56 protein-coding genes and 1 riboswitch (2 of these 57 only partly in view) are annotated in these 55197 nt (G+C 71.4%); of the genes, 28 read left to right on the top strand and 28 right to left on the bottom strand.

From position 1 onward, the window contains the following. Positions 1–1140 carry the 3' portion of an ArnT family glycosyltransferase gene (locus tag BJ965_RS36640; protein WP_376777964.1) on the top strand. Its footprint begins 531 nt before the window's first position, so 1140 of the gene's 1671 nt are visible here — the last part of the coding sequence; the start codon falls outside the window, past its left edge; its stop codon occupies positions 1138–1140. 17 nt (positions 1141–1157) lie between these two features. On the opposite strand, the gene BJ965_RS36635 is transcribed toward BJ965_RS36640, so the two are convergent. Together BJ965_RS36635 and BJ965_RS36630 are read right to left on the bottom strand one after the other, a co-directional pair. Continuing rightward, entirely contained in the window at positions 1158–1559 is a 402-nt protein-coding gene (locus BJ965_RS36635; RefSeq protein WP_184915645.1) for a DUF3662 domain-containing protein, read from the bottom strand. 51 nt (positions 1560–1610) lie between these two features. Further along, complete coding sequence (locus tag BJ965_RS36630) at positions 1611–1772, bottom strand: hypothetical protein (protein ID WP_184915643.1); 162 nt, start codon at positions 1770–1772, stop codon at positions 1611–1613. A gap of 157 nt (positions 1773–1929) precedes the next feature. Here BJ965_RS36630 and BJ965_RS36625 point away from each other — a divergent pair, with 157 nt between their 5' ends. The 4 genes from BJ965_RS36625 (at position 1930) to BJ965_RS36610 (ending at position 6599) form a co-directional block, all read left to right on the top strand. Then, the gene (locus tag BJ965_RS36625) at positions 1930–2847 is read left to right on the top strand and encodes a MurR/RpiR family transcriptional regulator (protein ID WP_184915640.1); all 918 of its coding nucleotides are present in this window, start codon (positions 1930–1932) and stop codon (positions 2845–2847) included. Between the two features lie 258 nt (positions 2848–3105). Continuing rightward, a complete protein-coding gene (locus BJ965_RS36620; protein WP_031133768.1) occupies positions 3106–3486 on the top strand; it encodes a hypothetical protein in 381 nt (126 codons plus the stop codon). A gap of 43 nt (positions 3487–3529) precedes the next feature. After that, a complete protein-coding gene (locus BJ965_RS36615; RefSeq protein WP_184915638.1) occupies positions 3530–4096 on the top strand; it encodes an antibiotic biosynthesis monooxygenase in 567 nt (188 codons plus the stop codon). Between the two features lie 106 nt (positions 4097–4202). Further along, on the top strand, positions 4203–6599 hold the full coding sequence (locus tag BJ965_RS36610) for a SpoIIE family protein phosphatase (RefSeq protein ID WP_184915635.1): 2397 nt from the start codon (positions 4203–4205) through the stop codon (positions 6597–6599). A gap of 247 nt (positions 6600–6846) precedes the next feature. On the opposite strand, the gene BJ965_RS36605 is transcribed toward BJ965_RS36610, so the two are convergent. Together BJ965_RS36605 and BJ965_RS36600 are read right to left on the bottom strand one after the other, a co-directional pair. Further along, positions 6847–7335: a flavin reductase family protein gene (locus tag BJ965_RS36605; RefSeq protein ID WP_184915632.1), complete on the bottom strand. Its 489-nt coding sequence runs from the start codon at positions 7333–7335 to the stop codon at positions 6847–6849. Between the two features lie 9 nt (positions 7336–7344). After that, positions 7345–8067, bottom strand: a complete 723-nt coding sequence (locus tag BJ965_RS36600) for a peptidoglycan-binding domain-containing protein (RefSeq protein WP_184915629.1) — start codon at positions 8065–8067, stop codon at positions 7345–7347. A 223-nt stretch (positions 8068–8290) separates the two neighbouring features. Between BJ965_RS36600 and BJ965_RS36595 the strand changes: the two genes are divergently transcribed. Both BJ965_RS36595 and BJ965_RS36590 read left to right on the top strand, forming a co-directional pair. Next, positions 8291–8959, top strand: coding sequence for a TetR family transcriptional regulator (locus BJ965_RS36595; protein WP_184917924.1), 669 nt, complete (start codon positions 8291–8293; stop codon positions 8957–8959). A 152-nt stretch (positions 8960–9111) separates the two neighbouring features. After that, positions 9112–9522 (top strand): Zn-ribbon domain-containing OB-fold protein, encoded by a 411-nt coding sequence (locus BJ965_RS36590; protein WP_030847540.1) that lies wholly within the window; start codon positions 9112–9114, stop codon positions 9520–9522. A gap of 7 nt (positions 9523–9529) precedes the next feature. Here BJ965_RS36590 and BJ965_RS36585 read toward each other — a convergent pair whose 3' ends face one another. From BJ965_RS36585 to BJ965_RS36575, 3 genes are all read right to left on the bottom strand, one after another. Then, complete coding sequence (locus BJ965_RS36585) at positions 9530–10867, bottom strand: Gfo/Idh/MocA family protein (RefSeq protein WP_184915610.1); 1338 nt, start codon at positions 10865–10867, stop codon at positions 9530–9532. Positions 10868–10931: 64 nt separating this feature from the next. Continuing rightward, on the bottom strand, positions 10932–11312 hold the full coding sequence (locus BJ965_RS36580) for a PPOX class F420-dependent oxidoreductase (protein WP_184915605.1): 381 nt from the start codon (positions 11310–11312) through the stop codon (positions 10932–10934). Between the two features lie 30 nt (positions 11313–11342). Continuing rightward, the gene (locus tag BJ965_RS36575) at positions 11343–12521 is read right to left on the bottom strand and encodes a MalY/PatB family protein (RefSeq protein ID WP_184915602.1); all 1179 of its coding nucleotides are present in this window, start codon (positions 12519–12521) and stop codon (positions 11343–11345) included. 24 nt (positions 12522–12545) lie between these two features. Here BJ965_RS36575 and BJ965_RS36570 point away from each other — a divergent pair, with 24 nt between their 5' ends. Both BJ965_RS36570 and BJ965_RS36565 read left to right on the top strand, forming a co-directional pair. Further along, entirely contained in the window at positions 12546–13535 is a 990-nt protein-coding gene (locus BJ965_RS36570; RefSeq protein ID WP_184915599.1) for a DUF3800 domain-containing protein, read from the top strand. A gap of 122 nt (positions 13536–13657) precedes the next feature. Continuing rightward, complete coding sequence (locus BJ965_RS36565; RefSeq protein ID WP_184915596.1) at positions 13658–15004, top strand: S1 family peptidase; 1347 nt, start codon at positions 13658–13660, stop codon at positions 15002–15004. Between the two features lie 32 nt (positions 15005–15036). Here BJ965_RS36565 and BJ965_RS36560 read toward each other — a convergent pair whose 3' ends face one another. The 3 genes from BJ965_RS36560 to BJ965_RS36550 form a co-directional block, all read right to left on the bottom strand. Further along, entirely contained in the window at positions 15037–15861 is an 825-nt protein-coding gene (locus BJ965_RS36560; protein ID WP_184915593.1) for an EamA family transporter, read from the bottom strand. 78 nt (positions 15862–15939) lie between these two features. After that, on the bottom strand, positions 15940–16125 hold the full coding sequence (locus BJ965_RS36555) for a hypothetical protein (protein WP_033312444.1): 186 nt from the start codon (positions 16123–16125) through the stop codon (positions 15940–15942). 151 nt (positions 16126–16276) lie between these two features. Then, positions 16277–17437 carry an ROK family transcriptional regulator gene (locus BJ965_RS36550; RefSeq protein WP_184915590.1) on the bottom strand — a complete coding sequence of 387 codons (1161 nt, stop codon included), beginning with the start codon at positions 17435–17437 and terminating at the stop codon, positions 16277–16279. Positions 17438–17608: 171 nt separating this feature from the next. On the opposite strand from BJ965_RS36550, the gene BJ965_RS36545 reads away from it, so the two are divergent. From BJ965_RS36545 to BJ965_RS36530, 4 genes are read left to right on the top strand one after another with little or no spacing between them, the layout of a single operon-like run. Further along, the gene (locus tag BJ965_RS36545; RefSeq protein WP_184915587.1) at positions 17609–18574 is read left to right on the top strand and encodes a carbohydrate ABC transporter permease; all 966 of its coding nucleotides are present in this window, start codon (positions 17609–17611) and stop codon (positions 18572–18574) included. Between the two features lie 17 nt (positions 18575–18591). Continuing rightward, positions 18592–19515: a carbohydrate ABC transporter permease gene (locus tag BJ965_RS36540; RefSeq protein ID WP_184915584.1), complete on the top strand. Its 924-nt coding sequence runs from the start codon at positions 18592–18594 to the stop codon at positions 19513–19515. A gap of 10 nt (positions 19516–19525) precedes the next feature. Beyond that, positions 19526–20875, top strand: coding sequence for an ABC transporter substrate-binding protein (locus BJ965_RS36535; protein WP_184915582.1), 1350 nt, complete (start codon positions 19526–19528; stop codon positions 20873–20875). A gap of 28 nt (positions 20876–20903) precedes the next feature. Then, a complete protein-coding gene (locus tag BJ965_RS36530) occupies positions 20904–22103 on the top strand; it encodes a Gfo/Idh/MocA family protein (protein ID WP_184915579.1) in 1200 nt (399 codons plus the stop codon). 31 nt (positions 22104–22134) lie between these two features. On the opposite strand, the gene BJ965_RS36525 is transcribed toward BJ965_RS36530, so the two are convergent. The 4 genes from BJ965_RS36525 to BJ965_RS36510 all read right to left on the bottom strand — a co-directional run bounded on the left by BJ965_RS36525 (position 22135) and on the right by BJ965_RS36510 (position 25899). Next, entirely contained in the window at positions 22135–22830 is a 696-nt protein-coding gene (locus tag BJ965_RS36525; RefSeq protein ID WP_184915576.1) for a L,D-transpeptidase family protein, read from the bottom strand. Between the two features lie 346 nt (positions 22831–23176). Further along, positions 23177–24091, bottom strand: a complete 915-nt coding sequence (locus BJ965_RS36520) for an SDR family oxidoreductase (protein WP_184915573.1) — start codon at positions 24089–24091, stop codon at positions 23177–23179. A 90-nt stretch (positions 24092–24181) separates the two neighbouring features. After that, complete coding sequence (locus tag BJ965_RS36515; protein ID WP_184915570.1) at positions 24182–24811, bottom strand: MBL fold metallo-hydrolase; 630 nt, start codon at positions 24809–24811, stop codon at positions 24182–24184. Beyond that, the gene (locus BJ965_RS36510) at positions 24811–25899 is read right to left on the bottom strand and encodes an S-(hydroxymethyl)mycothiol dehydrogenase (RefSeq protein WP_184915567.1); all 1089 of its coding nucleotides are present in this window, start codon (positions 25897–25899) and stop codon (positions 24811–24813) included. The genes BJ965_RS36515 and BJ965_RS36510 overlap by 1 nt, the downstream gene beginning before the upstream one ends. Before the next feature lie 163 nt (positions 25900–26062). On the opposite strand from BJ965_RS36510, the gene BJ965_RS36505 reads away from it, so the two are divergent. Beyond that, complete coding sequence (locus BJ965_RS36505; RefSeq protein WP_184915564.1) at positions 26063–27817, top strand: ABC transporter ATP-binding protein; 1755 nt, start codon at positions 26063–26065, stop codon at positions 27815–27817. Positions 27818–27872: 55 nt separating this feature from the next. Here BJ965_RS36505 and BJ965_RS36500 read toward each other — a convergent pair whose 3' ends face one another. After that, positions 27873–28160 carry a hypothetical protein gene (locus BJ965_RS36500; protein ID WP_184915562.1) on the bottom strand — a complete coding sequence of 96 codons (288 nt, stop codon included), beginning with the start codon at positions 28158–28160 and terminating at the stop codon, positions 27873–27875. A 173-nt stretch (positions 28161–28333) separates the two neighbouring features. Between BJ965_RS36500 and BJ965_RS36495 the strand changes: the two genes are divergently transcribed. Both BJ965_RS36495 and BJ965_RS36490 read left to right on the top strand, forming a co-directional pair. Beyond that, positions 28334–28696 carry a nuclear transport factor 2 family protein gene (locus BJ965_RS36495; RefSeq protein WP_184915559.1) on the top strand — a complete coding sequence of 121 codons (363 nt, stop codon included), beginning with the start codon at positions 28334–28336 and terminating at the stop codon, positions 28694–28696. A 29-nt stretch (positions 28697–28725) separates the two neighbouring features. Then, positions 28726–28810, top strand: a riboswitch (ZMP/ZTP riboswitch). Positions 28811–28832: 22 nt separating this feature from the next. Then, positions 28833–29690, top strand: a complete 858-nt coding sequence (locus BJ965_RS36490) for a bifunctional 5,10-methylenetetrahydrofolate dehydrogenase/5,10-methenyltetrahydrofolate cyclohydrolase (RefSeq protein ID WP_184915556.1) — start codon at positions 28833–28835, stop codon at positions 29688–29690. On the opposite strand, the gene BJ965_RS36485 is transcribed toward BJ965_RS36490, so the two are convergent. Both BJ965_RS36485 and BJ965_RS36480 read right to left on the bottom strand, forming a co-directional pair. Beyond that, a complete protein-coding gene (locus tag BJ965_RS36485) occupies positions 29691–30758 on the bottom strand; it encodes a CU044_5270 family protein (protein WP_184915552.1) in 1068 nt (355 codons plus the stop codon). Continuing rightward, positions 30751–31311, bottom strand: coding sequence for an RNA polymerase sigma factor (locus BJ965_RS36480; RefSeq protein WP_184915549.1), 561 nt, complete (start codon positions 31309–31311; stop codon positions 30751–30753). The genes BJ965_RS36485 and BJ965_RS36480 overlap by 8 nt, the downstream gene beginning before the upstream one ends. A 105-nt stretch (positions 31312–31416) precedes the next feature. Here BJ965_RS36480 and ctaD point away from each other — a divergent pair, with 105 nt between their 5' ends. Both ctaD and BJ965_RS36470 read left to right on the top strand, forming a co-directional pair. Further along, entirely contained in the window at positions 31417–33024 is a 1608-nt protein-coding gene (ctaD, locus tag BJ965_RS36475) for an aa3-type cytochrome oxidase subunit I (protein WP_184915546.1), read from the top strand. Continuing rightward, positions 33021–33371, top strand: coding sequence for a hypothetical protein (locus tag BJ965_RS36470; RefSeq protein WP_184915544.1), 351 nt, complete (start codon positions 33021–33023; stop codon positions 33369–33371). The genes ctaD and BJ965_RS36470 overlap by 4 nt, the downstream gene beginning before the upstream one ends. Before the next feature lie 93 nt (positions 33372–33464). Here BJ965_RS36470 and BJ965_RS36465 read toward each other — a convergent pair whose 3' ends face one another. After that, entirely contained in the window at positions 33465–34073 is a 609-nt protein-coding gene (locus tag BJ965_RS36465) for a DUF2867 domain-containing protein (RefSeq protein ID WP_184915541.1), read from the bottom strand. A 96-nt stretch (positions 34074–34169) separates the two neighbouring features. Between BJ965_RS36465 and BJ965_RS36460 the strand changes: the two genes are divergently transcribed. Beyond that, positions 34170–34730, top strand: a complete 561-nt coding sequence (locus BJ965_RS36460) for a TetR/AcrR family transcriptional regulator (protein WP_184915538.1) — start codon at positions 34170–34172, stop codon at positions 34728–34730. A gap of 264 nt (positions 34731–34994) precedes the next feature. On the opposite strand, the gene BJ965_RS36455 is transcribed toward BJ965_RS36460, so the two are convergent. Continuing rightward, the gene (locus tag BJ965_RS36455) at positions 34995–35639 is read right to left on the bottom strand and encodes a TetR/AcrR family transcriptional regulator (protein ID WP_184915535.1); all 645 of its coding nucleotides are present in this window, start codon (positions 35637–35639) and stop codon (positions 34995–34997) included. Positions 35640–35831: 192 nt separating this feature from the next. On the opposite strand from BJ965_RS36455, the gene BJ965_RS36450 reads away from it, so the two are divergent. Continuing rightward, entirely contained in the window at positions 35832–37088 is a 1257-nt protein-coding gene (locus BJ965_RS36450) for a YncE family protein (RefSeq protein ID WP_184915532.1), read from the top strand. Between the two features lie 23 nt (positions 37089–37111). Here BJ965_RS36450 and BJ965_RS36445 read toward each other — a convergent pair whose 3' ends face one another. Together BJ965_RS36445 and BJ965_RS36440 are read right to left on the bottom strand one after the other, a co-directional pair. Beyond that, positions 37112–38971, bottom strand: a complete 1860-nt coding sequence (locus BJ965_RS36445; RefSeq protein WP_184915529.1) for a cellulase family glycosylhydrolase — start codon at positions 38969–38971, stop codon at positions 37112–37114. Positions 38972–39053: 82 nt separating this feature from the next. Next, complete coding sequence (locus BJ965_RS36440; RefSeq protein WP_184915526.1) at positions 39054–41027, bottom strand: elongation factor G; 1974 nt, start codon at positions 41025–41027, stop codon at positions 39054–39056. A gap of 191 nt (positions 41028–41218) precedes the next feature. Here BJ965_RS36440 and BJ965_RS36435 point away from each other — a divergent pair, with 191 nt between their 5' ends. The 6 genes from BJ965_RS36435 (at position 41219) to BJ965_RS36410 (ending at position 47611) form a co-directional block, all read left to right on the top strand. Then, positions 41219–42325 (top strand): XdhC family protein, encoded by a 1107-nt coding sequence (locus BJ965_RS36435; RefSeq protein ID WP_184915523.1) that lies wholly within the window; start codon positions 41219–41221, stop codon positions 42323–42325. Between the two features lie 57 nt (positions 42326–42382). Further along, the gene (locus BJ965_RS36430; protein ID WP_097222480.1) at positions 42383–42715 is read left to right on the top strand and encodes a putative quinol monooxygenase; all 333 of its coding nucleotides are present in this window, start codon (positions 42383–42385) and stop codon (positions 42713–42715) included. 145 nt (positions 42716–42860) lie between these two features. Beyond that, the gene (locus tag BJ965_RS36425; RefSeq protein ID WP_184915521.1) at positions 42861–43868 is read left to right on the top strand and encodes an NADP-dependent oxidoreductase; all 1008 of its coding nucleotides are present in this window, start codon (positions 42861–42863) and stop codon (positions 43866–43868) included. 26 nt (positions 43869–43894) lie between these two features. Continuing rightward, complete coding sequence (locus BJ965_RS36420) at positions 43895–44947, top strand: alcohol dehydrogenase catalytic domain-containing protein (protein ID WP_184915518.1); 1053 nt, start codon at positions 43895–43897, stop codon at positions 44945–44947. 69 nt (positions 44948–45016) lie between these two features. Beyond that, positions 45017–45622 carry a carboxymuconolactone decarboxylase family protein gene (locus BJ965_RS36415; RefSeq protein WP_184915516.1) on the top strand — a complete coding sequence of 202 codons (606 nt, stop codon included), beginning with the start codon at positions 45017–45019 and terminating at the stop codon, positions 45620–45622. A gap of 750 nt (positions 45623–46372) precedes the next feature. Beyond that, complete coding sequence (locus BJ965_RS36410; protein WP_246546195.1) at positions 46373–47611, top strand: choice-of-anchor Q domain-containing protein; 1239 nt, start codon at positions 46373–46375, stop codon at positions 47609–47611. Positions 47612–47641: 30 nt separating this feature from the next. Here the strand turns inward: BJ965_RS36410 and BJ965_RS36405 are convergent, their stop codons facing one another. From BJ965_RS36405 to BJ965_RS36395, 3 genes are read right to left on the bottom strand one after another with little or no spacing between them, the layout of a single operon-like run. Next, positions 47642–48277 carry a TetR/AcrR family transcriptional regulator gene (locus tag BJ965_RS36405; protein ID WP_184915513.1) on the bottom strand — a complete coding sequence of 212 codons (636 nt, stop codon included), beginning with the start codon at positions 48275–48277 and terminating at the stop codon, positions 47642–47644. Between the two features lie 10 nt (positions 48278–48287). Then, a complete protein-coding gene (locus BJ965_RS36400; protein WP_184915510.1) occupies positions 48288–49109 on the bottom strand; it encodes a class I SAM-dependent methyltransferase in 822 nt (273 codons plus the stop codon). 32 nt (positions 49110–49141) lie between these two features. Further along, positions 49142–49651, bottom strand: coding sequence for a metallophosphoesterase family protein (locus BJ965_RS36395; RefSeq protein ID WP_184915506.1), 510 nt, complete (start codon positions 49649–49651; stop codon positions 49142–49144). Between the two features lie 209 nt (positions 49652–49860). On the opposite strand from BJ965_RS36395, the gene BJ965_RS36390 reads away from it, so the two are divergent. Both BJ965_RS36390 and rfbC read left to right on the top strand, forming a co-directional pair. Further along, positions 49861–51801 carry a glycosyltransferase family 2 protein gene (locus BJ965_RS36390; protein ID WP_184915503.1) on the top strand — a complete coding sequence of 647 codons (1941 nt, stop codon included), beginning with the start codon at positions 49861–49863 and terminating at the stop codon, positions 51799–51801. A gap of 4 nt (positions 51802–51805) precedes the next feature. Further along, positions 51806–52411 carry a dTDP-4-dehydrorhamnose 3,5-epimerase gene (rfbC, locus tag BJ965_RS36385; protein WP_184915500.1) on the top strand — a complete coding sequence of 202 codons (606 nt, stop codon included), beginning with the start codon at positions 51806–51808 and terminating at the stop codon, positions 52409–52411. Between the two features lie 124 nt (positions 52412–52535). Here the strand turns inward: rfbC and BJ965_RS36380 are convergent, their stop codons facing one another. The 4 genes in view from BJ965_RS36380 to BJ965_RS36365 are tightly spaced (each overlapping or abutting the next) and all read right to left on the bottom strand, a layout consistent with a single transcriptional unit that may run on beyond the window. Continuing rightward, on the bottom strand, positions 52536–53339 hold the full coding sequence (locus BJ965_RS36380; RefSeq protein ID WP_184915497.1) for a class I SAM-dependent methyltransferase: 804 nt from the start codon (positions 53337–53339) through the stop codon (positions 52536–52538). Continuing rightward, complete coding sequence (rfbD, locus tag BJ965_RS36375) at positions 53326–54213, bottom strand: dTDP-4-dehydrorhamnose reductase (RefSeq protein ID WP_184915494.1); 888 nt, start codon at positions 54211–54213, stop codon at positions 53326–53328. Before rfbD ends, BJ965_RS36380 begins: the two co-directional genes overlap by 14 nt. After that, positions 54210–55190 (bottom strand): dTDP-glucose 4,6-dehydratase, encoded by a 981-nt coding sequence (gene rfbB, locus BJ965_RS36370; protein WP_184915490.1) that lies wholly within the window; start codon positions 55188–55190, stop codon positions 54210–54212. The genes rfbD and rfbB overlap by 4 nt, the downstream gene beginning before the upstream one ends. Beyond that, on the bottom strand, positions 55187–55197 hold the 3' portion of the coding sequence (locus tag BJ965_RS36365) for a glucose-1-phosphate thymidylyltransferase (protein ID WP_184915487.1). It continues 1057 nt past the right edge of the window; 11 of the gene's 1068 nt are visible here — the last part of the coding sequence; its start codon lies off the right edge, out of view; the stop codon is at positions 55187–55189. The genes rfbB and BJ965_RS36365 overlap by 4 nt, the downstream gene beginning before the upstream one ends.

The following is a 55197-nucleotide window of genomic DNA, read 5'->3' as shown; positions in this document are numbered from 1 at the left end:
GGCTCGCTCGCGACGCTCGACGTGCCGGCCGCCGGGTTCGTGCTGACCTCGGCGTGGCTGGTGTGGCGGGCGCGCCGGAGACCGTGGCTGTACGTGCCGCTCGCGGGTCTGTCACTCGGCGCCGCACTGGCCACGAAGATGAGTACGTTGGCCGCCGTGCCGGTGCTGATGGCGCTGGCCGCCGTGTCGGTGTGGAAGGCGTCCGCGGGAGGCCGGCGGCTCGTTCGCGCGATGGCCGGCGCGGGGGTCGTGGCTCTCGCCGCGATCACGGTCGTGTGGGTCACGTACCTGATGGTCGATCCACGGCTGCGCTGGACTCCGGAGCAGCACGTGCCCGTGGTGCACGGCCTGCGGGGGCTGCTGGTCCGGCTCCTGCCCTTCCCGGAGGCCTACCGGGACGGGATGCGCGTGCAGTTCGGGCTGGAGAACCGGCCCTGGCAGGGTTTTCTGTTCGGACGGCTGTACGACGGATCGCTCTGGTACTACCTGCCGGCCGCGCTGCTGGTGAAGACCCCCCTGGGGATGCTCGTACTGTGGGCCGCGGGCGCCGCGGTCGTCGTCGCGCTCCGGCGGCTGCGGCCCGTCGCACCGTGTGTGCTGGCCGCGCCGCTGGTGCTGCTGATGGCGGCCATGCAGGGGGCGCGGGACTTCGGAACCCGCTACGCCGTGTTCCTGCCGCTGTTCCTCGCGGTCGCGGCCGGGTGCGTGCTCATGGTGGGGCGGCGGTGGGCGGCCTTGGGGGTGGCCGTTCTGGTGGCCTTCGCCGCTGTCAGTTCGGCGCGGGCGTATCCCTACTATCTGCCCTACTCCAACGAGGCGTTCGGGGGGCCGGGCAGGACCCGGCAGTGGCTGCACGACTCGAACGTGGACTGGGGGCAGGACCTCGGGCGGCTCGCGGACCGGCTCCGCGACCGGTACCGGGGTGAACGGGTGTGGCTCGTGTACAAGGGCAGTGGGGTGCCGTCCTTCTACGGCATCGAGGCCTCGGATCCCCGGCACGTGCCGGTCCACGAGGTGCGGGGACTGCTGGTCGTGTCGGACTCGGCGGCCGCGAAGGCCTCGGGGCGGCTGGCCGAGTTGATCGGCGGCAGCCGCCCCGTCGATGACGTCGGGCACTCGATCACGGTGTACCGCCGTTGAGTGCGGGGGCGCGTACGTCAGTGCATCGCGTGGAAGAACCCGTCTGCGCTCACGTGCTGCATGACCCTGGAGGCCACCCGGTAGCGGCCGTTGGGCACGTCGGGGCACCTCGCCACGTGGACCGCCAGCGGGCCGGCGAACTCGTAGCCGCGTCGTTCCGCGTGGCGGGACAGGCTGTCGGTGAGGGCCTGGCCCACGTCGGTGCCGGTGCGGGTCAGGTGCTCGTGCACGTCGTCGGGCAGTTCCACGTCGTAGGCGTTGGGGACCATGACACGTCCCTCACGGCACACGACGGCGTTGTCGTCGCACTCACGTTGCAGGGCGTCGAGGACCTCGACGGGTTCCTTGTCGCGGAGCCGCGCCCACAGCGCGTCCCATCGGTTCTCCAGGGTCTGTTCCAGCGCACTCAGCGCGCTCATGCCGTCTCTCCTGCCGGAAGCGTCGTCGGTTCGGTCGGGGGTGCCGGTGCCCTACCGGTCGTCGTAGTCGCCGGGGCGCACCTCGGCCTCCTCCAGGGCCTCGCGCATCGTGCGGCCGGTCCCGCCCGGCGGGCGGGGACGGTTCTCGTCGTGGTGGTCCAGCAGGTCGTCGGTGGTCTGCGTCTTGGGCCGGTTCTCTTCCGGGACGGTCATGCCGGCGGCTCCTCTCGGGGGGTCGTGTGCGGCGGCGGGTTCCCGCCCGGCGCACGGGTATCCCCGCCCGGGGCAGCTCATGCCGCCCGAGGAAGCCCTGGTCACTACGGTGCGTGAGCTATGTTGAACGTCCGTGGGAGACGAAGGAGGCGCACCGGTGCCATCGCCGCAGCAGGCACGCGCACAGGCATCCGCGATCACCTCGGGGAAGGCCGTCCCCGAAGCGGAGGTCTCCCCCTCCGCCCAGCTCAGGGCGCTCTTCGACCGGCCCCGGCTGTCCCCGGGGCAGCGGCGCATCGCGCAGTACCTGATCGAGCACATCACCGAGGCGGCGTTCCTGTCGATCACGGATCTCGCGGACCGGGTCGGGGTGAGCCAGCCCTCGGTGACGCGGTTCGCCTCGGCGGTCGGCTTCAGCGGTTACCCGGCGCTGCGGGAGAAGCTCCAGTCGATCGCCCTGGGCACCCTCGCCGTCGGCCCGTCCGAGGAGACGCACGGCAACGAACTGCAGGCGGCGGTCGACGCCGAGATCGAGAACCTGGAGAACCTGCGGCGGGACCTGGCCGACCCGAGCGTGGTCATCGACGTCGGCCGCAAGCTCTCCTCGTCCGCCCCGCTGACGGTCCTCGGGCTGCGCATCTCCGTCTCCCTCGCCGAGTACTTCGCCTACGCCGCCCGCCGGATCCATCCGGACGTACGGCTCGTGACCCGGGGCGGCAGTGTCGCCTACGACGCGCTGCTGCAATCGCGGGAGGCGGGAGGTACCTGGGTGCTGGCGTTCTCCATGCCCCGGCACGCCCAGGAGACCCTGACGGCCGTCCGGGTCGCGCGGGGCGCCGGGCTCAAGGTCGCCCTGATCACCGATCTGGCGCTCGGGCCGCTCGCTGACGAGGCCGACGTCGTCTTCGCCATCGGGACCGGGTCGCGACTGGTCTTCGACTCCTACGCGGCCCCGGGCGTGATGTGCTCGGCGCTGCTGCAGGCCATGACGGACGCGGATCCGGAGCGGACGCAGGGGCGGCTGGAGGAGTACGAGCAGGTCGCCGACCAGCACCAGTTCTTCCTCAAGGACTGAGCGGCCCTCGGCGGACCTCACATGGGGAGCATCCGCAACAAAGCGCGCATGAATGTTTTCATGCTCCTTGCAAACCGGATGGCATATATAAATACTGCTCACGGATCGCGACCCGGCTGTTCCGGATCCGTTCCGCACCCGTGGAGCCGGGTCCTACCCACTCCGGGTCCCGGGTGTTCGTGGCGGCCCCGGCCATCCCCTAGGCCGGGGCCGCCCCGACCCGTCGTCCACCCACACGACGCCGCACACCCGAGAGCGATGATCATGCCCCTGACGACCACGCGCATCAGCCCGGACTGGCCCTGCCAGGTCAAGACGCCCGGCAGCTACGACTGGGAACGCTCGGCGGCCAAGTGGCTGCGCGAGCTGGTGCCCACGCGTTACGCCGGATACCCCGTGTTCATCCGCCACCCCGTCCTCCTCGCCCGGCACGCCCAGATCCAGGTCCAGAACGAGATCCGGGTCGCCCGCACCGCCCTGCAGACCGCCCGCGCCGACCTGCCCGGACTCGGCCTGCACGAGGGCGTCATCGAGCACACGATCAAGCTGTACGCGGCCGAGGTCATGCAGCTCCAGCACATCGCCCGCAGCGTCCGGGCGGTCACCCAGGCCCTCGTCGAGGCGAACCGCCAGCCGTGAGCCGGCGGGCATGACTCGCGCCGCGCGTGGCACACGTGGGGGAATGAGCACCACCGAAACCCGGCGCGGCGAGCCCGTGACGACGGTCCTGACCTGGCAGGTGCGCCCCGGCCGCGAGGAGCGGTTCGAGGAGTGGACGCACGGCATCACCCGCTGCGCCCGGCAGTTCCCCGGCAATGAGGGCGTCTCCTGGCTGACACCCGAGGACGGCCACCGCTACCACGCGGTGCTGCGCTGGTCCGACCAGCACCGGCTCGCCGCGTGGCTGGAGTCCGAAGAGCGCGCGCGGTGGCACCGGCGGATCGAGGACATCGCCACCGAGGTCAGCAGCGAACGCCAGTCGACGACCGGCATGGAGACCTGGTTCAGCCTGCCCGGTACCACCGTCCAGGCCCCGCCCCGGTGGAAGATGGTCCTCACGACCTTCCTCGGCGCCTACCCGTTCACCCTGCTCATCCAGTGGCTGGTCACGCCCCACACCACCGGCTGGCCGCTGCCCCTGCGGTCCGCCGTCTTCCCCCTGGTCCTGCTGCCGGTGCTGACGTATCTGGTGATGCCACGTCTGAGCAGGCTGCTGCGGCTGTGGCTGTACCCACGCGACGGCAACTGAACAGTCCGCCGGGGACCGGTGCGACCGATGGGGCGCCTGGGGCGGGTGAGCAGTCCGAGCGCACAAGGCTGTCTTCGAATCGGGCCAGGTGTGCCATGCTCGACGCGTGACGAGCGAGCCCGTGACGCCGGCGCAGCCCGGTGCCGCACCGGACCTGGTCGAACTGGCCAAGATCGTCGCCCGGCAGCGCGCCGAGCTGGACCGGCTGCGCGACCAGGCGGCCACCTCGGCTGTCGTGGAACGGGCCAAGGGCGCGGTGATGGCGCTGAGCGGCTGTACCGCCGACGCGGCGGGCGAGCAACTGCTCCAGCAGGCCAAAGCCGCACGTCACACCCTGCTGGAGGAGTGCTGGATCACCCTGGGTGGCCTCGTGCCCACGCCGGCCGGCCCCGGCAGGGCGAATGAGTTTCCCGGCGTCGACGCACCCGGGTCCCGGGCAGGAGCCCTGGACCAGTCGGCCGCGCCGGACGACGTCACCGCCGCCCTGGCCCGCCTCGGACAGGCCCTCGTTCGGGTGACGACTCCGCACGACCTCGCCCGGTGCCTGCTGGACCATCTCGGCCCCGACATGTCGGCGGACGCGGTCCTGCTCTACGCCCGCAGGCCCGACGGCGGCCTCGAACTGATCGGGCACGCGGGCATCGACGACAAGCTGGCGGCCCAGTGGTTCCAGGTACCGCCGCTGAGCGGAATGGCGGCGCTGGAATCACTGCGGGCGGGCGAGCCGCGCTGGCTGGAGGACTTCTCCGCGGACAAGCGGCGGTACCTGCTCATCGGGGATCCGCCCGACCGGTGGCGCTCGCGCGCCTGGCTGCCCGTCCTCGCCGCGGGCTCGGCCGAGGTCTGCATCGGTGTGCTGCGCGGCCGCGCCGGGGCGTTCACCCCGCGCGACCGCTCCCACCTGCGGGGCGTGACCGGGCTGTGCGCCGGCCGGTTGCGCGCCTTCGACGCCCCGCCCGAGCGGGCCGCCGACGCCGCCACGGACACGGTGCAGGCGCTGTTCGAGGCGCTGCCGATCGCGGCGATGCTGCTCACGCCGCTGCGGGCCGCGACGGGCGAGACCGAGGACTTCCGGGTGGAGGCCGCCACCGCCCAGGTGGGCGACCTGCTGGGAAGGACCGGTGAGGAACCGGCCGGGCGGCGGTTGCTGGAGCTGCGCCCGGCCTTGGCGGCCGAGCCGCTGTGGCAGGGCTGTCTGAAGGTACTGGCCACCGGGAAGACCTACGAGGGCGAGCCGTTCGCGCACGAGGAGGTCGTGGCGGGCGTCGCCGAGCTGTCCCTCTACACGGCCCGGGTGGCGCCGCTGGGCGACGCCCTCGTCGTCTCGTGGATCCGGCACGGCTCCTCCGACCGGCAGGAGCAGCGGCTGGCGGACCTGCAGCGGCTGGGCAGTCTCGGCTGGGCGAACTGGAACCTGGTGACACAGGAGGCCTCCTGGTCGACCCAGGTGTTCTCCCTGGTCGGCCGGGACCCGGCGCACGGCCCGGTGCCGCTGACCGAGGTTCCGGAGCTCGCTCTCCCCGAGGACACCCCGGCGCTCACGCGCGCCGTCGACGAACTCGTCTACGAGGGGCGGCCGTTCGACGTGCCGTTCCGGATCCGGACGAGCGGCGGCATCCGGCATCTGCGGCTGGTGGCCGAGGCGGTGGCCGACCGGCACGGCACGCCCGTCGAGGTGCACGGCTTCATGCAGGACATGACCGCCCGGCGGCGCGCGGAGCTGGCCCTGGTCGAGAGCGAGCGGGCGATCCTGACGCAGCACGACGTGCTCCAGGCCGAGCGGACCCTGGCCTCCCGGCTCCAGCACGCGCTGCTGCCGATGGCCAACCGGCCCGTGCACCTGGCCGGGCTGCGCGTCGAGGTCGCCTATCTGCCGGCCCAGTCGGGTGTGCACGTCGGCGGTGACTGGTTCAGTGCGATCGAACTGCCCGACGGGGACGCGCTGCTGGTGGTCGGCGACGTCGCCGGGCACGGGGTCGACGCGGTGGCCACCATGGCCCAGCTCCGGTTCACCGCGAAGGGCATGGTCATCACGGGCTCGTCGCTGACCGGGGCGCTCGCCCGGCTGAACACGCTGCTGCTGCACTCCCGCGACTCCCACGCGACCGCCACGATGGTGCTGGCCCGCTACGACCCCCGTCGCCGGCGCCTGGTCTGGGCCCAGGCGGGGCATCCCCCGCCGCTGCTGCTGCGCGACGGCGAGGCGCGGTACCTGCGCCGCCCCGGGGGCATGCTGCTCGGGGCGTCCACCACGCCGGTCTACCAGGAGGCGGAGTGCCGCCTCGACCCGGGCGACCGGCTCATCCTGTACACCGACGGCCTGGTGGAGCACCCCCCGGACAGCATCGACCGGGGTCTGGAGCAGCTCGCCGAGGCGGTGGCCGCTCCGCACGGCGACGGACCCGGATCGCTGGGGCCGTTGCTCGCGCGGATGCTGCCGGACGTGCGGCGGGACGACGTGTGCGTGGTCGACGTCCGGGTTCCCGGGGCGAAGGACCGGTAGGAGCAGTCCCCGGCTCACGAGTCACCACGGTGGCGCCAGTACCACCACAGGCCCACGAGCGAGGCCAGCAGGAACAGGGCGGGCAGCACCAGGCCGGGGATGCGGGAGCCGTTCATGGGCGTGGCCTTCGGTTCGCGGCGGTTCGGGCGCCTCGTGCGTCGCCCCGGACCAGGGTGACACCGACCGGTCCCCCCGTTCCGCCTTTTTCCGCAGCCCTTGCCCGGCGTTCGACACAAGGAGTCGGACGTCAGTCGACCGGGTGGCCCGGGTGGATGGAGACGGCGTCGGACAGGCGCAGCAACGGCCCGCCGTGCGCACCGTGTCCGCCCCACTCGACCGGGTCGAGGACGAATCCGATGTGGTCGCCGCCGCCCGCGCGCGTCACGATCCGGCCGACGAACCAGGCCGGCGCGTCCTCCAGGACGAGGGCCCCGCCGTACGCCTCCCGTAGCCGGACGTCCTGGAACTTGTCGGTCCGGTCGCCGGTCCGCCCGCCGAACAGCTCGGCGAGGGCGTGCTGTTCGCGGCCGAGCAGGTGCACCGCGAGGACGTCCGCGTCGCGGGCCACCCGGAAGGTGTGGTTGAGCTCGGACAGCCACACCACGAACCGCACGGGCCGCAGCGAGCACTGCGAGGCGAACCCGACCAGGCAGCCCGCCCGTTCACCGCCCGCGGCGGCCGTGACCACGTACATCTCGGGGTTCAGCCGGTCGACGAACTCGTCCATGCCGGCCATGGTCACACATCAACTCGTGCGGGACTCCAGGGCGGTCCGGGTGTCGTCGCCGTATACGCCGGTCTCGTCGCCGCGGATGCCGTACCAGAGCTGGAAGCGGGCGACCGCGGCCGTGAGGGTGGCGTCGTAGCTGCCGCTGGTGGAGCCGTCCCGGTAGACGTCCGGGATGTCCAGGAGACGCTGCTGGAGTTCGGTCACCTCGGGGCCGGTGGCTCCCTCGCGCAGCGTGCCGGCGCCGTCGGGGTCCACGGGTGCGGGGGCGGCCGGGCTCGGCGGGGTGGGTGTGGGGTCGGGGGTGGAAGGGGCGGAGCGGGGCGGGCCGGGCGCGGGCGCGGCGCTGTCGCCCTTGTGCTCGCCGCGCAACAGGAGCGCACCGCCGAAGCCGATCACCGCGGCGGCCAGGACGGCCACCGCGACGGCGGCGCGGCGCAGCCCGGCGCCGGCGGGCACGGCGCGGGTGGGCCGGCGGATCGCGCGGGCGACGGGCGGAAGCTCCTGCGTCAGCGCCTCGGAGCCGGCCGGCGGCCCCGGCAGCGCGACGGACTCGTAGCCGCCGGGGGCGCGGCCGGTTTCGCGGCGGCCGGTTTCCTGCCTGCCGGGGGCGCGGCCGGTTTCCTGCTGGAACTCCCGCATCAGTTCCGCGAGCGCGTCGGTGCGGCGGGGCCGCAGGACGCGGATGGGTTCGAGGGCCTGGCCGTCGTGCGGCGGCCGGGGCTCGGACGGTGTCGACACGCTGCTCTCCTTCGTCCGGGCCCGGGGGCGCCCGACCTTCGAGGATCGTCCTGCCGCTAGATACGCGGCCACCGCGCCCGGGGTTCAGAGCCCGGTCGGGTCCGGCGGACAGAGCACTCAGTACCTCCTCACGAGTGCACTGAGTGCCATGAACATCCTCACGGGTGCTACGTTCGCGCTCATGAGCTCCGAGAAAGCCGAGGCCGGCACCGGGAAGCCGCCCATGCGGGACGCCCTGGTGGCGGCGGCCTTCCAGCTGTTCCTGGAGCGGGGGTACGAGCAGACCACGGTCGACGACATCGTGGCGCTCGCCGGTGTGGGGCGGCGCTCGTTCTTCCGCTATTTCCCCTCCAAGGAGGACGTGGTCTTCCCGGACCACGAGCGGTGCCTCGCCGACATGACGGCCTTCCTGGCGGCATCCACCGACGACGACGAACCCGTGGGGCGGGTCTGCGACGCGGCGCGGCTGGTGCTGCGCATCTACGCGGAGAACCCGACGTTCTCCGTGCAGCGCTACCGCCTCACCAAGCAGGTGCCGGGGCTGCGGGCCTACGAGCTGTCGGTGGTGTGGCGCTACGAGCGGGCCCTCGCCGAGTACCTGCGCCGGCGCTTCGCCGCCCGCCGGGACGGCACCCTGCAGGCCGATGTGATCGCGGCGGCGGTGGTCGCGGCGCACAACAACGCGCTGCGGTCCTGGCTGCGTTCGGACGGGCAGGGCGAGGCGGGCGCGGCGGTGGGCCACGCGCTGGCCTACGTGCAGTCGGCGTTCGGCGGTGGGCCGGTGCCGCCCGCCGTGGAGCAGCCGGAGGACGTGGTGGTCGTGGTGTCGCGGCGCGGCGCACCGCTGTGGCGGGTCGTGCAGGAGATCGAGACGACGCTGGGGCGGGGCTGAGGGCTCCGCACATTGAGGGTACGGAGTGCCTTTACGAGTGGCACTGAGTGCCATACTCTGTGCTGCGTGCACGGTGGCACGGCGAACCGCGCACACGTGTGCGCGGGTGATCGCGTGCGCGGATTCCGGCCGAGTGCAGGGAGTTGACCAGCGTGTACCACTCAGGAAGCGTCACTCAGCAGGCAGCCGGCTCCGCGACGGGTCTGCTCGACCCGAGGGGCCAGAACGCGGAGGCCATCTTCTTCCAGCGCTGCACCTGGTGCGGCACCGCCATGTACCACCGGCTGCTGTGTCCGGTCTGCCGGGGCAGCGAGCTGCGCACGGAGCGCGCCGAGGGCACGGGCACGGTGCGCCACTCCACCGTCGTGCACCGCAACACGCCCGCGGCGCGCAATGTGTCGCAGATAGAGATGTCCGAGGGCTTCGTGGTGCGCGGACGGGTGATGGGCCCGCCGATCGGCATCCACAGCGGGGACCGCGTACGGCTGTCCACGGCCAAGGACCCGGTACGGGGCGAGCCGGTCTTCCAACTGCTGGACGAGCCGTACCGGGCCTGGAGCTGACGCGCGCTCAGCCCGTGATCAACTCGTCGGTGCGCACGGGCCGTCCCGTCTCGAAGCTCCGGTTGGCCGCCAGTCCGACCGCGAGGGCGAGCGCCCCGTCACGTTCGGTGGCCGTGGGACGAGTCGCGGCGGCGGTGTCGGCCGGGCCGGCCTGGCCGACGGAGCCGAACAGCGCGTCGAGCATGCGCGGATCACCGCCGCCGTGTGCCTCGTGGGCGACCGCGAGCGGCACCTCCACCGGGGGCTGCCACAGCGGGCGCAGGGTGAGGCGGGAGCCGCCCGCGTGCTCGGCTGCCGTGTCGCCGTGCACCGCGCCAACCGCCGAGGTGATCCGGCTCAGCGGCGGCTGCCAGCGGCTCTCCTCGACCTCCAGCTCCAGCCGGCCCGTGCTGCCGTTGAACATCACCCGGTAGCCCTCCCAGGGGGAGTAGGCAGTCAGGTGGTACGTCATCGTCGCGCCGCGCGCGTAGCGCACCAGGACGGACATGTCGTCCTCGATGGTGACCGGCCCGCCGAAGACGTTGCGGTCGCGCAGGTAGCCGTCGTCGCGTTCGGCGTCCAGGTAGAGGGCGCGCAGGGTGGCGTCGGCCGTGAGGTCCAGGGCGAAGGGGTCGTCGGCGGCCCGCTCGGCGCCGTGGGCGCGGTCGTAGTCCCGGCGCAGTCCGTGCCGCTCCCCCGCCTCGCGGCCGTAGAAGCCGAGCCGCCCGTAGCCGAAGGCCTCCCGGGGCTCGTCGGCGAGCCACCAGTTCACCAGGTCGAAGTGGTGCGAGGACTTGTGCACCATCAGGCCGCCGCTGTGCCGCTTCTCGCGGTGCCAGCGGCGGAAGTAGTCGGCGCCGTGCCGTACGTCGAGCAGCCACTCGAAGTGGACCGACAGCACCTCGCCGATCGCGCCGTCGGCGAGCAGGGCGCGGACCTTCTCGTGCACGGGGTTGAAGCGGTAGTTGAAGGCGACGGTCAGGGAGTTGCCGGTCTCACGGACGGTGCCGAGGATGCGGGAGCAGCGCTCGGCGTCGACCGTCATCGGCTTCTCGGTGACGACCCGGCAGCCCGCCTTCAGCGCGGGGACGATGTAGCGGTCGTGCTCGGCGTCGACGGTGGTGACGACGACCTCGTCGATGCCCTCCTCGGCGAGCAGGGCGGTGAAGCGGTCGGGCTCCCACGGGGTGGCGGCCGGTGCGCCGGTCTCGGCCAGCAGCCGGTTGTGGAAGGCCATCCGGGTCGGGCTGGGGTCGCACAGCGCGGCCACGACATGGCCGGGGCGTTCCGCGAGGCCGCGGGTGAACAGCTGGGCCCGGTGGCCGGTGCCGACGACGACTGCGCGCAGTGTGGGAGTTCGGCTCATGGCAGGTGCCCTTTCCCGTGGACGGGGTCCCCACTCCCCCGCTGACGAAAGCGCTTGCCGAACCTCAGAGGGTGATGCGGATACCCACCGTGCCGTCCACGCCCCGGCGCAGCCGGCTGCCGAGCAGGGTCAGCCGGCCCGTCAGGCCGTACTTGCGGCCGATCAGCTGCCGGTAACGGCCGGTGGTGGCCGCGTCGCAGATCGCCGCCGTCGCGGGCACCTGGTCGCCGGTGGGGTTGCCGCGCAGGTCGCACGGGCCGACCAGCACGTCGGCGCGGTTGCGGATCCGCTTCACCTTCCAGGAGTCGGCGGGTGTCCACACACCGAGCGCGTCCCCGTCGCGCACCACCCAGACCGGGGTGGCGACCGGCGTGCCGTTCTTGCGGTAGCTGGTGACCAGCAGGTACTTGCCCGAACCGAGTTCGTCCAGCGTCCTGTCGTCCATGTCGGGAAGTCTACGAGCGTGCCCCCGGGTTCAGCGCAGCGCCGCCGCCATTCTCCGTACGGCCTCCGTGAGCAGCTCCCGCGAGGTCGCCAGGTTGAGACGGACGTGGCCGGTGCCGCCGGTGCCGAACGGAAGGCCGGAGCTGAGGGCGACCCGGCCGCGGTGCAGGAAGACCTCGGCCGGGTCGTCACCGATCCCGAGGGCGCGGCAGTCGAGCCAGGCCAGGTAGGTGGCCTCACCCGGCCGGTAGCGGATCGCGGGCAGATGCTCGGCCAGCAGGTCCGCGAGCAGCCACCGGTTGCCGTCGAGGCCGGCCAGCAGGGCGTCCAGCCAGGGCACGCCGTCGCGCAGGGCGGCGGCGTGGGCGATGACGGCCAGGTGACTCGGGCCGTGCCCCACCTCCTCGGGCATCCGCTCCAGGTCGGCGGCGGCTCCCGGCCCGGCGACCGCCAGGGCGGCCTTGAGCCCGGGCAGGTTCCAGCCCTTCGAGGCAGACATCAGCGACAGGCCGCGCTCGGCGCCCGGCACGCTCAGATACGGCACGAAGCCGGTGTCGCCGAGCACGAGCGGGGCATGGATCTCGTCGGCGACGACGCGCACGCCGTACCGCTCGGCGAGCCCGGCGACGGCGGACAGCTCCTCGGCGCTGTGCACGGTGCCGGTCGGGTTGTGGGGGCTGCACAACAGGTGGGCGGCCCGCCGCCCACCGGCCACGGCCTCCCGGAAGGCCGCCTCCAGGACGGCGAGGTCGAGGCGGCCGTCCGCACCGAGCGGGGCCTCGGCCACCCGCCGGTCCATGTGCTCGACGAACGGGTAGAACGGCGGGTACACGGGCGGGTTGACGACCACCGTGTCGCCGGGGCCGGTGACCAGTTTGATCATCTCGACGACGCCCAGCATGACGTCGGGCACGATCGCGGTGCGCTCCACCGCGAGCCCGTCCCAGTCCCACCGCTTCCCGGCGAAAGCGGCCAGGGCCTCCGCGTAGGCGGTGCCGGCCGGGTAACCGGTGTCGCCGAGGTGGAGTGCGTCGGTCACGGCACGCACGACGGGATCGGCGAGCGGCACGTCCATCTCGGCCACCCACAGCGGCAGCACGTCCTCCGGGTACGTGCGCCACTTGGTGCTGGTGCGCTGCCGGAGCCGGTCGAGGGTGAGGGCTTGCAGCGGATTCGGTTCACCGGACGTCTCGTGCGGGATCCTGGTCACGGGCACACGATAGGGGGCTGTGCGGTGAGCGGGAATCTCGTGGACGGGGAGCAGGGCGGGGCGGCGGGCTCGTCGCTGGAGATCGCCTGCGACGAGTCGGGGTCGGACGGTGAGAACCTCACCGGCGGGAACACGGACGTGTTCGCGCATGCCGGAGTGTCGCTGTCCCCGGCGTCGGCCGAGGCGACAGTAAGGGAGATCCGGGACCGGATCCGGTCGCCCGCCGAGGAGTACAAGGCGAACCACCTGCTGCGGGAGAAGCACCGCGCGGTGCTGGAGTGGCTGCTCGCGCCGCGGGGCCCGATCCACGGGCAGGCACGGGTGCATCTCATGGAGAAGACGTTCTTCGTGGTGGACCGGACCCTCGGCCTGCTGCTGGACGACGCGGCAGAGGCGGCCGTCCTGTTCAGCGCGGGGCCCCGGACCTTCGGGGCGGACGGCTGGCGGGCGTTCCTGGAGGCGGCCAACCAGCTGTTGCGGGTCCGCCACGACGGGGATCCGGTGGAGGCCTTCTACGACACGGTCGACGCCCTGCGCCGGACGCACCCGAGGACGGACGCGGCCAGGATCCTGGAGCGGCTCGCCGGGACCCGGCCCCGCGCGGTGTCCTACCGGGACGGGTTCCTGGCCGGGCCGCCACTGATCCCGTTGCTCAACCCGCTGCTCCCTGCGATCGTGCGGACGGCGGCGCTCTGGAGCCGCGACGGGCGGCCGGTCCACCTCGTGCACGACCGGCAGAACATGCTGACGCCGGACCGCATCGCATGGATCGAGGGGATGGCTCGGCGGGCCGGGATCGGCCTGACGGGGATGCGGCTCGTCGTCGCGCGGGACGACGCGCGAGTTCAGGTGGCGGACTTCCTCGCCGGGATCGCCCGCAAGATCGCCTCCGACGAGCTGAACGGCCGAGGTGACCCGGCGCTCACCGCCCTGCTGCGGCCCTACGTCGATCCCGGCTCGGTGTGGGGCGACGCGCGCAGCGGAGCCCTTCTCGCGGCCCCGGTCGCCGGGTGAAGCCGAAGAGATCACCGGTGCGCTGAACGCGGCAGGACTCGGCTCCGTATGGATGAAGGGCACTCAACTCAAGGAGGCCCCCGCGGTGTTCGCGCCGTGATGTTCGGGTTCGGGAGCCATGCATGAGGCACGCACGACGACGGGTCGTCCGGCGAGTGACACGGCTGGCGGCCGTCGGCGGACTCCTCCTCGGAGGAGCGATGGTCACCAACGCCGTGGCGAGCGAGCCCACGGCCCCGTCCATCGGCGTCCCCTTCACCGCGCCACCGGCGACCGGTGAGGGGACCGACCTGGTGTCCCGGCTGGGGAACTCCCGCACCGCCGGCAGCTGGGTCGACAAGGCCGGGCGGCCGGTCGTCGCGGTCACCGACGACAAGGCGGCGGCCGAGGTGAAGCGGGCCGGTGCGCGGGCCAAGATGGTCGAGCACAGCATGAGCGACCTCAAGTCCGCGGCGGCGACGCTGCGTTCGGCGCCCCGGGTCTCCGGAACGTCGTGGGCCCTGGACTACAAGAGCAACCAGGTGGTGGTGCGGGGCGACAGCACCGTCTCCTCCTCCGACTGGTCCCGGATGACGGAGGTCGCCGAGGGCATCGGATCGTTCGTGCGCATGGAGCGCTCCGAGGGCACGTTCACGACGCGGGTCAACGGCGCGCAGCCCATCCTGTCGACCGCCGGACGCTGTTCGGCGGGGTTCAACGTCACCGACGGGGAGGATGACTTCATCCTCACGGCCGGGCACTGCGGGCCCGACGGTTCCGTCTGGTTCGCCGACGACCGCGGCCGGGAGCAGGTCGGCACGTCGCTCAAGGGGAGTTTCCCCGGCGACGACTACTCCTTGGTGAAGTACGACGGTGGCCGTGCGGGCAAGGGCGCGGACGTCGTCGCGGTCGGTGACGGCAAGGGCGTGCGGATCACCGGCGTCGCCGACGCCGAGGTCGGGCAGAAGATCTTCCGCAGCGGCAGCACCAGCGGGCTGCGCGAGGGGGAGGTGACCGCGCTCAACGCGACGGTCAACTACCCGGAGGGCACGGTCACCGGCCTCATCGAGACGAACGTGTGCGCCGAACCGGGCGACAGCGGGGGCCCGATGTTCGCCGACGGCGTCGCGCTCGGCGTGACGTCGGGTGGCAGCGGGGACTGCACGGCGGGTGGTACGACGTTCTTCCAGCCGGTGACGAAGGCGCTGACCGAGCTCGGGGTCAAGCTGATCGTGGCGAAGTCGTCCGGTGGCACGGGTGCGGCTCCCGCACCGTCGGCGTCGCAGGGCGCGGCCTCGCCGGGTTCGTCGGCGCCCATCACGGGCACGGACGTGTCGACGCTGCTGAGCCGTCTCACCGACCCGCGTAACGTCGGCCCCGGCATGCTCGTCATCGGGGGCAGCCTCGTCGCACTGGTGGCGACCCGGTGGATCCGCGCGGAGCAGGACCGCAAGGCGTACCGGCAGTACTACTCGGCCACGTGGGGGTGATGCCGGTGGCCGGCCGTCGCGGGGTGTGCGCGTCAGCCCAGTGTGAGCAGCACGGTCGCGATGCCCGCGCCCAGCAGCCCCACCGCCTGGCGGCGGCTGATCCGCTCGTGCAGCAGGACGAGGCCGAGTACCACGGGGAGGGCCGGATAGAGGGAGGCCAGGACCACGGCGACGGCGAGCAACTGCCGCTGGGCGGCGAGCAGATACAGCACGAGGCCGAGGGCCGCCCCGGCCCCGACGAGGACGGCCTGGGCGCAGCGGACCGGCGGCAGCTTCAGCCGGCGGGCGTGACGCGCGGCGTCCGGCAGAAGGACGAGGACTGCGGCGACCCGGCCCGCGGCGACGGGCCACAGCCCGCTCCCGGCACCCGCCTGACCGAGGGCCAGGTACTGCACGGCGACGCCCAGACTGGCGACGAGTCCGTCCGCCGACCCCTTCCCCGCACCGGCCCTGCCACCGGCGACGAACCACAGCGCCGGCACCGTGACGGCGATGCCCAGCCAGGCGACGGCACCCGGCCGGTCGCCCAGGACGAGGACCCCGCACAGCACCGACAGCGCGACCCCCGTGACGGCGCTCACCGGCACCACGACACTCATGTCCCCCTGGCTCAGTCCGCGGTTGAGGAACCACATGGCCGTGCCGCTGCCGACGCCGGACAGCGCGCCCCACAGCAGGTCGGCGGAGTGGACGGCGTCGGCGGGCAGGAGGAGGGCGGCGGCGCAGGCGAGCAGCAGCCCGCCCAGCTGACCGAGGAAGGTGACGGCGGTGTGATGTGCGCGCCGGGACAGCAGACCGCCGGTGAAGTCGACGATGCCGTAGACGACGGCCGAGGAAAGTGCGAGAAGGGCACCCATTGGATCAGGGGTGCCCTTCGACGAGGGTCCGATGCGTCGGCAACGAGGGCCCGATGCGTCGGCGGGCCGGGACGAAGGTCAGGCCGCGGGCGCCGACTGCGGGGCCGCGGAGGCCCACTCCAGGACGAGCCGCTGGTATTCCTCGCGCTGCTCGACGCTCAGTGTCCCGCCCGACCGGCGCCACAGCGCGCGGATCTCCTCGTTGACCTCGTCAGCCGATCGCTCGGATGAGGTTTCAACAGTGGTGGACATGCTGTGAAGCATACGTCGCCGGACGTGAAGGCGATGTGAGTAATCGGGAGCTAAACCGACATTTCGGACAGTGTTACTGATCACGTCCATCTCCCGGTAAACGTGAGGCTGTTCACATCAGCCACCTGCGAGTACCTTTCGCCGCCCGGAAGTTCGCCGTCGTTCACGCTTCGGCCGACCCCAGCACCAGCACCTTGATGGCCAACACGGCCGCACCACGGGCCCAGTCGTGGAAGTCGGACACCTTCGTCTCCAGGCCCACCGGAGCGGCCAGCGGGTGCCGGAGGTCACGCACGGTCTCCTCGACCGTCTTCCCGGCCACGTCCATCAGCCCGACCCCCTCCCCCGCGAGCAGGATCCTCTGCGGCATCACGAAGTTGGAGATCTGCGCGACGAGCGTGCCCAGAGCACGTGCGGCCTCCTCGACGACCCGGGCCGACATCGGGTCCCCCGCGGCGGCCAGGGCCAGGATCTCCTCGTAGGTGCGGTCATCGCCGGTGGCGGCCCGGATCTGGTAGCGGATGCTGGGGATGGTCAGCAGCGAGACGGCACTGCCGCGCCTGCCGTCCGGGGTGAGCGGCCCGTTGGAGTCGACGATCCAGTGCCTGCCGAAACCGCGGTCCTCCTCCGCGAAGGGCACCCGCTTGCCGCCCAGGACGAGCCCGTAGCCGAGACCGGCGCCGATGGTGAGGACGACGAAGCGGTCCAGGCCCCGGCCGGCGCCGAACCACGTCTCGGCCTCCACCAGGGCGGCGACGTCGTTCTCGACGACGACCGGCAGCCCGGTGCGCTTCTCGACCAGGTCGGCCAGGGGGACGTCCCGCCACAGCAGGAAGGGGGACTCGCCGACCACGGCGCGGTCCTGGACGAACCCGCCGACCCCGATGCCGATCCCGGCGAGGCGAGGGTGGCCCTTGGCCAGTTCGGCGGTCATCTCGGCCAGCACGTCGGCGACTTCGGCGGGGTCATGGGTGGTGAGCGGGCGGTCGTGGCGGGCGACGATATGGCTGCGCAGCGTGGTGACGACGCCGTAGACCGTGTCCTCGGTGATCTTGAAGCCGAGGAAGAAGCCGGAGTCGGCGACGACGTCCAGCGGCTGGGAGGGGCGGCCCTGGCGCGTCTCCGCGGGCACTCCAGCCTCGGGCACCTCGATCAGCAGGCCCGACTCGATCAGGGGCTTGGTCAGCCGGGTGAGACTGCCGGCCGACAGGCCCAGCCTGCGGGCGAGCTCCGTGCGCGACAGCGGGCCGTGGACGAGCACTTCGATCGCCACGGAGCGCTCGCCCGCGCTCAGCGGCAGCCAGCCGGCGGTGCCGTCGGTCATGGAGATCCGACTCCCCTCACCCATTTTTTTCGCACTGAAATCAACATGACCACTCTAGGCCGATGAAGGTTCTTGGGAAAAGATGTTTGCCTGCCTCTTGACGCAGCAATTGTTTCGCACCAAAAGTAAGTCCCGCCAGAGGACGAGCCGCCGCAGCGAGGGAGTCTCCCGATGACCATCGCCTCCAGCAGTCCTCCTTCACGTCTGCCCACGGGCAGCGCGGCGGAGGCCCGCACCAGGACCGGGACGGAGCGGGGGGTGTCCGGCGAGGACCGGGGGGACGGTCGGCTGGCCGCGCTCTTCATCGCGCCGGCCCTGCTCGGTTTCCTGGTCTTCCTGCTCTGGCCGACGCTCCGGGGCATCTATCTGAGCTTCACCCGCTTCAACCTGCTGACACCGGCGGAGTGGGTCGGCCTGGACAACTACGTCCGCATGGTCAACGACCCCATCTTCTGGGACTCCCTGTGGGTCACCGTCGAGTACGTGTTCATCAACATCGGCGTCCAGACGGTCGCGGCACTCGCCATCGCCGTCCTGCTGCAGCGACTGACCCAGTCGGCGATGCTGCGCGGGATCGTGCTGACGCCGTATCTGATGTCGAACGTCGTCGCCGGTCTGGTCTGGCTGTGGATCCTCGACACCCAGCTCGGCATCGGCAACGAGATCATCAGCGGCCTCGGCGTGGACCGCATCCCCTTCCTCGCCGACGAGACCTGGGCGATCCCGACGATCGCGCTCGTCAACGTGTGGCGGCATGTGGGATACACCGCCCTGCTGCTGTTCGCCGGCCTCCAGGCCATCCCGGGCGACATGTACGAGGCGGCCCGGGTGGACGGCGCGAGCGAGTGGCGGATGTTCTGGCGGATCACCATGCCGCTGCTGCGGCCGGTGCTCGCGGTCGTGCTGATCATGACGGTGATCGGGTCGTTCCAGGTCTTCGACACCGTCGCCGTGACCACCGCCGGCGGCCCGGCGAACGCGACCAACGTCCTGCAGTACTACATCTACGGCTCGGCGTTCGGCCGCTTCCAGTTCGGCTACGCCTCGGCGATGTCCGTCGCGCTGCTGGTCGTGCTGAGTGCGATCACCGTCCTGCAGTACCGGCTCACCCGGGCCGGCCGGACCGACCTCGGCTGACGGAAGGAGACACCGCCATGGCTGCCGTGACGACAACACCACCGACGACCCTGCGGCCGGTCCGGCGCAGGTTCCCCTTCGGGCGTGCCGCCGCCTGGACCGTGATGGGACTGATCGTCCTCATCACCCTGCTGCCGTTCTACTGGATCCTGCGCACCGCGCTCTCCACCAACGCGGGCCTGAGCGCCGACCCGACCAACCCCCTGCCGGTCGACCTGACCACCAGCGGCTTCGAACGCGCCCTGGGACTGCAGTCGGCCGAGGAGGCCGTCGCGCAGGGCGGCGCGGGCGGCGGACTGGACTTCTGGCGCTACCTGCTCAACTCGGTGCTGGTCTCGACCCTGATCACCGGCTGTCAGATCTTCTTCTCCGCGATGGCCGCCTACGCCTTCTCGCGGCTGCGCTGGCGGGGCCGGGACAAGGTGTTCGGGCTGTTCCTGGCCGGGATGATGGTGCCGGCCATCTTCACCCTGCTGCCGAACTTCGTGCTCATCAAGCAACTGCACCTGATCGACACGCTCCTGGGCATCGCGCTGCCCACCATGTTCATGACGCCGTTCGCGGTGTTCTTCCTCCGGCAGTTCTTCATGAACATCCCCAAGGAGGTCGAGGAGGCCGCGCTGCTCGACGGCGCCGGGAAGATCAAGATCTTCTTCCGGGTGGTGTTGCCGATGGCGTCCACTCCGATCATCACGCTGGGCGTGCTGACGTACATCACCTCCTGGAACGACTACTTCTGGCCGCTGATGGTCTCCTACAGCGACAGCTCGCGCGTACTGACCGTGGCACTGGCGGTCTTCCGGGCGCAGACCCCGCAGACCGGCGTCGACTGGTCCGGGCTCATGGCCGCGACCCTCATCGCCGCGCTGCCGATGCTGGTGCTGTTCGCCTGTTTCGCCCGCCGCATCGTCAGCTCCATCGGCTTCACCGGGATCAAGTAAGGGGACTGTGATGCGAATTCGACTTCGTCCGCTCGTCGCGGCGACCGGAGCGCTGGCGCTGTCCCTGGTCAGCGGGTGCGCGCAGGGAGGTGCCGCCGGATCGTCCGCGAACACGGTCACCTACTGGCTGTGGGACGCCAACCAGCTGCCCGCCTACCAGGCGTGCGCCAAGGGGTTCGAGAAGGAGAACCCCGGTCTGAACGTGAAGATCACGCAGCTGGGCTGGAGCGACTACTGGACCAAGCTCACCGCCGGGTTCATCGCCGGTACCCAGCCGGACGTGTTCACCGACCACATCCAGAACTTCGGCCAGTTCGCCGACCTGAAGGTACTCGAACCGCTCGACGGCCTCGGCATCGAGGACTCGGACTACCAGCCGGGCCTCGCCGCCAACTGGGTCGGCCAGGACGGCCACCGCTACGGCGCTCCGAAGGACTGGGACACCGTCGCGCTGTTCTACAACTCGAAGATGACCGAGCAGGCCGGGCTCACCGCCGATCAGCTCGACAGCCTGTCCTGGAACCCGAAGGACGGCGGCACCTTCGAGAAGGCCATCGCCCATCTCACCGTCGACAGGAACGGCAAGCGGGGCGACGAGGCGGGCTTCGACAAGAACAACGTCAAGGTCTACGGCATGGCCTCCGGCGGCGGCGGGTTCGGCGACGGCCAGACCCAATGGAGCAACTTCGCCGCCTCCGCGGGATGGAGCTACCTCGACAAGCCGCGCTGGGGCACGAAGTACCGGTACGACAGCAGGACCTTCCAGTCCGTCATCCAGTGGTACTTCGGGCTGGCGAAGAAGGGCTACATGCCGCCCCTGTCCGACTACAACGTCCAGTCCAACCAGGCCAACACCCAGGTCGCCGCGGGCAAGGCGGCGACCGCGTTCGACGGCGCCTGGATGATCTCCACCTACGCGGGCTTCAAGGGCAAGGACATCAAGACCGCCCTGACGCCGGCCGGCCCCACCGGCAAGCGCGCCACGATGATGAACGGCCTCGCCGACTCCATCACCAAGGCCTCCAAGAACAAGGCGGGCGCCCGCAAGTGGGTCGCCTACCTGGCCTCGGACCGCTGCCAGACGGTCGTCGGCAGGTCCGGGGTCGTCTTCCCCGCCACCCCGGCCGGGACCGAGGCGGCCGTCGCCGCATACCGGAAGAAGGGCATCGACGTCTCGGCGTTCACCGAGCCCGTGGCCGACAAGAAGCGCTTCCGGACCTTCTCCTATCCGATCGCCAGCTACTCGGCGGACATGACGGCCCTGATGGCACCCGCGATGGAGGACATCTACGGCAACGGCAAGCCCGTGAGCAGCCTCGACCAGACCAATGAACAGATCAACCTGATCCTCTCGCAGTGATCCCCCACCAGTGAAGGGCACGCCTCACATGACGTTCTCCCTCGGCATCGTCGGCGCCGGACAGTTCTCGGGCCAGTTCGCCACCCTGTTCCAGGCCCACCCCGGCGTCGGCGACGTCTACGTCACCGATCTGCTGCCCGAGCGGGCCGCACAACTCGCCTCCGCCCAGGGGCTGGCGGGCACCTTCCCGTCGTACCAGGCCATGCTGGAGTCGGAGGACGTCGACGCCGTCGCGATCTTCACCCAGCGCTGGACGCACGGGCCGCTGGTACTCCAGGGACTGAACGCCGGCAAGCACGTGTACTCCGCCGTCCCCATGGCCATCAGCACGGAGGAGATCGCGGCGATCGTCGACGCGGTCAAGGCCACCGGGCTGACCTACATGATGGGTGAGACCAGCGAGTACAACCCGGCCACGGTCCACGCCCGCAACCAGATCGCCCAGGGCGCCTTCGGACGGCTCTTCTACGCCGAGGGCGACTACGTCCACGACATGGACCTGGGGTTCTACGAGGCCTATCAGTACAGCGGCGGTGAGAACTGGAAGGCGACCGCCAGCTATCCCCCGCTGCTGTACCCGACGCACGCGGTAGGCGGGGTGCTGGGCGCCTGGAAGACGCACGCGGTGAGCGTGTCGGCGATCGGTGTCGTCGACGAGCGGGGCGACGGCGTCTTCGACAAGGACGTCAGCCAGTTCGGCAACGACTTCTCCAATGCCACCGCGCTGTTCGAGGTGGCGGGCGGCGGCTCGTTCCGTACCAACGAGTTCCGGCGGGTCGGCTACCCGTCGCACATACGGGAGTCGCGTTTCCGCTTCTTCGGCACCGAGGCGAGCATGGAGCAGCTCGCCACGGTCGCCCTGTGGCAGGACAAGCAGGGGGTGAAGGACATCAGCGAACTGCTGGAGCCCAAGCCCACCATGGCGCCCGACGACCCGTCACTCCAGCACATCGCGCCGGAGCTGCGGGCCGCCTTCACCTCCGGGTCGGCGCCCGTGCACGACCGCGGGCGGCTGCCGAGGGAGTTCGACCACCTCCACAACGGCCACGAGGGCAGCCACCACTTCCTGGTGGACGACTTCGTGACCGCCGTCAACGCCCGCACGCTGCCGTCGGTGAACGCGTGGGTGGCCGCCCGCTACACCCTGCCGGGCATCATCGCGCACGAGTCGGCGCGGCAGGGCGGGGTCAGGCTGGAGATCCCGGACTTCGGGGACGCGCCCCAGTAGGGGACGACGGCTGCGAGCCGGGTGCCCGGTATCAGGTGCCCGGCTTGCGGCCGTAGACGAAGACGTCGTCGCCCTTCTTCAGCAGCGACCAGTACTTCTTGGCGTCGGTCTTCGTCATGTTGGTGCAGCCGTGCGAGCCCGGCGGGTTCCACATGCTGACACCGACCGAGTGGAAGGCCTGGCCGCCGTCGAAGAACTGCGCGTAGGGCATCGGCACGTCATAGATGGACGACACGTGGTCGATGTTGCGCCAGTAGATCTTCTTCAGGCCGGTGCGGGTCTCGTACCCGTCGCGGCCGGTGCGGACCGGGACGGGACCGTAGACGAGCTTCTTGCCGTCCTGGATCCAGCTGAGCTGGAGCGTCAGGTTCACGCAGGCGATCCGGCCCTTGTTCACCGGGCACTTGCCGTCCTTGTTGGGGGTCTGCCCGACGGCCTTCTGCTTCTGCATCAGGTCCATCACGCCCCAGGTGACGGAACCGGCGTAGCCGATGTTCGGGGAGATGCCGTGCTTGGTCTGGAAGGCCTTGATGGCCTTGCAGTCGGCGGCGGACTGCTTGCCGTCGACCGGACGGCCGAGGAACTTCTCCACCTTCTTCTGATACGGGCCGGCCTGCGTGGTGCAGCTCGCCGCCTGGGCCGGTGCGGCCCCGAGTGCGAGCGTGAGCGGTGCCACCAGACCGGTGATCCCCAGTGCGACGGCGCTCCGTCTGCGTACGTCCCCCATGGCTGGTCCTGCCCTTTCACGAAAGCGGTTCGGTGATGTCTGCCAGCTAGACGGACGGAGACCGGTTCCGGTTGTGCGGTGAGCCGCGCTGGGACGGAACAGTGACATTCCTCATGGAGCGGACCGGGAACGCACGAAGCGGTGGACAGGTGAAAGGTATGCCGTAAGTTACGCATATACGTTTACAATATAAGATTGCGGATGTGAGGTAGGAGCTCTCGATCCGCACCCGCGACAGCGGGCCGGACCGCCCGGCTCGGCCTGTACCGCATGCCGTCGAAGGAGGCCTGTGAGGGCCCCGCCTGAACCCGTCCGCCTCACCGGACACCGGTTCGGCGGGCGGACGTCACCGGTATCCGGTGACGTCCGCGGGCTTGCCCGCGTCCTGGACCTCCACGAGGTAGCGCCAGGCGTCCGGGCGGCTGCCGTCGAGGTCGGTGAAGCCGTACGCCCGGGCGAGTCCGCCGCTGGACAACGACTGCCCGTTCCAGCGCGCCACGTCCGCGTCGGCGGCGAGTGCGGCCACGGCCCGGCCCACGTAGTGCGGGGTCTCCGAGATGGCGAAGTGGGGAACGCGCTCCAGCGCGTCGCGCCAGTTCTCCTCCCGTACCCCGAAGCCGTCCAGCATCATCTCCGAGCGCAGCCAGCCGGGGGTGAGGGCGACGGCTGTGGCGCCGCGCGGGCCGAGTTCGTGGCCGAGGGCGAAGGCCATACGCAGCACGGAGGCCTTGGCGAGGTCGTAGAAGAAGTTCACACGGTAGTTCTCCGCGTTGTATGCGGCGGTGCCGTCGGTGAGCTCGACGACCAGGCCGCCGGGATGGCGCAGCAGCAGGGGCAGGGCGTGGTGGCTGGTGACGGCGTGCGTCTCGACGGCGAGCTTCAGCAGGCGCAGCCCGTTGTCGAGGTCGTGCTCCCAGAGGGGGGTGTCCCACTCGAAGAGCTTCTCGCCGCCCCAGATGTCGTTGACCAGGACATCGAGGCGGCCCTGCTCGTCCGCGATCCTGTCCACGAGCGCCTTGACCTGCGAACGGTCGAGGTGGTCGGTGGGGACGGCGATGCCCTTGCCGCCGGCGGCGGTGACCAGGTCGGCGGTGTCCTCGATCGTCTCGGGCCGGTCGTACTCCGACCGGCGGGCGCGGGTGGTGCGGCCGGTGACGTAGACGGTGGCGCCGGCCGCGCCGAGTTCCACGGCGATCCCCCGTCCCGCGCCCCGGGTCGCCCCGGCGACCAGCGCGACCTTGTCCTGCAACGGAGCTGACATGTCCGACCTCCCGTGACCGTGGCTGCTTGTCGCCTCCAGGGTCACGGGTAAGCCGGACATCTTCTGTCGCCTTTTACCGGCGACACGCGGTCAGTGTCCCCGGGCGATCCATTCCTGGAGCTGCGGGGCCTCCGCGCCGATGGTCGTGGAGTCGCCGTGGCCGGTGCGGACCGTCGTCTCGGGCGGCAGGGTCAGCAGCCGGTCGCGGATCGAGTCGATGATCGTCGGGAAGTGCGAGAAGGACCGGCCGGTGGCGCCGGGGCCGCCCTGGAAGAGGGTGTCGCCGGTGAAGACGGTGCCCAGTCCCGGGTCGTAGAGGCAGACGGCGCCGGGCGCGTGCCCCGGGGTGTGCAGGACCCTGAGGTCGGCGCCGCCGGCCTCGATCGTCTGGCCGTCGACCAGCCAGGCGTCCGGTTCCCGGTCCGGGTGGGTCTGCTTCCACAGCGGCAGGTCGTCGTGGTGCAGCCAGATGGTGGCACCGGTGCGCTCGGCGAGGGCGGGGGCGGCGTCGATGTGGTCGTTGTGGGCGTGCGTGCACACGATGGCGGTGAGCCGGCGGTCCCCGACGGCCTCGGCGATGGCGTCGGCGTCGTGGGCGGCGTCGATGACGATCGCCTCGTGATCGTCGCCGACGATCCACACATTGTTGTCGACGTCCCAGGTGCCGCCGTCGAGGCTGAACCGGCCGGAGGTGACGAGGTGTTCGATGCGCGTCGTCATCACAGCACCACCACCGAGCGCAGCACGTCGCCGTGGTGCATCCGCTCGAACGCCTTCTCCACCTCGTCGAGCCCGATCGTCTCCGTGACGAACGCGCCGAGGTCCAGACGCCCCTGCAGATGCAGGTCGATCAGCATGGGGAAGTCGCGGGACGGCAGGCAGTCGCCGTACCAGCTGGACTTCAGGGATCCGCCGCGGCCGAAGACGTCGAGCAGCGGCAGTTCGAGCTTCATCTCGGGTGTGGGGACGCCGACGAGGACGACCGTGCCCGCGAGGTCACGGGCGTAGAAGGCCTGCTTGTAGGTCTCGGGCCGGCCGACGGCCTCGATGACGACGTCGGCGCCGAAGCCGCCGGTGAGCTCGCGGATCGCCTCGACCGGGTCGTTCTCGCGCGAGTTGACGGTGTGGGTGGCGCCCATGGAGCGGGCGGTCTCCAGCTTGCGGTCGTCGATGTCGACGGCGATGATCGTCGCCGCTCCGGCCAGTTGCGATCCGGCGATGGCCGCGTCGCCGACCCCGCCGCAGCCGATGACGGCGACCGAGTCGCCCCGGCCGACGTTGCCGGTGTTGATCGCGGCGCCGATGCCGGCCATCACACCGCAGCCCAGCAGCCCGGCCACCTGCGGGGCCACCCGCGGGTCGACCTTGGTGCACTGCCCGGCCGCGACCAGCGTCTTCTCCGCGAAGGCTCCGATGCCGAGGGCCGGGGACAGCTCCTGGCCCGTCGAGGCGAGGGTCATCCTCTGCTGCGCGTTGTGGGTGTCGAAGCAGTACCAGGGGCGCCCGCGCAGACAGGCCCGACACTTCCCGCACACCGCACGCCAGTTGAGGATCACGAAGTCACCGGGCTCGACATCGGTGACGCCGGGGCCGACCGCCTCGACCACGCCCGCTGCCTCGTGACCGAGCAGGAACGGGAACTCGTCGTTGATGCCGCCCTGCTTGTAGTGCAGGTCGGTGTGGCACACCCCGCAGGCCTGCACCTGCACCACGGCCTCGCCCGGGCCGGGGTCGGGCACCACGACCGTCTCGATCCGCACCGGCTCGTCCTTGCCGGGGGCGATCACGCCGCGTACTTCCTGGGCCATGCTGCTGACTCCTTCGTCGGCCGGGGGTCCGTTCCCCTCCGACCCTACGCGCGACTGATCGGTGAGGGGCGCGGATCGACCGGCCTGTTCTGCTCGAAAAGAGCAGGCCGCGCGGGTCGGCGGCGACGTAGCCTGAACGCTCCGCCGACGCCGAGGGAGCGCCGTGAGCATCGCAGAGACCGAGACCGCCACACCCCCGTGGCGGCAGTTGCTCGGATACGTACGGCCGCACCGCTGGGCCCTGGTCGCCGGTGCGCTGCTCTCGCTGGTCACCGGGGCGACCGGGCTGCTGCTGCCGCTGGTGGCGCGGGGCCTGATCGACGACCTGTCGCACGACCGGGACATCACCGGCGCCCTGCTGGCGATGTCGGCCCTGGTCGTGGCCAACGCGGCGGTGGGCGCGCTGGGTTCGTACGTGCTGACGCGCACCGCCGAGTCGGTGGTGCTCGGCGCGCGGCGGGCCCTGTCGTCGTATCTGCTGCGGCTGCGGATCACGGCCGTGGACCGCAGCGAACCCGGGGACCTGATGGCCCGCATCACCTCCGACACCACGCTGTTGCGCGCGGTCACCACCGACTCGCTGGTCGGACTGGGCACGGGCGGACTCACCCTCGTCGCCACGGTGGTGATGATGGGCTGGGTGGACGCCGTGCTGCTGGGCGTCACCCTGGCCGTGATCCTGGGCGCGGGCGTGATCCTCGGGGTGATCGTGCCGCGTATCAACCAGGCCAGCCGACAGGCGCAGAACGCGGTCGGGGTCATGGGTGCCTCGCTGGAGCGGATCCTCGGCGCCCTGCGCACGGTGAAGGCGTCCGGCGCGGAGCACCGGGAGGAGCGGACGCTGCACGAGGCGGCACAGGAGTCGTGGCGCCAGAGCGTGCGGGCCGCCAAGTGGTCGGCCGCCGCGGGCAACACGGCGGGACTCGCCATGCAGATCGCCTTCATCACGGTGCTCGCCGTGGGCGGCGCACGCGTCGCGACCGGCGCGGTGGACGTGGGCACGCTGGTGGCGTTCCTGCTGTACGTCTTCTACCTGATGTCGCCGATACAGCAGGTCGTCGGCGCCATCACCCAGTACCAGACGGGCGCCGCGGCCCTCACCCGCATCGAGGAGGCCCTGCGCCTGCCCGCCGAGCCGGCCGCCGAGGCCGCCCCGCTGCCCTCCCCCGGCGCCGAGCCCGCCGCCCTCGCCTTCGACGACGTCCGCTTCCGCTACGCCGACGACCTGCCCTACGTCCACCACGGGGTGACGTTCACCGTGCCCGCACAGGGCATGACGGCGTTCGTCGGCCCCTCAGGCGCCGGCAAGACCACCGTCTTCTCGCTGATCGAGCGGTTCTACGACCCCGAGTCCGGGGTGATCACGCTGGACGGGCGGGATCTGGACGACTGGGAGCTTCCCCGGCTGCGCGCCGCGATCGGCTACGTGGAGCAGGATGCGCCGGTCCTGTCGGGCTCCCTGCGGGACAACCTGGTGCTGGGCAATCCGGAGGCGGACGAGGACGCCCTCGCGCGGGTACTCAAGACGACCCGTCTCGACGGTCTGGTCTCCCGGCTGCCGGGCGGCCTCGACACGCTCGTGGGGCACCGCGGCACCAAGCTGTCCGGCGGTGAGCGGCAGCGCGTCGCCATCGCCCGCGCGCTGCTGCGCCGCCCCCGGCTGCTGCTCCTGGACGAGGCGACCTCGCAGCTGGACGCGGTGAACGAGGCGGCGTTGCGGGACACCGTCGCGGACGTGGCGCGCACGACCACGGTCCTCGTCGTGGCGCACCGGCTGTCGACGGTGACGATGGCCGACCGGATCGTGGTGATGGACGCGGGACGGGTCCGGGCCGTCGGCACGCACCGTGAGCTCGTGACGGCCGATCCGCTCTACGCGGAGCTGGCGGCGACGCAGTTCCTGGCCACCGCGGACTGAGTCCGCGCACGACGAGGGCCGCCCGGTTCCGGGCGGCCCTCGTCGTGCGCTGCGGTCAGCGGACGTTCGGAAGGAAACCGAAGACCGGGGAGACCAGGCCGACGACCTGGTTCAGCTGGTCGAGGTCGTTGAGGCGCTTGAGCCCGGCCACCTGCGAGGAGGGCCGCGGGATCTCGGCCTTGTGCTCGGCGGGGATGTCGCTCACGGCCAGCGAGTCGAGCGTGGACATCGGGCTGAGCGGGCTCTTCGCTTCCGCGTCGGCCGCGTTCGCCATCGGCGCGACGAGGCCGGTGACGCCAGCGGCGAGACCAACGGCGGCGACGATACGTCGTGTTGAGATCATGCCTTTCGCAACGCCGGCGGGTCCCCGGCGGACACGGGCGGGCGGCGCCGCTCACCCGTCAGGCCCAGTGTTCCGGTTGCGCTTGCCTAGCCCGCCGGGCGGGAGGACGCTCGACAGGAGAGGTGTTTCGCGGCCCGCGTCCGCCGGGCCGCGGCCCTTCGAAGGAGGTCATCATGGGAACCGCGGCAGACCCCGCCTTCGACCGTGACACCCTGCGCCGGGGCGTGGAAGGGGATCCGGACATCCTGCTCTCCCTGTACGCCGACGATGCGGAGCTGCGCATCGTGGACCGCACGACCCAGCCCAGCCACCCCAAGGTCCTGCACGGCCGGGACGAGATCGGCCGGATGCTGGAGGACGTCTACAGCCGCGACATGTCGCACACGCTGGAGCGGTGCGTCATCCAGGGCGACGAGGCCGCCTACAGCGAGAGTTGCCAGTACGCGGACGGGGTGCGCGTCTTCTCGGAGTCCATGATCGGACTCCGCGACGGCAAGATCGCCGAGCAGACCCTGGTCCAGGCCTGGGACGAGTAGCGGGAGCGGCACCGGCCTCCTTTAGGGTGGGTCCGGGCCGTGACTGGCGCTGAGGTGGAGCACCACCGGGGAGCGGCCCCGCGGAAGTCGATGCCGTGCGCCTGGGCGAAGCAGTACATCGGCCCAGGAGTGGATCATGTCTCAGGCCCGGCTCATGGACGGCACCGCACTCGCCCGGCGGATCATCGAGGAGACCGGCGAGCGCGCGGCCGTCCTCACCGAACGGACGGGCACCGCGCCCTGTCTCGCGACGGTGCTCGTCGGTGAGGACCCCGCGTCCGTCACGTATGTCCGGATGAAGCAGAACCGCTGCCGCAAGGCCGGCATCACCTCACGGCACGTGGCGCTGCCCGCCGCGACGACCACCGCGGAACTCGTCGGCGCGGTCGAGGCGCTCTCCGCCGACCCCGGGGTGCACGGCATCCTGCTCCAGCACCCGGTGGGCGACCACATCGACGAGCGGGCCGCGTTCGAGGCGATAGCGCCCGGGAAGGACGTCGACGGCGTCACCTTCGCCTCCTTCGCCACCATGAGCTTCGGCCTGCCCGGCTTCGTGTCGTGCACGCCCGGCGGGATCATGCGGCTGCTCGACGCGTACGGCGTCGACCCGGCCGGGAAGCGGGCCGTGGTCGTGGGCCGCAGTGCGATCCTCGGCAAGCCAGTCGGAATGCTGCTGCTCGCCCGGGACGCGACGGTCACCTACTGCCACTCGCGCACCCGGGAGCTGTCGGCGGCCGTGCGCGAGGCCGACATCGTGGTGGCCGCGGTGGGCCGGCCCCGGCTCATCCGCGGCCAGGACGTCAAGCCCGGCGCCGTGGTGATCGACGCCGGGTACAACGCCGGGAACGTCGGCGACGTCGACTTCGACTCCGCCGTGGAGCGGGCCTCGCTGATCACGCCGGTGCCGGGCGGTGTCGGCCCGATGACCATCGCCACGCTGCTGGAGCAGACCGTGCGGGCCGCCGCCCGGCAACTCGGTGTCGCCGAGGGGTGATCAGCGCATCCAGGCGCTGTACGACATGACGTCGCCCTCCTCGACTCCGTACTCGGGATCCGGCCGCGTGAGGGTGCTCTCCAGGCCGAGGACGGCGCCGGCGGCCGGGTCCATGATCAGCATGCGGCGGACTCCGCGGCTGTCGTTCACGTAGGCCTGGCCGCGTCGGCCCAGCCGGTCGGTGACCCGGCCGACCGGCCGCAGTCCCTCGGCGCCGGCGAGGAGCCGGGTGAGCGCCGCATTCTCGCGTGCGCCGAGGGTCCAGTTGTCGAGCAGCGTCGCCATGGCGTCGAGCAGTTCGGGCGTGGTCAGCGGGGTGTCGGTGTACTGAGCCTCCATCAGGTAGGCGCGCAGCCGGGCCGGGTCGCGGGGCGGGGGCGACTTGGGCGGGGCGTCGCTCCAGCTCGGCGGGTAGGTCTGGTCGAGGAGGACGTGACCGTCGTCGACGAGGTGCGGTTCGCCGCCCTCGTCCGAGAGGACCGGGCGGCCCGGATGCCTGGGGTCCGTGGCCACGACGAGTTCGGTATGGCTGTCGTCGGCCCGCCAACGCACGATGCGCTCTTCGGGCAGGGTGATCGGGGGCTTGCCGTCGGACATGCCGAGACTCCAGGACTGCACGTGAGTGCCCTTGCGCAGGCGGGGCGCGTCGTCGGACCCGGCCACGGCCGACGCCAGCTCGGCCATACGGTGCAGGGGCACGGGTGTGGAGCCGGTCTCGACCACCAGCGGGCGGGGCGCGGCTACCGCGGGCGGGGTGCTCGGTCCGCTCAGTACGAGGGTGAGGGTCAGGGCGGCGACGACGGCCGTGGCGACCAGGCCCCAGGCCAGCCGGAGCCGGCCGGGCCCCGGGAGCAGCCCGTGCCGATGACGGCCGGGGAGCAGGCCACGTGGGTGTCCCGGGAGCAGACCCGATCGGCCTCCCGGGCGGCCGCGGAGCCCGTCCCCCGGGTCGCGCAGCAGTTGTTCGAGCCGGCGCTCGGCGTTGTGGTCCAGGGGGCCGTCGCCGAAGTGGGGGCCGTCGGGCGGCGCGGGGTCGGCGCTGCGCAGCAGTTCGAGTTCGTCAGCCATGGCCGTGTTCCTTCGGGGCGGTCATGCAGGAGTGCTCGGCGATCGGGGCCTCGGGACGCATACGGTCGATCTCGGCTCTGAGGCGGCTTCGGGCCCGGTGCAGCCGCATGGACGCGGCCCGGCTGCCGCAGCCGAGGGCGACGGCGACCTCGTCGATGCCGAGTTGCTCCCAGGCCGTCAGCCGGAGCACCTCCTGGTCGGCCGCGGAGAGCCGGGCGAGCGCCTCGTGCACCCAGCCGCCGGGCGTGTCGGCCTCGGGGCCCGCCGCGATGTGCCGTCCGTGCGCGGTGTGGTCGTTGCCGAGCCGGTCGACGAGCCTGCGGCGGCGGCCGTGGCCGCGTACCGCGTTGGCCAGGCAGTTGCGTGCCACGCCGTACAGCCAGGGCAGCGCGGCGGCCGGGAGGTCGGCCCGGCGCCGCCAGGCCACCGTGAACACCTCCGCCACCACTTCCTCCACGTCGCCGGCCCGCCCGTCCAGTCGCCTGGCGACATAACGGCTGACCGCCCAGTAGTGCTCGCGGTAGGCAGCGGCGAAGATCTCGTCGTTGCTCATGTCCCGTTCCTGTCCGGCACCTTCCCGATCGTCACACCCGTTTTCGTGATGCTCGTCGCGTCGGTGCAGTGTGACGTCCGGGCGGGGCGCGGACACAGGCGGGGCATGAGGCACCTCAAGTGGCTGACGACCACTGATCACAAGACGATCGGCACGCTGTACCTGGTCACGTCGTTCGCGTTTTTCGTCATCGGCGGTGTGATGGCGCTGTTCATGCGTGCGGAACTGGCCCGTCCGGGTCTGCAGATCATGTCGAACGAGCAGTTCAACCAGGCGTTCACGATGCACGGCACGATCATGCTGCTGATGTTCGCGACGCCGCTGTTCGCCGGATTCGCGAACTGGATCATGCCGCTGCAGATCGGCGCGCCCGACGTGGCGTTCCCGCGGCTGAACATGTTCGCCTACTGGCTGTACCTGTTCGGCTCGCTCATCGCGGTCGGTGGCTTCCTCACCCCGCAGGGCGCGGCCGACTTCGGCTGGTTCGCCTACAGCCCGCTCTCGGACGCCGTCCGCTCCCCGGGCATCGGCGCCGACATGTGGATCATGGGTCTGGCCTTCTCCGGCTTCGGCACCATCCTCGGCTCGGTCAACTTCATCACCACGATCATCTGCATGCGCGCCCCCGGCATGACGATGTTCCGCATGCCGATCTTCACCTGGAACGTGCTGCTGACCGGCGTGCTGGTGCTCCTAGCCTTCCCGGTCCTGGCCGCGGCCCTCTTCGCGCTGGAGGCGGACCGCAAGTTCGGGGCGCAGATCTTCGACCCCGCCAACGGCGGTGCGTTGCTGTGGCAGCACTTGTTCTGGTTCTTCGGCCATCCGGAGGTGTACATCATCGCGTTGCCGTTCTTCGGCATCATCAGTGAGGTCATCCCGGTCTTCTCCCGTAAGCCGATGTTCGGTTACACGGGTCTGATCGGTGCGACCATCGCGATCGCGGGTCTGTCCGTGACGGTGTGGGCCCACCACATGTACGTCACCGGCGGCGTGCTGCTGCCGTTCTTCTCCTTCATGACGTTCCTCATCGCCGTACCGACCGGTGTGAAGTTCTTCAACTGGCTCGGCACCATGTGGCGTGGAAGCCTCTCGTTCGAGACGCCGATGCTGTGGGCGACCGGCTTCCTGATCACGTTCGTGTTCGGCGGGCTCACGGGTGTGCTGCTGGCCTCGCCACCCATCGACTTCCACGTCTCCGACACGTACTTCGTGGTCGCGCACTTCCACTACGTGATCTTCGGGACCGTCGTGTTCGCCATGTTCTCCGGCTTCCACTTCTGGTGGCCCAAGTTCACCGGCAGGATGCTGGACGAGCGCCTCGGCAAGATCACCTTCTGGACGCTGTTCATCGGCTTCCACGGCACGTTCCTGGTCCAGCACTGGCTCGGCGCCCAGGGCATGCAGCGGCGCATCCCCGACTATCTGGCGGTGGAGGGCCTGACCACGCTGAACACGGTGTCGAGCGTCTTCTCGTTCCTGCTCGGCATGTCGATGCTGCCGTTCGTCTACAACGTGTGGAAGACGGCCAAGTACGGCGAGAAGGTCACGGTCGACGACCCCTGGGGCTACGGCCGCTCCCTGGAGTGGGCGACCTCCTGCCCGCCGCCGCGGCACAACTTCGTCGCCCTGCCGAGGATCCGCAGCGAGTCTCCGGCGTTCGACCTGCACCACGAGGCCATCGCGGCGGCGGAGCGGGAGTTGACGCTCCGATGACCGCCATGGAAGGGCTCCCCGTGGACCTGCGGGCGTTCCACAACGAGGTCGAGGGCCATCTGCTGGCCGCCGCCGCGCACGAGGAGTCCCGGACGGCCGCCGCCCGCTTCACCGCCGGGCTCGACGGGCTGCCGGAGGCGCAACGGGCGGAGGCGGAGCGGCGGTTCGCGGCGGAGCATCTGGCCCTCACCCGGGCGTCGTGGCAGCGCACGGTCCGGCGCGGGGAGGAACTGCGGGGCGAGTACGAGAGGGTGTACCGCGCGCTCCGCGCACGACTGCTGGCCGGACTGCTGTTGGGGGTCGCGCTGCTGGTCGCGGTGGACCTCGTGGTGCTGGGGTCGGTCTGAGCGGTTCTGGTGCCCCTCGTGCTCTCACCCCGAGCCCCCGTCGTTCGAGGCGCAGGGGCTCGGGTGGAGCCCGGGGCACAGGGAGGGGAGGCGTCAGCGTGCCGTTCGGCGCGCCGCGTTCTCTCGCCACTCCCGGCCGATCGACCGCATCAGGGCCGGGTACACCCCCAGGTACCGGAAGGGTTTGATGCCGAGCATGTACAGGGAGCCGAGGCGGCCGTTGGGCTTCACGAGGACGGCCATCTGGCCGCGGTAGCCGCCGTTCCCGTCGGGGACCCAGCCGATGTGCATCACCCCGTGCATGGTCTTGTTGGCGTACTCGGCGGCCCACTCGTCGTGTGTCTGGAAGACCGACGTGAAGGGCGCCGCGCCGAGGTCGGGCCCCCGCGGCCCCTCGCGCAGGTCGTCCGGCAGCCGGTCGCGCAGCGTCGCCACCCGGCCGCCGACGCCCGAGTCCGGCTTGTCCCAGCCGAGCAGCGCGCCGAGCTTCCAGCGCACCGCGAACAGGAAGCGGCCCACGGGGTTGCCGCCGTCCGGACCGCCCTCGCCATCCGCCATCTGCTGGACCAGGTGGTGCAGGTCGTCCGGGCCGCCCGGCGTCGGCATCGCCCACAGATCCTCGAGCCGGAAGTCGCCGGCGACCTCGTGGATCCGCCAGGGGCGGGAGGTGTGGTCGGTTGCGGGAAGGCGCAGATCGCTCATGGCGGATCCTGTCTATACGGTGGCGTATAGATCGAGCATAGACCCATCTATACGGCTCCGTATACTTGGCCCGGGACATGTGAGGGGAGACACAGCATGGGCGCGATCCGTACGCCGCGGGACAAGTGGATCGAGGAGGGGCTGCGCGCGCTCGCCGCCGGCGGCCCCGAGGCGGTCCGGGTCGAGGTCCTCGCCCAGGCACTCGGCGTCAGCAAGGGCGGTTTCTACGGCTACTTCCGCAACCGTGCCGGCCTGCTGGAGGAGATGCTCGACACCTGGGAGCGAGCGGTCACCGAGGATGTCATCGAGCGGATCGAGCGCGACGGGGGCGACGCCCGCGAGCGGCTCGGGCGTCTCTTCGACTTCGTGGGATCGGGCGAGACGCGCGTGACCAGCGCCGGGGTCGAACTCGCGATCCGCGACTGGGCCCGGCGCGACGAAGCCGTCGCGCGTTGCCTGCGCCGGGCCGACAACCGGCGCATGGACTATCTGCGCGAGCTCTACGGGGCCTTTTGTCCCGATGAGGGCGATGTCGAGGCCCGCTGCCTGATCACCTTCTCGCTGCGCATCGGCGACCACCTCATCGCAGCCGACAACGGCCCGCGCAGCCGCGCGGAAGTCCTCGCCGCGGTCAGGAAGCGCCTGTTGAGCCAATAGCCGTCAGACCCTGGTCCAGGGGGCTCCTCGGCACCTGGCTCAGGCGCCGCCGCCGTCCGGTCCCTGGTCCGCGGCGCCGGTCTTACGGAGGTGGCCGTGAGCTGCTCCGGGGGATCGCCGGCGCAGGTCCCACCCGGCAGGGGCCGGGACCGGTCAGGGCCCGGGCGGCGCGCGGCGTGCGGCGTGCGGCGTGCGGCGTGCGGCGTGCGGCGTGCGGCAGGACGCTCCCCCCGCACCCGACGGCTGCCGTCACTCTCCCGGCTTTCACCCCGGCGGCCACAAGATGCCCAGCAACTGCCGGACCAGTTCGTCGACCACCTCGTCGAGGGTCGCGTCGACCCAGCCGGCGCTCCAGTCGTGCAGCAGGCCGTTGACGCTGCCGATGAAACCCGTGGCGGCGAGACGGTAGTCGCGGGGTGCGGCCTCTCCGCGTGCGGCGGCCGCGTCGGCCTCGGCGCAGATGAGGTCGACCCAGCCGGCGCGGCGGGCGAGCCGCTGCTCCTCCAGGCGCGGGCTGACGCCGATGATCTCGACGAAGGTGATACGCACCCGGCGCGGATCTGCGGCGACGTTCCCGGCGTAGGCGCGGAAGATGGCGGTGACGCGTTCGACGAGCGGCACATCCACCGCACCCGCGGCCGCTTCCAGGACCGCCGCCTCGGCCCAGCCGTTGACCTGGAGGTGCAGCGCGGCGAGCACGTCCTCGAGAGTGCGGAACTCCTCGTAGAACTGCCGCGTGGACAGCCCGGCCGTCTCGCTGAGGGCCGCGACCGTGGTGGAGCGGAAACCGGGGGCGTCGCCGAACAGTTGGAGCGCGGCGTCGAGGAACCGCCGGCGGCGCTCGGCCTGGCGCTCCTCCGCGGTCTTGCCGCCGTAGCGGCCGGTCGGCGCTCTGAGTCTGCCCGGCACCGGCTCTCCCTTCATCGTTCGAACACTGATTTTGTCGTGCACGCGGTCTTGTGGAGAAGGCCGCCCCTTCCTTACTTTGCAGTAAGTTAACTCTGAAAGCACGTGTGTTCAGATCCCACGCCCAGCTTTGGCATGTCCCACTCACGACGTGCACCCCACGGCAGAGACCCCACAGCAGAGAGGGGAGCAGTCATGCCCGTCTTCCGACGCCGGCACCTGTGCTCCGTAGCCGCAGCCCTCGCCCTGACCGTCACCGCTCCCGCTACCGCCGCCACCGCGGCCGCCCCGGGCTCCTCCGCCGCGCTGCGCGAGGTGCTGTTCGTGGGCAACAACTGGGACGGCACCGCCGAAGTCATCCGGTCCTCCGGTGACTTCGCGAAGATCGGCCGCGTCAACGTCATCCCCGACAAGGACGAGCGGATGGCGGCGATCAACGCCGATCCGATCAAGTGGATCTACTTCATGGCGATCCGCAACAGCGTCGGCGAGGGCCACGACCAGTTCGTCGACGACATGTACTCCACACCGGACGGGACCTCGGTAGTCGTCTCCCGGCCGAGCTTCGCCGACGTCGTCTCGATCGACCTCGCCTCCGGGCGTCTCAACTGGCGCTTCCCGGTGTCCGGTTACCGCTCCGACCACATGGCCGTCTCCCCCGACGGCAAGCGGGTCGCGGTGTCCGCGTCGACCTCCAACACCGTCCATGTGCTGGACATCGTCTCCGGCAGGGAACTGGGCAAGTTCGGCACCGGCGACAAGCCGCACGAGAACATCTTCACCCAGGACGGCAAGTACATCTACAACATGGCGATCGGCGACGTGAACACGCAGACCGACGCCCCGTGGCTGGACTGGACGAAGGGCGACCGGCGCATCACGGTCGTCGACGCCACGACGTACAAGCAGGTCAAGGTCATCGACATGCGTCCGCAGCTGGACGCGCTCGGCCTCAAGGACTACTCCGACGCCGTCCGCCCTGCCGTCTTCTCGCCGGACGAGTCGAAGCTGTACTTCCAGGTCTCCTTCTTCAACGGCTTCTTCGAGTACGACATCGCCACCGGCAAGATCACCCGCACCAAGACCCTGCCGAAGAACCCGGCGACCGGCGACGACCGCACGACCTTCGTCAACGACTCGCGCCACCACGGCATCTCGATGAGCCCGGACGGCCGCAAGCTGTGCGTCGCGGGCACCATGGACGACTACGCCACCGTCGTCGACCGCGCCACCCTCCAGGAGGGTCCGCTCGTCACCGCCTCCAAGCCCTATTGGGCCACGGTCAGCGGTGACGGCAAGTCCTGCGTGGTCTCCGAGAGCGGCACCGACCAGGTCACGGCCATCGACTTCGCCACCGGCAAGAAGGTCGTTTCCGTACCGGTCGGTGACCACCCGCAGCGCGTCCGGGTCGGCCATGTGGCGGCCGACTGGACGAGCCCGTCCGCTGGTTGACCTCCTTCAGCCGGCCTCCTTCTTCAGTCGACCTCCTTCGCCGCCCACGCCGCCAGTTCGGAGCGGGCCGCGGCGAGCAGATCCGCCGAGGGAGCCGTCGCCCCGTTGGTCACCAGCGCGTAGTGCAGGACGCCCGAGTCCGGCGCGGTGAGCAGCAGGCGACGGCTTCCCGTGCCGCCGGGCTCCCGCGCCACCGCGACCGGAGTGGCCGAGGTGTACGCCGGCGGGGCGTGCACCGCGCCCAGGTCGGAGACGACCGTGGTCGACGCCGCCGGGAAGCTCGCCGGCAGATGCAGTTCGGTGGGCGCCGAGCCGCCGTCGGAGCGCCACAGCAGCAGCCCGTACTGCCCGGACCCCACGAGGCGTTGCACATTCGGCAGGGAGCCCGGCACCGGGTTCCAGGTCAGGGTCGTCGAACCGTCCCGGGAGCGGTCCTCGTAGGTGAAGCCGACGGTCCGGCCGGCCGTGGCGCTGGGGTAGACGCGGTCCAGGAGCCGGGCGTCCTGGCGGAGCACGGGTGTGCCCGTGCCATCGAGGCGTACGGCTGACAGGTCCTCGTCGTTCCAGGCGTCGCCGGTGGTGAGCACCTTGTCGGGGTTGCCGTTCATCAGCTCGCGATGGCGGCCGTTGTAGATGTCCCACTGCCACTGCGAGCCCGAGAGCACGGCTCCCGAGGCGGCCGGGTCGGACCACCAGTCGGCGCCCTTGAGGCGTGAGTCGAGGGCCTGGTACATCGCCTTGAGGACGGTCGGCGCCTTGTCGGAAACGTTGCCGGCCAGGGGGTGCCCGAACTCGCTGACCACGGCGGCCGTCTGCGCGGCGGCGGCACGGTCGCGGACCGTGCGGAAGTCGCCCGCGTACTGGCCGTCGGCCGCCTTGCCCCACATGAAGACACCGGAGATCGCCTTCTGGTCGTAGAAGTGGGTGTTGAAGGCGTAGCGCGGCCCGAGTTCGCCGGCGTCGAGCAGGCCGCCCTCCTGCTTCTGGAAGTCGAGGTTGGCGTTCCAGAAGAGGTTCGGCTCGACGAAGGCGGGCTTGTCGCGCCAGCCCGCCGCATCCATACGGTCCCGGAACTTCTCGTAGAACGGCCAGAGCACGTCCTTCTCCCAGGTGCGGCTGCTCTGCCTGGAGTCGTACACGCCCGCGTGCGGTTCGTTGTACGGGTCGAAGCCGGCGATGCCCTTGAACTGATCCGCGCTCAGGTGCTGCTGGACGTAGGCCATGGTCTTCCGGGCCGTGGCGAGGAAGGCGTCCTGAACACCCTGCGCGTTGTGCCAGAAGTCGTACGTGGCGCGCTTCACGGCCTCGTTCTGGGTGATGTTCTGCCCCCAGAAGAGGCAGATCCCGCAGGACTCGTCCGGGTAGTTCCCGGCGTCCACCGCCCACTTGGGCGCGCCGTCGCCGGTGTACCAGCTGTCGGTGTCGAAGAGGTACCGGGAGTACAGGTCCTGGTGGAAATCGGGGTAGACGCGGATGCCGGCGTCGAGGAAGGCCTTCATCTGGTCGGTCGCGGCGGCCAGGTAGGCCGTGTCGACCTGGCCGCGCTCGGGCTCGGCGTACGCCCAGGAGAGCAGGAAGCGGACGGTGTTGCCGCCGCCGAGGGCGCGCAGCGCGGTCGCCGACTTACGGGCGTCGGCGACCGACGCGAAGGGCAGGCCCTTGTTCTCCGCGAGCTTGGTCTCGCCGGAGACGTTGTAGCCGCGCAGCACGATCTCGCGGCCGTGGGCGTCGGTGAAGCGGCCGTCCCGCACGGTGACGGCCGGATCGTCGAACCAGAGGGAGCCGGGAGGGGATGCGGCGGTGGCCGGCGGGACGCCCGCCACCGACACGGAGCCGAAGAGGACGACCAGGACAACCAGCAGACGCGCTCGGATAGTCGGCATGTCCACTACAGTCCGGCGATATCAGGACACCGTCAACACCCCTGACTCTGGAGTAAGTTCCCGCGCGGTCGACCCTCACACCTCAGCCACCGACTCTCCGTGTCACGTTCAACAAGTACTCCTTCCTGTTCAGCGGATTGTGGTCGGTGCGCGGACGCTCGGGGATCGTGCCGTGCGTGACCGGCGCATGGTGAGCGAAGGAGCTCTCCATCTCGCCCTCGCCCCGGGTCAGGCCCGGCAGCCTCTGTTCGAGGGCGTGCGCCCGGGCGGCCGGCACGGTGCCTTCGAGGACGCAGACGTCCTCCCGGTTCCGCGTCGTCTCCGGTACGGCCGCGAGCCCGGCGAGGACCGGCAGCAGGGCGCCTAGGGTGTCGGCGGGCGCCTCGATTCGGAAGCGGTGCAGCGGCTCGTGGACCCGCGTCCCGGCCCGCCGCAACGCCTCGATCAGCACCAGCGGGGTCACGCCGCGGAAGTCGGCCCCCGTGCTCGACATGCTCTTGTCGAAGCCCTGGTGGGCGTGGCTCTGCCGGGGCGAGTAGCCGCTGTGGGTCATGGTGACCACGCAGTCGGTGACCTGCCAGCCGTGCAGACCCTGGTCGAGGGTCTCGCGCACGGTGTCCTCGACGGCCTTGAAGAAGGCGTACGGCATCGACCCGAGCTCCACCTCCAGCCGGAAACCGACGCCCGAGCCGACCGGCGCGGGGTCGACGCGCAGGCCGACCGTCGCGAGGAACGGGTTCGGGTCCTTCTTGTTGAACTCCACCGCCTGCCCGGTGCCGACGGGCCGTTCGACGCACAGCGGAGTCGTCTCGCGGAAGGTGACGTCGAGGCCGTACTCCTCGGCGAGGGTGGCCTGGATGACCTCCTTCTGCACCTCGCCGTACAGCGAGACGGAGGTCTCCTGGCGTCGTTCGTCGCGGCGCAGGCCGATCAGCGGGTCCTGCTCCGCGAGTTGGGTGAGCGCGAGGTGGAGCGCCCCCCTGTTCACGCCCGGGCCGGGGACGACGACCGTCTCCAGGGTCGGCGGCGCGAAGAAGTGCTCGTAGGCCTTGCGGGGTTCGCCGATCGCGTCACCGATCCGGATGTCGCCCAGCCCGGTGAGGCGGGCGATCCGGCCGGCGGCGACGCAGTCCTCGCGGGTGTCCGTGCCGTGGCCGAAGACGCTGATGCCGGTGATCCGGCCTTCGGCGCCGTCCGTTCCGAAGGGGACCCGGTCGCGGGTGCGCAGGGTCCCGGAGAACATCCGGGCGTAGGCGACCTTCTCCCCCGTCGGGCCCCGGTCGACCTTGAACACGGTGGCGGACACCGGCCCGTCCGTGCCCCCGTCGGCAGCCGGAAGCAGTGTCTCGATGCCGGACAGGAGCGCCTTCACGCCCGCGCCCGTGGCGGCGGAGCCGAAGTAGACCGGGTGGACCAGTGCCTCCCCGGTCTGCGCGACGAGGGACCTGTGCAGCGCCGCTTCCGTGACGGTGTTCTCGACGTACGCGGCGAGCAGGGCGTCGTCGTGCCCGGTCAGGACGTCGAGGGCGGCGGCCGGTCCGAGCCCGGGGGTGAAGCGGGCCGTGCGGGTGCCGAGACCGGTGGCGGTTCCCATCGGCACGATCGCGGGGGTCAGCCGGGCCGAGATCTCCCGCAGCACCGCCTCGTGGCGCGCCCCGCCCCGGTCGATCTTGTTGACGAAGAGCAGGGTCGGGATGCGCAGCCGCCGCAGCGTCCGCATGAGCACCCGCGTCTGCGCCTGCACCCCCTCGACGGCGGAGATCACCAGGACGACGCCGTCCAGCACGCCGAGGACGCGCTCCACCTCGGCGATGAAGTCCGGGTGCCCGGGGGTGTCGATGAGGTTGACGGTCACGCCGTCGAGCGGGAACGAGACGACGGCGGACTTGATGGTGATGCCGCGCCGGCGCTCCAGGGCGAGGGTGTCGGTGCGGGTGTTCCCGTCGTCGACCCTGCCGATCTCGTCGATCACCCCGGCCGAATGGAGCAGCCGCTCGGTCAGGCTGGTCTTACCGGCGTCGACATGGGCGAGGATTCCCAGGTTGAGCATGTGCACGAAGCGTCATGTCCTTCGGAGAGAGGTCCTTTCCTGGCTGGGGGGACATGCACGCAGTGCGCATCTGGCGCTCCTTCGGACTCGGTGACGTCGCTGTCCTGTGCAGTGCAGCAGACCGGCACGGAGGGCCACAACGGAATTAACCGCCGCCGGGGTACCCGGCGGGGTGCCCGCAAGGAAGGGATCGGCTCGTGCGTGACGTACTCCCGGTACTCGGCCGCTGGTACGCGGCCGGGGTGCCGTTCGGACTCGCGACGGTCGTCCAGGTCAGCCGCAGTGCGCCGCGCGACCCGGGCGCGGCGATGGCGGTGGGCCCGGACGAGGAGGTCGTGGGCAGTGTCTCCGGGGGCTGTGTCGAGGGCGCGGTGTTCGAGCTGGCGCAGGAGGTCGCCGCGGACGGCGAGGCACGGCTGGAGACCTTCGGCTACAGCGACGAGGACGCCTTCGCGGTCGGCCTGACCTGTGGCGGCGAGATCACCGTGCTCGTGCGCGCGGTCACGCCCGAGCGGGATCCCGGCCTCGGTGCGGTCGCGGACTCGGTCGCGGCGGGCGAGCCGGTCACCGTGGCGACCGTGACCGACGGCCCGGCACCGCGCGGGGCGGCCCTCGCCGTCTGGCCGGACCGGACCCTCGGCACGCTCGGCGCGAGCGGCCTGGACGCGGCCGTGACCGCCGACGCCCGCGGCGAACTCGCTCTCGGCGCCACCGGCCTGCGGCACTACGGGCCCGAGGGGCAGCGCCGCGAGGACTCGGTGAGCGTGTTCCTGCAGTCCTTCGCGCCGCCGCCGCGGATGCTGGTGTTCGGCGCGATCGACTACGCCGCGGCCGTGGCCCGCATCGGGGACTTCCTCGGTTACCGGGTCACCGTCTGCGACGCCCGCCCCGTCTTCGCCACGCCCCGGCGCTTCCCGGAGGGCGTCGAGGTGGTCGCCGAGTGGCCACACCGCTATCTGCGCGACACCACCACGGACGAGCGCACGGTGATCTGCGTCCTCACCCACGACCCGAAGTTCGACGTGCCGCTGCTGACGGAGGCGCTGCGCCGTCCGGCCGCCTACATCGGGGCGATGGGCAGCCGCCGCACCCACGCCGACCGGGCGGCACGGCTGGCCGAGGCCGGGCTCACGGAGCGCGAGCTGTCCCGGCTGCGCTCACCGGTCGGCCTCGACCTCGGGGCGCGTACGCCCGAGGAGGTGGCGGTGTCCGTCGCCGCCGAGATCGTGGCGCTGCGGTGGGGCGGCAGCGGCGCGCCGCTGAGCGCGACGGAGGGGGCGGTGCATCCGTACCGTTCCCCCTGAATCCCGACCGCCCCTGAATCCCGACTGCACTTCAGCACTTCAGCGAAAGGGAACCCCATGATCTTCATCACCGCGAAGTTCCGCGTCCGCCCCGAGCACGCCGACCGCTGGCCCGAGATCGCCGCCGACTTCACCCGGGCGACGCGCGCCGAGCCCGGCTGCCTGTGGTTCGACTGGTCGCGCAGCGTGGACGAGCCGTCGGAGTACGTCCTCGTCGAGGCGTTCCGCGACGACGAGGCCGGAGCGGCACACGTCCAGTCCGCGCACTTCAAGGCCGCGCAGCAGACGCTGCCGCCGCATCTGGCCGAGACGCCGCGCATCGTGAACGCGAACGTCCCGCAGGACGACTGGTCGCTCCTCGGGGAGATGGCGGTACCGGGACAGGAATAGCTCGCTGCCCGAGCGCGGCCGCCCGCGTGAGCCGTAAGCCGTAAGCCGTAGTGGACGCGCTCTTGCCTCGGACGGCGCGTCCCCGTACGCTCACGGCCGTACCGACTGGACGGTATGCACCAGCAGCCGAGGAGAGTCGCCGCAGATGAGCACGATCAACCACCAGATACGCCTGGCCGCACGTCCCGTGGGAGAGCCGCGCCCCACCGACTGGAAGCAGGTCGAGGAGCCGGCCGGACAGCCGGGCGACGGGGAGTTCCTGGTACAGGTCCTCTGTCTGTCGATCGACCCGGCGATGCGCGGCTGGATGAACGCGGGCAGGTCCTACATCCGGCCGGTGGAGATCGGCGAGGTGATGCGCGCCGGTGCGGTGGGCAGGGTGGTCGCCTCCCGGCACTCCGGGTTCGCGGTCGGTGACCATGTGTCGGGCACGTTCGGCGTGCAGGAGTACTGCGTGTCGGACGGGCGCGGCGTGACCAAGGTCGACCCCGCGGCCGCTCCCCTGCCGACCTATCTCGGCACGCTCGGCATGTCGGGCCTGACGGCCTACTTCGGCCTGATCGAGGTCGGGCGTCCCGAGCCGGGGCAGACCGTCGTGGTGTCCGGAGCGGCCGGGGCCGTCGGCAGCGTCGTCGGGCAGATCGCCAAGATCCTCGGCTGCCGGGTCGTCGGCATCGCCGGCGGCGAGGCCAAGTGCCGGATGGTGGTGGACGAGTTCGGGTTCGATGCCGCGATCGACTACCAGAGCGAGGACGTCCGCAAGGCCCTGCGCGAGCACGCCCCCGACGGCGTCGACGTGTACTTCGACAACGTCGGCGGCGATGTGCTGGACGCCGTACTGCTGCGGCTGGCACGCGGCGCCCGCGTCGTGGTCTGCGGCGCGATCTCCCAGTACAACAGCACCAAGCCGCAAGGCCCCGCCAACTACCTGTCGCTGCTGGTGAACCGCGCCTCCATGACGGGCATCGTGGTGTTCGACTACGCCGAACGGTACGCGGAGGGCATCGCACAGATGGCCACGTGGCGGACGGAGGGCCGGCTGAAGTCCCTGGAGGACGTGGTGTCCGGCTCGGTCGCGGAGTTCCCGGAGACCCTGATGCGCCTGTTCCGTGGTGACAACCGCGGCAAGCTGGTGCTGAAGATCGCGGACTGACCGGGCCGAGGGGAGGGAGAGATCCGGTGAAGGCACTGACCTACCACGGCCGTCACGACATCCGCTACGGGGACGTCCCCGACCCGGCCGTCGGCGGCCCCGCCGACGCGGTGGTGCGGGTGACCGCGGCCGGCATCTGCGGCAGCGACCTGCACATCTACGCCGGCAACGCCTTCAGCCCGGACCTGGGCTACACACCGGGACATGAATGCGTCGGCGTGGTCGTCGAGACCGGCGGCCAGGTCACCCGCTTCAAGCCCGGCGACCGGGTCCTGGTGCCGGCCTCCGTCGGCTGTGCGCAGTGCCGGCAGTGTGCGGCCGGGTTCACGGCACGGTGCGAGCGCGCCACGTCGAGCACGGAGCTCTGTTACGGAGTCGGCCCGAAGCTCCAGGGCAGCCAGGCCCAGGCCCTGGCGGTGCCCTGCGCCGACGTCAATCTGGTGCACCTGCCCGAGGACATCTCCGACGAGGCCGCCGTCGTCCTGACGGACAACGCCCCCACCGCCTGGTACGGCTGCCGCCGTGCCCGCATCCAGCCCGGTGAGACCGTCCTGGTCGTCGGCCTCGGCCCGGTCGGCCTGATGGCCGCCCAGTCCGCCTTCGCGATGGGCGCGGCCCGGGTGCTGGGCGTGGATCTGGTCGCGGAGCGCCGCGCCTTCGCCGCCGGCCTGGGCGTCGAGCCGGTCGAGGGTGACGACGTGCGGTCGGCCATCCGGGAGATGACCGCCGGCCGCGGGCCGGACGCCGTGGTGGAGGCGGTGGGTTCCGACGCCACCATCGAACTCGCCCTCAAGGCCGTCCGGCAGGCCGGCCGGGTCAGTGTGATCGGGGTCAGCCAGAACAAGGCGTTCCCGTTCCACATGTATCTGGCGCAGGTCAAGGAACTGGAGTTCGCCATCGGGCTGTGTTCGGTGCACTACGAACTCCCTCCCCTGATCGCCCTCACCCGCGCCGGACGGATCACGCCCGAGGTCATGGTCTCGCACCGCTTCGCCCTCTCCGACGGACCGGCGGCGTACGAACTGTTCGCCGGCCGCTCCGACGGTGTCCGCAAGATCGTTCTCGACCCGACGGGCTGACTGCCGCGCCCCGCTGCCGGGCCTGCCTCCCGTCTCCTAGGGTGAGTCCCTCGGAGACTGGAGGCAGCCATGTCACAGCGCCACGAAGCCGCCCGACCCACCCGTCCGCGACTGGAGCCGCTCCCCGAAGAACAGTGGGACCCCCGGACCCGGGAACTGCTGTCCGTCGCTCCCCACGACCCTGGGGGCGGGATCCCGAACATCTTCACCACGCTCGTGCGCCATCCCGATCTCTACGAGCAGTTCCTGCCGTTCGGCGGCCGGTTGCTCAGCGGGGGCCGACTGCCGGGAGACGTGCGTGAGTTGCTGATCCTGCGCACCGCGTGGAACACCGGCTCGCGGTACGAGTGGGGACGGCACCTCCCCCTCGCCAGGGCCGCGGGCGTCACGGACGCGGACATCGACCGCATCGGCGAAGGACCTGGGGCACCGGGCTGGACGGACCTCCGGCGGCACCTGATCCGCGCGGCGGACGAGCTGCACGGCGATGCGACGATGTCCGACGTGACCTGGAAGGGTCTGGCCGAGCACTTCGGCGACGCCGAACTGATCGAGATCGCCATGCTGGTGGGGCAGTACCACATGGTGGCCTTCTTCCTGAATGCCACCGGTGTGGAACTGGAGCCCGGTTTCGACGGCACCGGCTTCCCGGAGGGGGAAAAGGGCCCGAAGTGAGGGGCGCTCGGAGCGACCGGCACGTCACCTGACCGGGCCGCAAGGTGCCGGTGACCGGCGCGAGGTCCTCCCTCACGGAGCACGGCCTGCTGGTGGACGGCGGGTTCACTGCCGTCTGACGCTCCTCGCTCCGCGTCGACGTGAGTCCGCGCACCAGCGTCTCTTGGGCGACCCCTGCGATGTCCGCCGGGCGGGGGCGGGTTAAGTCCGGTGGACACGGCAGGAGCACGCCGCGAGCGATGCCCTCCACCGGAAACGCCCGCGCGAACGTGTCCGGGGCCGGGCGGACGCCGCCGTCCACGATCCCGCGCCGGATGTCCTCCTCGACTCCGGCCCGCACGAGGCTGAGGAGCTTGGCCCTCACGCCCTTGGCGCCGTCGGCGCTGCCGACCGCCTCGACGAGGAGCGCCGGCAACACGCGCCCGTAGCCCCGGCTCGGGCTCTGCCGGCCAGGCGAAACCCTGGTCCGTCTCGGCCCGTTCGGCTAGCCCGCCCGGCCTCTCGCTGCTCATCATTCGGCTCCCTGCCCCGTGGCGGCGACATCCCCATTCGGCCAATTCCGGGTTCGCCGGTGGACACTGTGCGGTCTGAATGGAACGCTCCCTCCAGACCGCGGACGGCACCCAGGAGGTGCGTCCCCGGACGCGCCGACGCCGTTCCCCGTACGAGCCGCGCATCGCTCACCAGCACGAAGTCCCCGCAGCAGCCGAGTCCTGGTACGCCCGGATGCCTTGCCGAGAGGGGTTCCACATGAAAGGCACGACCGTCACGGCCGCCCTCACCGCCGTCCTCCTCGCCACCGCCGCACCTCCCGTCGCCCATGCCGCCACTCCCGCGGACTCCGGTCCTGCGGAGTTCGCCGTTGACACCACGTCCGACGCGGTCGACGCCGACGGGGCGGACGGCCGGTGTCTCACCGCCTCGGGCAGGTGCAGCCTGCGTGCCGCGGTGATGGCCGCCAACGCCCGGCCGGGCAGTACGATCACGTTGCCTCCCGGCCACTACCGGCTGACGATCCCGCCGGACCCGCGCCTGATCATCGGCGACCACCCCGACCCCACCACGGGCGACCTGAACGTCGCCGCCCCCCTCACGATCAAGGGCGCCGGCGCGCGGACCACCGTCATCGACGCCAACCGCCTGGACCGGGCCTTCCGCATGCAGGCGGACTCCCGGCTGTCCGATCTGACGATCACCGGTGGAGTGACCGCGCAACGCGAACTGCCCATCACCGACACCGGTGGTGGCGCGATCGCCAACGGACATCACATGACACTGCGACGGGTCGCCGTGACCGGGAACTCCGCCGGCTACGGCGGCGGCATCTTCAACGTCCCGGACTCCCACCTCGACCTGATCGAGAGCACCGTCAGCGGGAACGCCGCGGGAGAGGCCGGCGGCATCAGGTTCGACGACACCGGCACCGTGACCAACTCGACGATCGCGGACAACCGGGTGACGAACCCCGGCGACCGCCCCGGCAGCCTCGCCGGGTACGGCGGAGGCATCGACATCAGAGGCATCGGGCACGTGGAGATCCTCAACTCGACCATCACCGGGAACCGTTCCAGCGACGGCGGGGGTGGGATCAACATCGCCCCCGCCTATCTCGACAGCCTGCCCTCACCACTCCCCGACATCATCGATCTGCCTCTCGGGCGCATGACGCTGCGCAACTCCGTCATCGCGAACAACACCGTCGGCGGCGCACCCGCCGACTGCAAGAAGGCCTTCGCCACCATCACGTCGCAGGGCCACAACCTCGACGGCGACGGCAGCTGCCGGCTGACCGCCGCGGGCGACCTGCCCAGCCGCAGGCCTTTGCTCGGACCGCTCGCGGACAACGGCGGCCCCACCGACACCGTGGCGCTGCTGCCCGGCAGCCCCGCCCTGGACGCGGCCGACGGCTGCCCGGCCGCCGACCAGCGCGGCGTCACGCGCCCCCAGGGCACCGGCTGCGACGTCGGCGCATACGAGGCCGTGTCGTGACACCGCACCACACTCCCTGCCCGTGCCGTCTCAAGGGGTGCCCTCGCCAGGGGCGCCCCGCACGGGGACGGCGTGGTGGGCGGCCAGCGCGAGCAATGCCACGCGCAGCGGTTCGGTCTCCAGGACCGCGTCCGGCTCGAACCAGCGGGCCACAGCGGTTCCGCTCGTCATCCGCAGGGTGAAGCGCGCGAGTTCGTCCGCCACCTCCGGGCGGTCACGCAGCGCGAAGACGGAGCTCACGGAATCCCGGGCCCAGGCCACCAGCGCGTCGCGGTAGTGACCTACCTCGGCGACGGCCGCCGCACTGGCGTCCTTCTGCACCACGCCCAGTCCCAACAGCAGCTTCACACCTCGCGGGTGGCATCGGAACGCGCCCGCGAGCTCTGTGAGAAAGGTGTCCAGACGCTCCGCGACGTCGGCGCCCGGCACCTCGGCCGGGGGCAGGGCGGCCAGCAACACGGTCCTGGCGCGCTCCAGCACCGCGACGTAGATCCCGTCCTTGCTGCGGAAGTGCCAGTAGATCGAACTCACCGGCAGACCGCATGCCGCGGAGATCATCGAGATGGACGTGGCGGCGTAGCCGTGGCGCGACATCAGCTCGCCGGCGGTGTCCAGTATCGCGTCACGGGACCGCGCGCCACGGTCCAGGGCCGGTGCCTGCGTCATGGGGCCGACTCTAGAGGAGGGGCGGCGAGCCGTCGCCCGTCGGACGGCGGCCCCAGGCCGAGATCATCGGGGAGGTGGCGAGGTCGAGGCGTCCGGCCGCGATGTTGGCGAGGTGCCGTTCGATCTCCTCGTCCGTGGCGAGGCCCTCGGCGACCAGCTTGTCGCGCATCTGCTGGACCGTGGCCGTTTCGAGCACGTCGCACGCGGGCGAGGTGATCGGGAAGTAGGCGTCGGCCTCCACATCGGCGAGCCCCGCCTCGCGCAGCAGCCGGGGCAGTCTCCGTCCGTACGCGAGGTCGGCTCCACGCTGCCGCAGCAGCTGACGGAAGCCGGTGCGGAGCCTGTTGGCGAGCTCTTGTTCGGGACCGTACTCGTCGGGGCAGATCAGCGGCTGGAGCGCGGGGTCGGCGTCCTCGACCACCAGCCATCCGCCGGGGCGCAACGCCTGGACCATGGTGCGCAGGGCGGCGTCGCGCTCGGCCACGTGGACCAGGACGAGACGGGCGTGGACCAGGTCGAAGGGACCGGGCGGAAGGGCGTCTCGGCCGACGTCGTGCCGGAGCACCTCGACGCCTTCGGTGGCGTCATTCCCCGTCCAGGAGACGTCGATGTCGGTGGCGAGCACGCGACCGCCGGGCCCGACCCGCTCGCGCAGCCACGCCACCACGCTCGGGCCGCCCGCCCCGACCTCCCAGCACCGCCATCCCGCGTCGATCCCGACGCGCTCGAAGTGCCGGAATGTCGAGGCGTCGAAGAGGGCCGCCAGCGCGTCGAAGCGCGTCCCGGCCTCGGCCTGCCGGTTGTCCAGGAGGTATCCGTCATCCTGACCCATGGGGCGATCCTGTCACGCACACGGTCAGCGGTTCAGCGCGGTGCGCGGGGCGGCAGCCGGTGCAGTTCCACGTCCGTGAGCCGCCCCTCGGCGACCGTGGCGGTCATGTACGTGCAGTGGGGCTGGCGGCGCCGGTCCGTCGGGGAGCCCGGGTTCAGCAGGCGCAGGCCGGAGGGGGCCATGGTGTCCCAGGGGATGTGGCTGTGGCCGAAGACCAGCACGTCCAGGTCGGGGAAGCGGGCGGCGCACCGCTGCTCCCGGCCCTGCTTGGCGCCCGTCTCGTGGATCACACCGAACCGCACCCCGCCCAATTCCACGTACGCCACCTCGGGCAGCCGGGCGCGCAGCTCCGGCCCGTCGTTGTTGCCGTACACCCCGACGAGCCTGCGGCAGCGGGCCTCCAGCAGATCGAGGGTGTCCGTGTCGACCCAGTCCCCGGCGTGGAACACGACGTCGGCCATCGGGAGTTCGGCGAGCAGGAGGGCGGGCAGTTCCCTGGCCCGCTTGGGCAGGTGGGTGTCCGACATCAGGAGCAGGCGCACCTTCTCAGCCTAGGGGCTGCGAGCCGCTCCCGCCCGCAACCCGCTTGACCGCGAACAGACAGACGCCGCAGCTCAGTTGCCCTGCCGGTGGAGATGATCACGGCGAGGTCTCGAAAGGTGAGGCGGGCTCGCCGAGCGGGTTAGCATCGGGCGACACGCAGTACAACAGGACGTCTACGGCAAGCGACCCGAAGGGGCCCGGAAACCCGATGCCGGTCAAGGTCAGCGTCATCGTCCCCGTGTACAACCCGGGGATCTACATCGAGGACTGCATCTCCTCGCTGCAGCGGCAGTCGCTGCCTCCCGACGAGTTCGAGGTGATCTTCGTCGACGACGGCTCGACCGACGAGACCCCGGCCCGGCTCGACGCGCTCGCCGCCGAGGACCCCCGGATGAAGGTCATCCACCAGGAGAACTCCGGCTGGTCGGGCAAGCCCCGCAACGTCGGCATCGAGGCCTCCCGGGGCGAGTTCGTGATGTTCGTCGACAACGACGACTACCTGGGCGACGAGGCCCTGGAGCGGATGTACGACTACGGCACGGCCAACGGCGCCGACGTCGTCGTGGGCAAGATGGCCGGCAAGAACCGCGGGGTGCCGGTGGAGCTGTTCCGCCGCAACCACCCGCGCGCCACCGTCGAGAACGCCCCGCTCATCGACAGCCTCACCCCGCACAAGATGATCCGCCGGGCCTTCCTGGACCGCATCGGCCTGCGCTTCCCCGAGGGCAGACGGCGCCTGGAGGACCACGTCTTCATCGCGGAGGCGTATCTGCGCGCGGAGAACGTCTCGGTGCTCAGCGACTACGTCTGCTACTACCACATCCGGCGGGACGACGGCTCCAACGCCGGCTTCGAACGCTTCGATCCCGTCGGCTACTTCACGAACCTCCGCGAGGCCCTCGACGTCGTCGAGCGGTACACGGAGCCCGGTCCGGTGCGCGACCGGCTGTTCCGGCGGTGGCTGCGCGTGGAAATGGTGGAGCGGCTGCGGGCCCGGCGCCTGCTGAATCTGCCGGACGACTACCGTCGCGAGCTGTTCGGGGCGATCCACGAGGTCGTCGTCGAGCGCTTCGGGCCCGGTGTCGCGGCCGGTCTGCAGCCGACGCAGCAGGTCATCGCCGCGCTGACGGCGGCCGACCGGTACGACGACGTGGTGGCCTTCGCCGATTGGGAGGCGGGTGTCGCGCCCATGGCGACCCCCGGGGACATCGAGTGGCGCGACGGCTCACTCCGTATCGGCTTCACGGCCGAGTACCTGTCCGACGGTGAGCCGATGCTGTTCCCCGCCGACGCCGAGGCCGTGCCGCTGACCGACGTGCCGAAGGACGTGACCGAGGCGGTGCGGTGGGTGGCCTCGGAGACCGCCGCCCGGTTCGGGCAGGCCACGGCCGATCTGCTGCTGCGGGAGCGCACCAGCGCCGCCCAGTACTTCCAGCCGGTGGAGTTCACGCACGAGACCGTGCCGGTCGGGGACGGCGAGGAGGTCCGGCTGGTGCTGCGGGGGACGGCCACGGTCGACCCGGCCGCCCTGCCGCGTGACGGGGCCTGGGACGCACTCGTCCGGGTGAAGTCGGGCGGCTGGACCAAGGAGTGCCGGCTCGGACCGGCGCCGCGCGAGGACCGGCCCACACCCCGTGCGGGAGTCATCGGCGACCGCCCGGTCCTGCCGTACTGGACCACGCCGCACGGCAACCTCTCGCTGGAGCTCGGCGCGCGCGGCAAGCGGCTCGGGCTGGGCCGCGTGCAACTGGGGGACGTCTCCGTCTCCGACGAGCGGTTCCGGGTACTGCTCCCGGTGCACGTCCCGGGCGACTCGCAGGTGCGGCTGAGGTTCGTCTCCTCCCGTCGGATCCTGGAGACGCCGGGCACCCTCTCACCCGACGCGGACCGGCCGGGATCGGTGCTGGAGGCGGTCCTGCCCGAGGATCTCTCGGACGACGTCTGGCGGGTGGCTGTGTGCCTGAACCCGGGCTCCCACCGGGCCCGTTTCGCCGGTCTGCCGTTCGCGCTGCGGGCCGGCGGCGGGAGCGTGCTGGTGACGCCGGTGCCGGGGCCCGGTGTCGCGCTGCGGCTGGCCCGGCGCGTCCGGCGGGTGCTCGGTGCCGCGCGCCGGAAGGCGAATTCCCGTATCAGGACCGGAGGGCGGTGACGGCATGCGACCCCTGGGGATAGAGGGCGCCTGGGTACTGGAGCCCAAGATCTTCCCGGACGACCGGGGCAGCTTCCACGAGTGGTACCGCGGCGCGGAGTTCCGCGAGGCGACGGGGCACGACCTGTCCCTGGCCCAGGCCAACTGCTCGGTCTCGCGGCGGGGCGTGCTGAGGGGTGTGCACTTCGCCGACGTGCCGCCCGGCCAGGCCAAGTACGTCACGTGCGTCCGCGGTGCCGTCCTGGACGTGGTGATCGACATCCGCGTGGGCTCCCCCACCTACGGGAGGTGGGAGGCCGTACGGCTCGACGACGACACGCGGCACGCGGTGTTCCTCGCCGAGGGCCTCGGGCATGCCTTCATGGCCCTCACGGACGACGCGACGGTGGTCTACCTGTGCTCGGAGGGCTACGCCCCGGGCCGTGAGCACGGCATCCACCCGCTCGACCCGGCGCTGGGCATCGAGTGGCCCGAGGGCATCGCCCCGCTCCTGTCCCCCAAGGACGAGCAGGCCCCGACCCTGGCCGAGGCGGAACGCCAGGGGCTCCTGCCCTCGTACGAGGCCTGTCTGGCGTACTACGCGGAGCTGCGGAGCGGGCAGGGGGCGTAGCCCTCAGCCGACGAACTCGGGACACACCGCAGGCCCGGACGCGAGCAGCGTCCGGGCCTGCGTCCCGTGAAGAGCGAGAAAAGGGCGCCGGCCACCGCCCGGGGGCGGTGGCCGGCGCCGTCGTTCAGCGACTCACGCCGACCTGCTGCAGGGCCTTGCGCAGGGGCTCCCAGCCGACGGCGCGGGGCAGGCCTCGGTTGCGGGCCTGGGCGAGGGGGCGCCAGAAGCCCGCTTCCAGAAGGGTCTCGGGGCGGACCGCGCCGGCCCGCTCCAGGATCGCCTCGGGTACCTTCTGCGGGTCAGGGATCTTGTACTCGGCCATGATCTCGTCGTACTTGTCGTGCAGGACCCGGTTGTCCGGGTCGGCGCCGAAGACGACCAGCTGGCCGGTGGGGGCGGTGTCCACCTGCACCGTGACCAGGTCCGGGCGGTAGCGCGCCAGCACCTCGGTGATCTTGTAGACGTCACCGGTCCAGGCGTTGGTGTGCCGGTCCCGGGCCGCCTCGTCGATGCTGCGCGGCAGCATGTCGTCGAGGACGATCACACTGCCCCAGTCCGAGTACTTCTCGACGTTCATGAAGTCGCGCAACGCGAACTCGAACAGGTGCATGCCGTCGATGAACGACAGGTCCAGGGTCGTCTTGCGCCAGTAGCCGATCGGGCTGCGGCCACGGCGCAGGTTGCGCAGCGGGTGACGGCCGCCCTTGAGGTGCTGGAGGGGGTTGTCCCGCGCGAAGAAGTCGTCGCTGGTGGCCTTCACCAGGTGGACGTCGCACCTCAGCTCCGAGACCACCTTGAAGGCGGGGTCGATCGCGATGCTGGGGACGCGGGACAGCGTCAGGCTGCGCCCGTCGTTGACGCCGATCTCCAGGTAGTTGCGATTGGCGCTGACCTTGTGCAGTTCCCGGAGGAACTCATGGCGTTTCACGAGGAAGACCTTCCTTGCGGATGCGGGGCAGTGCTTCGTGCAGGGCGGAGCGCCAGTCGCGCGGCAGCGGCAGGCCGATCTCCTGCCAACGGTGGTGCGCGAGGGCGCTGTACGCCGGGCGGGGCGCGGGCCGGGGGAAGGCCGCGCTGCTGGTGGGGCGCACCCGGTCCGGGTCGGCGCCGATGAGGGAGAACACCTCGCGGGCGAGGTCGAACCAGGTGGCCTCGCCGGAGTTGGTCGCGTGGAAGACGCCGTGTGCCTCGGGGCCGAGCCGGGGGCCGAGGTCGGCGATCCGCTCGGCGACGTCCGCGCTCCAGGTGGGCTGCCCGCGCTGGTCGTCGACGACGTCGAGGGTGTCCCGGCGGGCTTCCAGTCCGATCATGGTCCGGACGAAGCTGGAGCCGTGGACGCCGTAGAGCCACGCCGTGCGCAGCACCGCGCTCGCCCCGGGGAGTTCCGCCAGCACGGCCTGCTCCCCGGCCAGCTTGGTGCGGCCGTAGGCGGTGCGCGGTCCGGTCGGGTGGTCCTCCGGGTAGGGGGTGGTGCGGGCCTCGCCGGAGAAGACGTAGTCCGTGGAGACGTGGATCAGGCGGGCGTCGTGCGCGGCGCAGGCCCGGGCCAGCAGGCGTGGGCCGTCGCCGTTGATCTCCAGGGCGCGGGCCTCGTCGGTCTCGGCGTCGTCGACGGCCGTGTAGGCGGCGCAGTTCGCGACCACGTCGGGGCGGTGCTCCCGCACGGCGGAGTCGACGGCCGAGGGGCTGGTGATGTCCAGGGCTGCGCGGTCCAGGCCCACGACGGTCTCGCCGCGGCGCGTGAGTTCCTCGACGACGTCACGGCCGAGCATCCCGCCCGCGCCGGTGATCAGCCACCTCATGCCCGCTCCAGGGCGACGCGCTGCTTGAGGGGCTCCCACCAGGCCCGGTTGTCGCGGTACCAGGCGACGGTCTCGGCGAGGCCGGTGGTGAAGTCGTGCCGGGGGCGGTAGCCGAGTTCGTCGCGGGCCTTGGAGCAGTCGACGGAGTAGCGCAGGTCGTGGCCCTTGCGGTCCTCGACGTACTCCACCCGGTCCCAGTCCGCTCCGCAGGCCTCCAGGAGCAGGCCGGTGAGTTCCTTGTTGGTGAGTTCGGTGCCGCCGCCGATGTTGTAGACCTCGCCCGGCCGGCCCTGGGTGCGGGCGAGGTCGACGCCCTGGCAGTGGTCGTCGACGTGCAGCCAGTCGCGGATGTTGCGGCCCTCGCCGTACAACGGCACCGTGTGGCCGTCGAGGAGGTTGGTGACGAACAGCGGGATGACCTTCTCGGGGAACTGGTGCGGGCCGTAGTTGTTGGAGCAGCGCGTGACGCGTACGTCCAGGCCGTGGGTGCGGTGGTAGGCCAGCGCGAGCAGGTCGGAGGAGGCCTTGGAGGCCGAGTACGGCGAGTTCGGCTGGAGCGGGTGGTCCTCCGGCCAGGATCCGGACTCGATGGAGCCGTAGACCTCGTCGGTGGAGACGTGCACGAAGGGGCCCGTGCCGTGGCGCAGGGCGGCGTCCAGCAGGGTCTGGGTGCCGAGGACGTTGGTGCGGACGAAGTCGGCGGCGCCGTTGATCGAACGGTCCACATGGGACTCGGCGGCGAAGTGCACGACCTGGTCCGCGTCGGCCATCAGCTTGTCGACGAGTTCGGCGTCGCAGATGTCGCCCTGCACGAACTCCAGCCGCGGGTGGGTCAGTTCGAGGTTGTCCAGGGTGCCGGCGTAGGTGAGCTTGTCCAGCACGGTGATGCGCGGCGCGTCGGGCGCGTCCGAGGCGAGCAGGGCCCGGACGTAGCGGGAGCCGATGAACCCGGCGGCGCCGGTGACGAGGAGGTTCATGAAGTGA

The organism is Streptomyces luteogriseus (assembly GCF_014205055.1).
GTDB classification, from domain to species: domain Bacteria; phylum Actinomycetota; class Actinomycetes; order Streptomycetales; family Streptomycetaceae; genus Streptomyces; species Streptomyces luteogriseus.
Note: the sequence above shows the minus strand (reverse complement) of the source record. Positions and strands in the feature narration are given on the sequence as shown.

Bases quoted from the DNA above. Each gene is read 5' to 3' on its own strand.
- BJ965_RS36450 (WP_184915532.1), top strand. From the start codon at position 35,832: ATGCCCGTCTTCCGACGCCGGCACCTGTGCTCCGTAGCCGCAGCCCTC.
- rfbD (WP_184915494.1), bottom strand. From the start codon at position 54,213: ATGAGGTGGCTGATCACCGGCGCGGGCGGGATGCTCGGCCGTGACGTC.
- BJ965_RS36400 (WP_184915510.1), bottom strand. From the start codon at position 49,109: ATGGGTCAGGATGACGGATACCTCCTGGACAACCGGCAGGCCGAGGCC.
- BJ965_RS36470 (WP_184915544.1), top strand. From the start codon at position 33,021: ATGACCGCCATGGAAGGGCTCCCCGTGGACCTGCGGGCGTTCCACAAC.
- BJ965_RS36465 (WP_184915541.1), bottom strand. From the start codon at position 34,073: ATGAGCGATCTGCGCCTTCCCGCAACCGACCACACCTCCCGCCCCTGG.
- BJ965_RS36485 (WP_184915552.1), bottom strand. From the start codon at position 30,758: ATGGCTGACGAACTCGAACTGCTGCGCAGCGCCGACCCCGCGCCGCCC.
- BJ965_RS36540 (WP_184915584.1), top strand. From the start codon at position 18,592: ATGGCTGCCGTGACGACAACACCACCGACGACCCTGCGGCCGGTCCGG.
- BJ965_RS36525 (WP_184915576.1), bottom strand. From the start codon at position 22,830: ATGGGGGACGTACGCAGACGGAGCGCCGTCGCACTGGGGATCACCGGT.
- BJ965_RS36630 (WP_184915643.1), bottom strand. From the start codon at position 1,772: ATGACCGTCCCGGAAGAGAACCGGCCCAAGACGCAGACCACCGACGAC.
- BJ965_RS36445 (WP_184915529.1), bottom strand. From the start codon at position 38,971: ATGCCGACTATCCGAGCGCGTCTGCTGGTTGTCCTGGTCGTCCTCTTC.
- BJ965_RS36515 (WP_184915570.1), bottom strand. From the start codon at position 24,811: ATGACGACGCGCATCGAACACCTCGTCACCTCCGGCCGGTTCAGCCTC.
- BJ965_RS36415 (WP_184915516.1), top strand. From the start codon at position 45,017: ATGTCACAGCGCCACGAAGCCGCCCGACCCACCCGTCCGCGACTGGAG.
- BJ965_RS36480 (WP_184915549.1), bottom strand. From the start codon at position 31,311: ATGAGCAACGACGAGATCTTCGCCGCTGCCTACCGCGAGCACTACTGG.
- BJ965_RS36520 (WP_184915573.1), bottom strand. From the start codon at position 24,091: ATGTCAGCTCCGTTGCAGGACAAGGTCGCGCTGGTCGCCGGGGCGACC.
- BJ965_RS36510 (WP_184915567.1), bottom strand. From the start codon at position 25,899: ATGGCCCAGGAAGTACGCGGCGTGATCGCCCCCGGCAAGGACGAGCCG.
- BJ965_RS36535 (WP_184915582.1), top strand. From the start codon at position 19,526: ATGCGAATTCGACTTCGTCCGCTCGTCGCGGCGACCGGAGCGCTGGCG.
- BJ965_RS36585 (WP_184915610.1), bottom strand. From the start codon at position 10,867: ATGAGCCGAACTCCCACACTGCGCGCAGTCGTCGTCGGCACCGGCCAC.
- BJ965_RS36580 (WP_184915605.1), bottom strand. From the start codon at position 11,312: ATGGACGACAGGACGCTGGACGAACTCGGTTCGGGCAAGTACCTGCTG.
- BJ965_RS36495 (WP_184915559.1), top strand. From the start codon at position 28,334: ATGGGAACCGCGGCAGACCCCGCCTTCGACCGTGACACCCTGCGCCGG.
- BJ965_RS36430 (WP_097222480.1), top strand. From the start codon at position 42,383: ATGATCTTCATCACCGCGAAGTTCCGCGTCCGCCCCGAGCACGCCGAC.
- BJ965_RS36490 (WP_184915556.1), top strand. From the start codon at position 28,833: ATGTCTCAGGCCCGGCTCATGGACGGCACCGCACTCGCCCGGCGGATC.
- BJ965_RS36595 (WP_184917924.1), top strand. From the start codon at position 8,291: ATGCGGGACGCCCTGGTGGCGGCGGCCTTCCAGCTGTTCCTGGAGCGG.
- rfbB (WP_184915490.1), bottom strand. From the start codon at position 55,190: ATGAACCTCCTCGTCACCGGCGCCGCCGGGTTCATCGGCTCCCGCTAC.
- ctaD (WP_184915546.1), top strand. From the start codon at position 31,417: ATGAGGCACCTCAAGTGGCTGACGACCACTGATCACAAGACGATCGGC.
- BJ965_RS36530 (WP_184915579.1), top strand. From the start codon at position 20,904: ATGACGTTCTCCCTCGGCATCGTCGGCGCCGGACAGTTCTCGGGCCAG.
- BJ965_RS36460 (WP_184915538.1), top strand. From the start codon at position 34,170: ATGGGCGCGATCCGTACGCCGCGGGACAAGTGGATCGAGGAGGGGCTG.
- BJ965_RS36405 (WP_184915513.1), bottom strand. From the start codon at position 48,277: ATGACGCAGGCACCGGCCCTGGACCGTGGCGCGCGGTCCCGTGACGCG.
- BJ965_RS36565 (WP_184915596.1), top strand. From the start codon at position 13,658: ATGAGGCACGCACGACGACGGGTCGTCCGGCGAGTGACACGGCTGGCG.
- BJ965_RS36410 (WP_246546195.1), top strand. From the start codon at position 46,373: ATGAAAGGCACGACCGTCACGGCCGCCCTCACCGCCGTCCTCCTCGCC.
- BJ965_RS36620 (WP_031133768.1), top strand. From the start codon at position 3,106: ATGATCATGCCCCTGACGACCACGCGCATCAGCCCGGACTGGCCCTGC.
- BJ965_RS36605 (WP_184915632.1), bottom strand. From the start codon at position 7,335: ATGGCCGGCATGGACGAGTTCGTCGACCGGCTGAACCCCGAGATGTAC.
- BJ965_RS36555 (WP_033312444.1), bottom strand. From the start codon at position 16,125: ATGCTTCACAGCATGTCCACCACTGTTGAAACCTCATCCGAGCGATCG.
- BJ965_RS36390 (WP_184915503.1), top strand. From the start codon at position 49,861: ATGCCGGTCAAGGTCAGCGTCATCGTCCCCGTGTACAACCCGGGGATC.
- BJ965_RS36635 (WP_184915645.1), bottom strand. From the start codon at position 1,559: ATGAGCGCGCTGAGTGCGCTGGAACAGACCCTGGAGAACCGATGGGAC.
- BJ965_RS36500 (WP_184915562.1), bottom strand. From the start codon at position 28,160: ATGATCTCAACACGACGTATCGTCGCCGCCGTTGGTCTCGCCGCTGGC.
- rfbC (WP_184915500.1), top strand. From the start codon at position 51,806: ATGCGACCCCTGGGGATAGAGGGCGCCTGGGTACTGGAGCCCAAGATC.
- BJ965_RS36425 (WP_184915521.1), top strand. From the start codon at position 42,861: ATGAGCACGATCAACCACCAGATACGCCTGGCCGCACGTCCCGTGGGA.
- BJ965_RS36550 (WP_184915590.1), bottom strand. From the start codon at position 17,437: ATGACCGACGGCACCGCCGGCTGGCTGCCGCTGAGCGCGGGCGAGCGC.
- BJ965_RS36615 (WP_184915638.1), top strand. From the start codon at position 3,530: ATGAGCACCACCGAAACCCGGCGCGGCGAGCCCGTGACGACGGTCCTG.
- BJ965_RS36560 (WP_184915593.1), bottom strand. From the start codon at position 15,861: ATGGGTGCCCTTCTCGCACTTTCCTCGGCCGTCGTCTACGGCATCGTC.
- BJ965_RS36545 (WP_184915587.1), top strand. From the start codon at position 17,609: ATGACCATCGCCTCCAGCAGTCCTCCTTCACGTCTGCCCACGGGCAGC.